The following is a 57671-nucleotide window of genomic DNA, read 5'->3' on the forward strand; positions in this document are numbered from 1 at the left end:
CAGTGCAGCCGCGACAGCGCCGGTGTCCTCATCGCCGTGTGGGACTCCAGTCCGGACGTTCCGCGCCCCCGCCCGGTGATTGAGATGACGATCGACACCCTCGACGTGTCCGAGGAAGGGTGGGACGACAACGGCGGCAGGGGGCTCCCCATCGTCGCGGCTCTCGCCGTCGAGTACGGCCACACGCTCGACCCGTCCAACGGCAAATGGGTCTGGGCTCGTCTCAAGCCGTGACCGCGTCGGCCGGGCAAGGCACCCATACGCAGTCGCGGGGCGGCCGCTCGCTCCCGCCGCTGCGTATGGGTGCTTTGACCTGCTTGTTTATCAGGCGTTCTCGCGCTTGCCGAGCAGTGCTCCCACGAATCGGAAGAGCATCAGGACCGGCAGGATGAATGCGTAGAAGAACAGGGTGTACTCACCGCCGTCGAAGATGAAGCCGAGATAGACGGCGTATCCGAGGAAGCTCACGCCGACCGCGGCGGTGAGCAGCCTCGCGCCTATGCCTTGACCGCCTCCGATGGCCGCCATGATGAGCATGGCGACGCTGGACACCATCAACAAGACGACGTACCACGAGAAAGTGGCGTCGGCACTGAAATCGATATTCACGATACCTCTCCGCGTGTCCGGGATTAAAGCTGGACGATCATAGCGGGAGGAGAATGGTGAATCCACGGGTGTCCTGAATAGGCCAGCGCGAGATTGTCGCGCGGCCGGCTCCGCACTCAGAGTAATCATTATTGGCTCGGCCATTTCGTCGCGGCGGTGTCCGGCGCGGCGGACCAACGGCAACCGGGGGACGGTGTCGTGCGTCCCATCTAGGTCTGGTTCGTGGGGTTATGGGGCGGAACGAGAGGAATGTTGGGTGCCGGTGGCCGGGGACGCGCTGACGCGGGAGCGGATCGGGCATCTGTACGACTACCTGAGCGCGCTCGCGCAGGAGATCTACGCCAAGCCCGTCCGGCATGTCGGGGAGCATGACGTCGCCGTGTCGCCGGACGAGCTGCCGCCCCACCCCGCGGTGCGCGTCGGGACGGCGGCCGGGGACGCGTGGTTGCGGGTCGGAAAGGTGCCGAAGCCGCTGCCGCCTGCGCTTCCCCTTGAGCTGCGCGAGCTGTTTCGCGGGGTCGTGCGGGACGATCCGTACGTCCCGCCGGAAGCTCCGGACGATCTCGTCTCGGACGACGATCACGCGCTCGCCGCGTTCGAGCGGTGGCGGGAAAGTGTGTGGGCGCCTTGGGCGGAAATCGCGCGGGACGCTCTTGCGGCGCGGCGGCTCTACGAGACGTTGTTTCGGCTCCGGCAGCGGATGCGGACGGACGAGGCCACCCATGAATTGGTGTGGGGCCACGGCGTCATCGGCTGGAAGCAGGGCGGGCACCGTGTTTGCCATCCGCTGCTGATCACGCGGGCGCGGATCGCGTTCGACGAGCGGTCCGGCGAGATCTCGATCGTCCCGGACGGGCTGCCCGCGCTGGAGCTGGACTGCCTCCAGGGCCTTGGCGTCGCCGGGCTCGACCAGCTCAATCCGGTCGTGGAGCAGGTGAGGGACAAGGCCGTCGACCCCTGGGCGGCGGACGAGACGCGCCGGCTGTACCGGCGGATCCTCGCGCCGCTCGGGCTGGACGACCGGCTCGACGAGGGCCCGGGGCTGCCGGAGGCCGGGGCGGCGCCGGTCATCGCGGCGACGTGGCGGCTGTTCGTCCGCAGGCGCAGGGTGATGTTCCTGCGGTTCTTCGAGCAGCTCAAGGCCGCGGTCGGGGACGGGGAGCGGCTGCCCGCCCCGATGGTGGCGCTCGCCGCCGGGGAGGACGCGGCGCGGGAGGCCGTCGCGGCCGGAGACGCGGATTGGGCGCCGGTCGCCGAGCGTCTGCTGCTGCCTCTCGCCGCGAACGACGAGCAGGAGCAGATCGCCCGCAAACTCGCCCGGCACAGCGGCGTGACCGTGCAGGGCCCGCCCGGCACCGGCAAGAGCCACACTATCGCCAACCTCGTCTCGCATCTCGTCGCGCACGGCAAGCGGGTGCTGGTCACGGCGCACAAGGATCAGGCGCTCGCCGTCCTGCGGGAGAAGATCCCGGCGGAGCTGCGGGATCTGTCGCTGGCGGTGCTGGGGGCGTCGTCGGCGGATCTCACGGAGTTGCAGCGGTCCGTGCAGGCGATCACGGCGGCGGCCGACGGCGTTGACGAAGAGCGGGAGGAGCGGGCCACGGCCGCGCTCCGGGACAGGCTCGACCAGGTGCGGGGGGACGTGGCGCTGCTGCGCAAGCGGCTCCGCGAGTCGCTGGCGCGCGAGCAGGAGAGCCTGGAGATCGGCGGGTTCCGGCGGACGGCGGCGGAGGTCGCCGAATGGCTGGCCGAGCACGAAGGCGAGCTCGGACACGTCCCGGATCCGCTGACGACCGCGTCCGAATGCCCCCTTGACGTGCGCGAACTCACCGAGCTTCACACGCTCGCCGCCGGGATCGGGCGGCAGGACGCGGTCGCCGCGATGCTCGACCTGCCGCCCGCCCGGCGGCTCCCCGCCAGCGCCGACCTCACGGCGCGGTGGGACGAGCTGCGCAGGCTCGGCGAGATCCTGGCCGGGCTCCAGGAGCACGGCGCCGACCTCGGCCGCGTCGACGGCGTCGGGCCGGAAGAGCCGGCGGCGCTGGCCGACGAGTGCGGGCACGCCGCCCGGACGCTCGCCGCGCTGCGGGAGCCGTGGGTGGCGCGGCTCCGGGAACAGGTCGTCCAGAATCCGCGGTGGCGGGAGCTGTGGGCCGGGCACGCGCGGCGGCTGTCCGAGGACACCGCGGAGTGCGGGCGGCTCCGCGCCACGATCGCCGGGTCGCTGATCGAGCTGTCGGCCGCGCCCTACCGGGAGACGCTCGCGCTGCTGGAGCAGGCGCGGGCGCGGTTCGCCCAGGGCAAGCGGGTGTCGCCGCTGGTGCAGCGCGGGCTCGCCCAGTTCCTCAAGACGACGCTGCTGGACGGCGAGCCGCCGCGGACGGCCGCCGACATCGACAAGATCGCCGCGTTCGCGGAGCTGCGCAGGCGGCGGGAGACGGCCGTCCGGCTGTGGTACGAGGAGCTGGTCGCGGCGCTCGGCGCGCCCGTCCCGCCGGGCGAAGGGGCGGTGGAGGTCTGGATCGACGCGGAGGCGCAGAAGATCCATGCCGCGCTGGCCTGGGAGACCGATCAGTGGCCGCGGCTGCGTTCGCGGCTGGCGCGGGTGATCGCGGACGAGGCGGTTCCGGCGCGTCCCGTCCCGGACGATCTGCACCGGTTCGCCACCGTCCTCGGCGGGTTGCAGGCGCGGGTCCGGCAGCGGCAGGTGCATGCGGATTTCGACTCGCTGGCCGCTTTCCTCGGGGAGGCTCGCGGGCGGGACGGCGCCAGTCCCCTCTGGACCGACCTGGTGAACGCGCTGGAACGCCACGACGCCGACGCCTGGGACGCCGCGCTCGCCGACGCGTCACGGCTGGCCGCGTTGCATCCCCGGGTGGAGCGGCTCAACGACCTGCACGGACGGCTCGCCGCCGTCGCGCCGCGGTGGGCGCGGCGCATCCTGGACACCGGCGGCGACGGCTGCGGCGACCCGTCCCGGCTCGGTTCGCTGTGGCGGTGGCGGCAGGCCGAGACCTGGCTCCGCGCGATCATCGACGCCGACGACCTCGGGCAGGTGCAGCGGCGGCTGGACGAGGTCCGGGAGGAGCAGCGCCGCCTGACCCTGGAGCTGACGCGGCGGTCCGCGTGGCTCGCGATGAAGCGGGGCCTCGGGCACGCGCAGCGGCAGGCCCTGGTGGGCTGGCTGCAGACGCTCCGCAAGATCGGCAAGGGCACGGGCGTCAACGCGAACAAGTGGCGCGCGGAGGCGCGGCGGCTGATGCCGGAGGCGATGGGCGCGGTGCCGGTGTGGATCATGCCGTACTACCGGGTGGCGGAGTCGTTCGACCCCTCCGTCGCTCCCCCGTTCGACGTCGTCATCGTGGACGAGAGCAGCCAGTGCGACGTGTTCGCCATCGGGCTGCTCGGCCTCGGCCACAAGGTCGTGGTGGTGGGCGACGACAAGCAGATCAGCCCGTCCGCCGTGGGCGTCCGCCGCGACCGGGTGGACGAGCTGATCCGCACCCACCTGCCGAGCTTCCCCAACGCGATGCTGCTGGACATGGAGTCGAGCCTCTACGACGCGTCCGCGCGGCTGTTCCCGGGCGTGGTGCGGCTGCGGGAACACTTCCGCTGCCTGCCGCGCATCATCGAGTTCTCCTCGCAGCACTACTACGGCGGCGAGATCCAGCCGCTGCGGGAGGAGTCCGCGTCCCGGCTGCCGGGGCCCGCCGTCCGGGCCGTGCACGTTCCGGACGGCGTCCGCCGCGACCTGCCGATCGGGAACGTCAACGAGGCGGAGGCGGACGCGGTCGTCGACCAGGTCGTGCAGTGCTGCGCCGACCCCGCCTACGACGGCCGGACGATGGGCGTCATCTCCCTGCTCGGGACGAGCCGCCAGGCGCAGCTCATCGACGAGCGGCTGCTGGGCAAGCTCGGCCCGGAGGAGTACGAGCGCCGCCTGCTGCGCTGCGGCGACTCCTACAGCTTCCAGGGCGACGAGCGCGACGTCGTCTTCATCAGCGTCGTGTCGGACGGGGAGGGCGCACCGTTCACGGCCCGGCGGTACGAGCAGCGGATCAACGTCGCCGCCAGCCGCGCCCGCGACCAGATGTGGGTGTTCCACAGCGTTCTGCCGCACCGGCTGCACCCCGAGGACCAGCGGGCCCGGCTCATCCGGTACGCCGCCGACGGGCAGCGCTCCGCCGACCTCGCCCGCGACCTGGAGGCCCGCTGCGACTCGGAGTTCGAGCGGCGCGTCCTGCGCATGCTGCTGGGGCGCGGCTACCTCGTCACGCCGCAGCACCCCGTGGGGAACCTGCGCATCGACCTGGTCGTGCGCGGCGGCGGCCACAAGCTCGCGATCGAGTGCGACGGCGACAAGTTCCACGGCCCGGACCAGTGGGAGGACGATCTGCGCCGCCAGGCCGTCCTGGAGCGGCTCGGCTGGCGGTTCTGGCGCGTCCGCGGCAGCGTCTTCCACCGCGACCCGGACGCCGCGATGTCCCCGCTCTGGCCGCTGCTCGGCTCGCTCGGCATCACGCCCGGCCGTCCGGCCGGAACAGGCCGCTGAACGAGGCGTATGCCATAGAAGAACGCCGCCCCGCCGGTGATGCTGTGTCCTGAGACGCGCCGTGGTCCTGAGACGCGCCGTGGACGCCGACCCCGGAGGGCACAGACGTTGGACCGCACACGAGTGTTCCTGGCCTGGTCCCAGGAGGTTCAAGAGGACGAGGCGCTGCGGAAGGCCCTCGACATCGTCAAGCGGCAGCTCGGCGAGCGCGACTGCGCGGTCTACGACTGGAGCGAGCAGCAGCACATCCGCAACATCGGGCAGGAGATCGAGGAGCAGATCCAGGCCTGCGACCTGATGATCCTGGAGGGCACGTCCGGACGGCCCAACCTGGCGTTCGAGGTCGGCTTCGCCCGCTGCGCCGACATCCCGGTGATCGTGCTGAAGCAGGAGGACTCGGTCGACCTGCCGGAGGACTTCGGCGCCCCGAAGTACCTGCGGTACCCGGCCGACGCGAGCTGGGAGCCCAACTTCAAGCGGTTCGAGGCCGACCTGCGCCGCCTGCTGGACGGCCTGCAGAGCGGCGTCCTCAGCCCGGGCCACCGGGAGCTGCGCCGCGCCCGCGGGGAGTTCCAGCGCGGCGTCCAGCAGATCCTCGACGCCCACTCCGGCGACCACGCGCACCTGTACCTGATGGACGGGCTCGTCCGGGCGCTGTCCGGAGCGGTGCGGGAGGGCGGGCAGTCCGTCATCACCGCGCACTCCGAGTACTACGTGCGCATGTTCAACGCGCTGCAGAAGAACAAGGACATCAGGGTCAAGGCGATCGCGGACCTGACCGAGGACGTCGAGCCGTTCTGGAAGTCGAACAAGCCCGACCTGACCACGCCGGTCGGCGAGCGGATCTTCCTCATCGACTGGCGCCTGTTCTTCGAGGGCGAGGCGGAGCTGTCGCGCTACATCGACACCTGGCGCAAGGAGCTGCAGCGCTACAAGGACTACAAGATCTACGTGGCGACCAAGGACGACATCGACCGGCGCGCCAGGCATCCGTTCAGCAGCGAGTCGATCGGCCTGAACCTGCTGCTCGTCGAGGACGACGCGACCTTCGGCGGGTACCGCCGCAGCCGCAACTCCCCCGGCCACCAGCTGTTCGTGATGGAGCACGACGAGCACCGCTGCGAGAACGCGAAGGTGTTCTACAACGCGGTGCTTGAGGGCGCGGTCGAGTTCGGGCCGACCGACGACTTCGTCAGCCTCAAGCGGGCCTGGCTGACCAAGCACCGGATCGGCCACTGGGACGCGGCCTGGACGCAGCAGACCGAGCGCCGCCCGCCCGTCTACTTCGACCGGTACGACCAGCACGCCCGCTGCTGGATCCCGTCCTACAACGAGATGATCTCCGAGTGCGCGGCGGCGGTCGCGCGGGAGGTGCTGCACATCCGGCAGGGCACCGGCAAGCCGGTGAACCTGCTGGAGATCGGGCACGGCACCGGCAGCCTGACCGCCCGCATCCTGCCGTGGATCAAGCACCTGCGGGCGCCGTCGGAGGCGCTCGGCGACCTGCCGCCGGTCGGGCACTACTACGCCGTCGACCGGGCCGAGCAGATGCACGACCTGGCGCGCGAGTACCTGGGCGACGACGTCAACGCGCGCGTCTACCTGCTCCGGCAGATCGCGTGGCAGGGGCTGCGCGACGACCTGCAGTACGACGTGATCTTCGGTTCGCTGGTGGCGCACTTCATGCTCGACCACGACGCGGGGCGCGCGAGCGCCGACTCGTTCTTCGCCGAGTGCGTGAAGCGGCTGCGTCCGGGCGGCAGCCTGGTCTTCTCCGACGCGTTCGGGGTGGACGAGGACACGGGCGTCGACGCCGCCGGGGCGGTCAGGCTGTGGCGCGACTCGATGGTCGCGAGCGGGCTCTCGGAGGAGTACGCCGACGGCTTCATCACCGGCAACCCGGACATGTGCGACGCGTTCAGCTTCGCGGAGCTGAAGGAGGCGGCGGAGGGGTGCGGGCTCGTCGCGGTGGGCGCGCACTCGATCGGGATGGTGCCGCTGTTCAAGGTGCTCGTGTTCCGCCGTCCCGCTCAGGACGCGGCACCCGCGACCTAGCCTGCCGCGCCCGCTGCGTAGCCGACGGCGAGGGCTCGTGCGACGGCGCGGACGGCGTCGTCCGGCGGCAGGAAGGTCGGGCGGTGCAGCGGGACGGGCTCGAACCCCGGCGCGCCGCGCAGCCCCACGAAGATCATGAGGGCCGGGCACACGGCCCGGTAATGCGCGAAGTCGTCGCCGCCGCACGACTTCCAGGGCGGCGCGAGCCCGAAGCCCGCCCGTTCCGCGAGCGCGCGGGCGGTGCGGGCGAGCCGCTCGTCGTTCACCAGCGCGGGCTCGCTCTTGGGGAAGTCCAGCGTCGCGGTGCAGCCGTGGGCGGCGGCGATGTGCTCGGCCATCCCGGTCACGGCGCGGCGGAGGCGGTCCTGGTCGCCCTCGTCGAGGGCGCGGATCGTGGCCATCGCCTCGGCCCGTCCGGGGATGACGTTCTCCGCCGAGCCCGCCCGGACGCTCCCGACCGTCAGCGTCGCGCCCCGCACCGGGTCGACGCGGCGTCCGACGAGCCCGTGCAGGGCGACCACCAGGTGCGCCAGCGGCAGCACGGGATCGGCGGCCAGGTGCGGGTAGGCGGCGTGCCCGCCCGCCCCTTCGAGGACGATGTGCACCGCCGTGGCGGCGGCGTTGACGGCGCCGGGCTCGATCCCGAGGCCGTCCCAGGGCAGGTCGGGATGGACGTGCGCGGCGACCGCGGCCCGCACGCCCGCGCCGAGGGCCGGGTCGCCGACCAGGGCCAGCGCGCCGGACGGGGACCGCTCCTCGCTCGGCTGGAACACCGCGACCAGCCGGGCCGGGAGGGCGTCCCGGACGCGGTGCGCGGCGCGGACGAGCGCGGTCAGGGCGGCGAGGTGCACGTCGTGGCCGCAGGCGTGCATGTGGCCGTTGGAGGCGGCGTGCGGCGAGCCGGTCAGCTCCTCGATGGCGAGGCCGTCGAGTTCGGCGCGGACCCATACGGCGTCCCGTTCGGCGGGGCCTAGGGAGACGAGGCGGCCGGTGCCGGCGAACGGCGTCCCCGGGAGCGGGAGGCCGTCCTCGACCAGCGCGATCGTGGCGTGTTCCTCGGCGCCCAGCTCGGGGACGGCGTGCAGGCGGTGCCGCAGCTCCACCGCGGCGGGGATCTCGTCGTCCAGGAGGTCCAGCAGTTTCGGCAGCACCCCGGTCCGGTCCAGACCGGCCGGGGAGACGCCGTCAGAGATCATGCGGACCGCCCGTCTCGAAGTCCCACGATCAGGATGACACCGCCGCCGGGCCCCACCAACCCCCGCTTTCCGGCCGTCTCCGGCCCGTCCGGCGGGCAGGCCGCGATGCGGGAGAATCGGGGCATGCGGTTCGGCGTGTTGGGCCCGGTAGAGGCTCGTTCCGGCGGGGCTGCCGTGCCGGTGGGCGGGCCCACGGTGCGGGCTCTGCTGGCGATGCTGCTGCTGGACGCGGGGCGGGTCGTCCCGTCCGGGCGGCTCATCGACGGCCTGTACGGGGAGGAGCCGCCGAGCGGTGCGGCCAACGCGCTGCAGTCGCAGGTGTCGCGGCTCCGGCGCGGGCTGGGGGACGCGGGCCTGATCGAGAACCTTCCGGCCGGGTACCGGATCGCGGTCGCGGCCGACGACGTCGACGTCCACCGGTTCGAGCGGCTGGCGCGCGACGGGCGGCAGGCGATGGCGGACGGGCGGCACCGCTCGGCTGCCGGGGCCTTCGAGGAGGCGCTCGGGCTCTGGCGCGGGCCGGCGCTGGCCGACGTGAGCGCCCCGTTCGCGGAGGCGCAGGCGGCGCGGCTGGAGGAGGAGCGGGCGGCGGTCGTCGAGGATCTCGCGGCGGCCCGGCTCGCGGTCGGCGACGCCGGGACGGTGGTCGCGGAGCTGCGCGACCTGGTGGACGCGCAGCCGCTGCGGGAGCGGGCGCGGGCGCTGCTGATGCGGGCGCTGCACGGGGCCGGGCGGCAGGCCGAGGCCCTCGCGGTGTTCGAGGACGGGCGGCGGGTCCTGGCCGAGGAGCTGGGCGCCGACCCGTCGCGGCAGCTCTCGGACGTGCACCTGGCGATCCTGCGCGGCGAGATGAGCGGGGAGACGGGCGGCGGCGAGGCCGTCCGGGCGAACCTTCCGGCGCAGCTCACCAGCTTCGTCGGACGCGAGGAGGAGCTCCGCCGGGTCGGCAAGATGCTCACGGACGGACGGCTCGTCACGCTGCTCGGCCCCGGCGGGGCAGGCAAGACGCGGCTGGCGGTGGAGGCGGCGGGACGGGAGGGCGGCGACGTCTGCTTCGTCGACCTGGCGCCGGTCGGCCGCGACGAGGTGGTGAAGGCGCTGCTCGGGGCGCTCGGGCTGCGCGAGGGCGGGATGCGGCCGGTCCCCGGCGAGCACCCGGACGCGCTGGAACGGCTGGTCACGGCCCTGGACGGGCGGCGGATGCTGCTCGTCCTCGACAACTGCGAGCATGTCGTCGTCCCGGTGGCGAACCTCGCGCACCGGCTGCTGACCGCCTGCCCCGACCTGCGGATCCTCGCGACCAGCCGGGAGGCGCTCGGCATCACGGGCGAGGCGCTGCGGCCGCTGCCGCCGCTGGAGCTGCCGCCCGAAGGCGCTGAGGCGGGCGACGTGGCGGCCTATCCGGCGGTGCGGCTGTTCCTCGACCGGGCCGGGGCCGTGCGCCCTGACTTCGCGGTGGACGACGGCAACGTCGCGTCCGTCGTGGGCATATGCAGGGCGCTCGACGGGCTTCCGCTGGCGATCGAGCTGGCGGCGGCGCGGCTGCGGTCGCTGCCGGTCGGCGAGGTCGCGACGCGGCTGGACGACCGGTTCCGGCTGCTGTCGCGCGGCGACCGGAGCGCCCCGCCGAGGCACCGGACGCTGCGCGCCGTCGTCGAGTGGAGCTGGGACCTGCTGGACGAGGCGGAGCAGACGCTCGCGCGGCGCCTCACGGTCTTCGCGGGCGGGTTAACGCTGGAGGCGGCGGTGGGCGTCTGCGATCTGGACGACGCGGACGAGCTCGTCGCCGAGCTGGCCGACAAGTCGCTCGTGCAGAGCGACGGCGCCAGGTACCGGATGCTCGACACCGTCCGGGCGTTCTGCGCGGAGCGGCTCGCCGAGGCGGGCGAGACGGAGCGGTTCGAGCGGGCGCACGCGGCGTACTTCCTCGCGCTCGCCCAGCGCGCCGATCCCCAGCTGCGGGGGTTCGAGCAGCTCGAGTGGCTCGCGATCCTCGCCGCCGACCACGGGAACCTGCACGCGGCGCTGCGGCGGTCCGTCCGGCTGGACCGGGCGGTCGCGCTGAGGCTGACGGCGTCGCTGTCGTGGTACTGGTGGCTGCGCGGACGCGTCGAGGGCTCGCCGCTGGCGTCGGAGCTGCTGGCGGCGGTCGGCGACGACGTGCCGGACGGCCTCGACGAGGAGTACGTCCTCTGCGTCACCACGGCGGTGGCGGGCGGCAGCACGGGCGAGCACGCGGTGGCGTGGCTCGACCGGGCCGACGCGCTCCTGCGCCGCATCCAGCGCCCGCTGGCCTATCCGGTGGCGATCGTCCTGTGGGCCCTGACGGCGGGCCCCGACCGCACCGACTACGAGGTCTTCGCCATACAGGTCGGGGACGACCCGTGGTCGCGGGCGCTGCTGCGGATGAGCGACGTGTTCCTCGCCCAGGCCCAGGGCGACGTCGCGGAGATGGAGCGGGCGGGCGCGGAGGCCCTGCGCGGGTTCCGGGCGTGCGGCGACCGCTGGGGCACGGCCAACTCGCTGGACCCGCTCGCCCAGGCGGCCGGGCGGCGCGGCGACCGGCGGCGCGCCCTCGCGCTGCTGAACGAGGCGCTGGAGCTCATGGCGCAGCTCGGCGCGCTGGAGGACACCGCCGACCTGCTCTACCAGCGCGGCTTCGTGCACATCCTCGGCGGCGACCTGGACGCGGCGCGGGCCGAGTTCGAGCGCGGCGTCGGGATGGCCCACCGGGCCGGCACCCCCGACAAGATCGCCGGCGGCTACCAGGGGCTCGGCGAGGTGGCGCGGCTGTGCGGGGACGTCGCCGGGGCGCGGCGGCTGTACGAGACCGCGCTGACCGGCTACACCTCCGAGCGGTTCATCGCCGCCGCCGTCCGGGGCTCGGCGCTGGTCGGGCTGGGCTGGCTGGCGCTGGCCGAGGGCGGCCCCGCGCGGGGGCGGGAGCTGTTCTTCGAGGCGCTCGACATGTCGATCGACCATCCGATCTTCATGTACCAGTCGCTCGCGGGCGTCGGGCTGGCGGGCGCGGCGGTCGCGGAGGGCGACGGCGGCCGGGCGGCGGCGCTGCTCGGCGCGGCGGCGGCGCTCCAGGGCGTCCAGGTCGCCGGTGACCCGGACACGGAGCGGGTCTCGGCCGGGGCCCGCGAGCTGATCGGCGACGCCGCGTACGAGGCGGCGTTCGCCGAGGGCGCGGCGCTGTCGCGGGAGGAGGCGCGCGCTCTGCTCGCCACCCGCTGACGGCTCTGCTCGCCACCCGCTGACGGCTCTGCACGGCGCCGGGGCGGCGCGGTCAGCGGACGGTGCGGGGACGGTCAGCGCCCGCGGCGAACGTTGCGGGCATGAACCCCTCAGCCCGCAAGTGGGGCACGCTCGCGATCTGCCTCCTGGTCGCGCTCGTGCCGAACATCGACCTCACCGCGCTCAACCAGGCCGTCCCGCATCTGAGCGCCGACCTGCACCCCTCGTCCACGCAGATCCTGTGGATCGCGGACGCCTACGGGTTCGCGCTCGCCGGCCTGCTGATCACCATGGGCGGCGTCGGCGACCGCGTCGGCCACAAGAAGCTGCTGCTGATCGGCACCGCGCTGTTCGCCGCCGCGTCCGCCGTGACCGCGTACGCGCCGAGCGCGGAGCTGCTGATCGCGGCCCGCGCCGTGCTGGGCGTCGCGGGCGCGACGCTGATGCCGTCGTGCCTGTCGCTGATCCGCCGCGCCTTCGCCGAGCCGAAGGAGCGGACGATGGCGGTCGGCGCGTTCATGGGCGTCGCCGGGCTCGCGGTCGGGCTCGGGCCCGTCCTCGGCGGCGCGCTGCTCGACCACTTCTGGTGGGGCTCGGTGTTCCTGATCAACGTGCCGATCATGGCGGCGGCGCTGGTCGCGGGCGCGCTGGTGCTGCCGGAGTCGCGCAACCCGGTGCCCGGACGGCTCGACCTGCTCAGCGTGCCGCTGTCGGTCGCGGGCGTCCTCGGCGTCGTGTACGCGGTCAAGGAGGCGGCGGCGCACGGCCTCGACCAGCGGCGGATCTACCTGTCGGCGGCGGTGGGCGTCCTGGCGCTGGCCCTGTTCCTGATCCGGCAGACCCGGCTGGACGAGCCGCTGATCGACGTCCGGCTGTTCCGCCGCGCCGCGTTCACCGGCTCGGTCGTCACCAACATGTTCGCGATGTTCGCCCTGGTCGCGCAGTCGCTGATCTTCTCGCTGTTCTTCCAGCTGGCGCTCGGCTGGTCGCCGCTGAAGGCGGGCCTGGCCGGGCTGCCCGGCGCGGCCGGCGCGGTGCTCGGCGGCGTGCTGCTGGCCCCGCCGCTGATCGGCGTCCTCGGGCGGGCCCGCGTCGTCACGGCCGGGATGCTGCTCTCCGCGGGCGGTTTCACGATGTACCTGACGATCGGGCTGCACACCTCGTACTGGGCGATGGTCCCCGCGATGCTGCTGTCCGGGATCGGGATGGGCATGGGCCTCACGGTCACCGGCGACACCGTGCTCGCGTCCGTCCCGAAGGAGCGGTCCGGGGCGGCGTCGGCGATCTCGGAGACCGCGACCGAGCTGGGCGGCGCGCTCGGCATGGCGGTCCTCGGCAGCGTCCTGAACGCGGTGTACCGGAACGTGCTGGACCTGCCGGCGGGCGTGCCCGCGCCCGCCGCGTCCGCGGCCGGCGACTCGCTCGGCGCGGCCCTGCAGACCGCCGCCCAGCTCCCCGGCGCGCTCGCCGCCCAGGTCGGCGCGGCCGCGCGGGACGCGTTCGTGGACGGCATGCACGCCGCCCTCGTGTGCAGCGCCGCCTGCGCCGCCCTGGTGGCGGTCTTCGCGCTCGTCACGCTCCGCAACGTCCCGAAGGTGATCCCGGACGCCGAGGAGCCCGGCGTGGAAAAAGTGATATCACTTTGATAGGTTGGTGATAACAATGGGAATTAAGGGGGACGGGGATGGCAGACGCGACGGCCAAGGTCGAGATGCCGCGTCCGAAGATCGTGGAGCGGGCGGCGGCGGACCGCGGCGGGTGGGCGATGCTCGGCCTCGCCCTGGCGCTGATCCTGCTCGCCGCCGCGGCGGTGCTGGCGGGCGTGGCCATGGGCGGGGGCGCCGCGCTCGCTGCGGGCATCGTCGCGGGGTCGCTGCTCGGGCTGGCCGGGATGGTCGTCGCGGCCGGGCTGACCCCGGTCGCGCCGAACGAGGCGCGGGTGCTGCAGCTGCTCGGACGCTACTACGGGACGGTCCGCACCGACGGGCTCCGCTGGGTCAACCCGCTGACGGAGCGGAGACGGGTGTCCACGCGGATCCGCAACCACGAGACCGGCCACGCCAAGGTCAACGACCTCGACGGCAACCCGATCGAGATCTCGGCCGTCGTCGTGTGGCAGGTCGCCGACACCGCGCGGGCCGTGTTCGAGGTCGACGACTTCGTGGAGTTCGTGGCGTTCCAGACGGAGGCGGCCGTCCGGCACATCGCGGGCAGCTTCCCCTACGACGCCCACGACCGGACCTCGCTGCGCGACAACGCCGACGAGATCACCGCGCGGTTGTCGGACGAGCTGTCGCTGCGCGTCGCGTCCGCGGGCGTCGACATCATCGAGTCGCGGATCACCCGGCTGGCCTACGCGCCGGAGATCGCGCAGGCCATGCTGCGCCGCCAGCAGGCGGGCGCGGTCGTGGCGGCGCGGCAGCGGATCGTCGAGGGCGCGGTCGGCATGGTGCAGCTCGCTTTGGAGCGGCTGGACGAGGAGAACGTCGTCGCCCTGGACGAGGAGCGCAAGGCGGCGATGGTCAGCAACCTTCTGGTCGTGCTCTGCGCCGACCGCGACGCGCAGCCGGTGGTCAACACCGGCAGCCTCTACCAGTGACCCCCTGCCCAGTGGCTGAGCGGAAGAAGATCCTGCTGCGGCTCGACCCCGCGGTGCACGACGCGCTCACGCGTTGGGCCGGGGACGAGCTGCGCAGCACCAACGCGCAGATCGAGTTCCTGCTGCGGCGGGCGCTCGCCGACGCGGGCCGGATGCCCGGCGCGGCGGGACGGATGCGCGGGCGGGGCCGTCCCCCCAAGGAGGCGCCCGGACAGGACGACGAGCACGACCCGCCGGGCCCGGCGCGCGCAGGCGGGAGCGAGGACTAGCAATGGTCGAGATACCGGAATCGCTGCCGGCGCGGATGTACCTGCTGGCGTACGACACCACCAAGCACAAGATGACCAAGCACGGCGCGCGGCTCGGCTACGTGCTCCGCGCCGCCGCGCTCACCGAGCTCTACCTCGACGGCAGGCTCGGCGAGGACCGGCGCAGGCCCGTCCCCGGGACGCCCGGCGACGACCCGTACGGGGTGCTGGCGCAGATCACGGCGTCGCGGCCCCGGTCGTGGCAGCACTGGGTGCGCAAGGACAGCAAGGCGATCGTGGCGGCGGTCAGGGACGAGCTCGTCCGCGACGGCTGGATCCGGGTGCGGACGCGCAAGGCCCTGGGCCTGTTCCCGTACCAGGAGGTCACGGTCAAGGACCCGCGGGTCGTGAAGGCGCTGTGGGGCGGGGCGTCGTCCGCGCTGCGGGGACGCCCGGTCGCGCACGTGAACAGCTACGACGCGGCGGCGGTCGCGCTGGCGGCGGCGGGCGAGCTGAAGACCGTCCTGCCGGGCCCGGACCGGCGGCGGCACAAGCGGCGGATCGAGGAGCTGACCGCGCGGACGGGGCCCGCCGCGCCCGCGGTCCGCCGGGTGATCCGCCAGCAGCAGGCCGCCGAGAGCGCCGGCTGAGCACCGGCGCGCGCCGCGGCCGCTGAGCACCGGCCCCAGGCCCGGCCTGGGGCCGCAAGTGCGGCGCCCTACAAGCCCGGCCGGGTCGAACTTGTACCGCACCCCAGCGGCGGCCGGGATCGCGCGGACCATAGCCTCGACGCATATGGAGCCCGATCGCCTGATTTATCCCCTGCTGAAGCACGTCCTCATGGGACCCGCGATGCGCGTCGCCTTCCTGCCCCGGGTGAGCGGCCTCGCGCACGTCCCGCGGATCGGGCCGGTGATCCTGGCGGCGAACCATCTGGCGTTCCTGGACTCGTTCGTCCTGCCGCTGATGGTCCCGCGGCGCGTCCACTTCCTCGGCAAGCACGAGTACCTCATCGGGACGGGCGTGAAGGGCCGGACCGTCGCGACCCTCTTCCGCGGCCTCGGCATGATCGCGGTCGACCGGTCCGGTGGGCGGTCGGCGGCCGCCGCGATCGACACGTCGGCGGCGGTGCTGGAGAGCGGCGGCGTGTTCGCGATCCACCCGGAGGGCACCCGGTCGCCGGACGGGCGGCTGTACCGGGGCCGGACGGGCGTCGCGCGGCTGGCCATGCGGACCGGCGCGCCCGTGGTGCCGGTGGCGATCGAGGGCACCGGCCGGCTGCAGCCGCCGGGGCGGGCCGTCCCCAGGCCGGGCCGGATCGGGCTGCGCATCGGCGCGCCGATGGCCTTCGCCGGGCGGGACGACGGCGTCCCGCGCGGGAAGGCGGCGCGGCAGGTCACCGACGAGATCATGGAGGCGATCCAGCGGCTGTCCGGCCAGGAGTACGTGGACGACTACGCGCCCCGCCCGTCCGACCGCTGAGGCGCCCGTCCCGGCGTCCGGGGCCGTCCGATGTTTGAGGGTGCCCGGAAGGGCACGAACATCAGTGACGGAAACGGACGGAGAGGACGTGGAGATCAGCCTCGACCTCCTGCTCCCCCGGGAGGCGGCGAGCGTCCCGGCGACGCGGAGGCTGCTGGACGCGGCGCTGACCGCCCTCGGGGTGGATGCCGAGATCCGAGACGACATCGAGGTGATGCTCACCGAGGCGTGCACGAACGTGATCCGGCACGCCGAGGACGGCGCCGGCTACACGGTGCGGGCCACGATCCACGACCGCCACTGCGTGATCAAGGTGATCGACGCGGGGCACGGGTTCGACCCCGGGGACGTCCCGGACCCCGGTCCGGGCGCGGAGCGGGGCCGCGGGCTACTGATCATGAGGACGCTCGCGGACGACGTCCGCTTCCGCACGCTCCCCCAGAACGGCGCGCTCGTCGCGCTGGAGAAGCGCCTGCATTACGGGGAGGACAGCTTCGGGGTGCTGCTCACCCCGGAGAGTAATGTTCCGTTCATGACCGAAGGCGACCCGGAGATGGAGGAGTTCGCGACCCGGCTGTTCGAGATGGCGCGCGCCGGCCGGACGGCGGAGCTCGCCGAGTACGTCGACGCCGGGGTGCCGGTCAACCTCTCGAACGACAAGGGCGACACGCTGCTGATGCTCGCCGCGTACCACGGCCGCGCCGAGACGGTCCGGGCGCTGGCGGCGCGCGGCGCCGACCCGGAGCGCGCCAACGACCGGGGCCAGCGGCCGCTCGCCGGCGCGGTGTTCAAGAAGGAGCCGGACGTGGTGCGGGCCCTCCTCGACGCGGGCGCCGACCCGCGGGCGGGGTCGCCGTCCGCCGTCGACACGGCGAAGATGTTCAGCGCCGCCGAGTTCCTCGCCTGGTTCGACGAGCCGTCTCCCCCGCCCGGCTGACGGGTCAGAGGGGAAGGCCGTCCTTCTGGGAGAGTCCGCCCTGGCGTGGCGCCGGAGGCGCGTCGCCGCCGGCGGTCGCGTCGCTGAGGACCACACGGTGGTGCCAGTACGGCGGCGCGACGCCCTCCTCGCGGAGCGCCCGGTGCAGGCGCTTCAGGAACTCGTGCTTGATGAGGAACTGGTCGCCGAACTCCGTCGACCGCAGGATGGCGTGGAAGCCGACCGTCGCGTCGTTGAAGTCGTCGAACCGGACCAGGACGCTCGTGTCCTCGACGCCGCCCTGCACGTCCTTCATCACGTCCTCGCCGACCCGGGTGATGAGGCGCTCCACCCGGTCCAGGTCGACCTCGTAGGCCACCTTCGCGTAGACCATGATCGACATGTCCTGCGCGGGACGGTGGTAGTTGGTGAGGATCGTGTCGGAGAACCGCTGGTTCGGGATGACCTCGATGTTGTCCGACAGCGTCCGGATGGAGGTGTTGCGCCAGTTGATGTCGACGACGTACCCCTCCTGTCCGGTGGACAGCTTGATGTAGTCGCCGGGCTCGATCGTCTTGGACGCCAGGACGTGCACGCCCGCGAACAGGTTCGCCAGCGTGTCCTGCAGGGCAAGCGCGACCGCGAGTCCGCCGACGCCCAGCGCGCCGAGCAGCGGCGAGATCGAGACCCCGAGGCTCTGCAGCATCACCAGCAGGCCGACGCCGATCACGACCACCTTGGCGATGTTGGCGAAGATCGTCACGTTGGCGGCGACGCCCTGCTTGGCCAGCGCGTATGAGCCCACCGAGCTCGCGATCAGCCGGGCCAGCGCCACCGACACCACGAAGATCGTCACGGCGAGGAGCACCTTGGCGGTCACGTCCAGCGTGCCGCGCGGCAGCTCCAGCACCTTCGCCGCGAACCACAGGCCGAGGATCACCGACACGGGCACGGCCAGGTCCTTGATCAGCCGGGCGGCCATGTCGTCCCAGGCCCACCGGGTGTCGCCCGCCCGCTTGAACAGCCGCCCGGTCAGCAACCGCAGGATGACCGCGATCGCCAGGGCGCCCGCCAGCACGATCGCGGCGACGATGATCCGCTCCCAGCTCAGGTCGTCCATGACGCGTGCATCTCTCCCTCTGCCAGGACCGCCCGCAGGCCGCCCGTGACGTCCGTTTTGCGATGTTGTGCGTCCCCGATCGTAGTGAAGGCCCGGAGCGTGCGAGGCACATCACGGACTCCGGGGACAGGGATCTACCCCCGGGGCGATTACGATCGACCAGGTGGTAGGCGTGGGAATGATGCGCCGGCTCGGGGTCACGGCGCTGGGACTGCGGAACGGCCCCCACCGCGTCACGGTCGAGCGCGACCTGGAGGTCCCGGCCGCGGACGGCGTCACGCTGCTGGCCGACCATTACGCGCCCGCCGGCGTCGAACGGGCGCCGACGGTGCTCGTCCGGTCCCCGTACGGGCGGCGCGGGCCGTTCGGGCTGATGTGCGGGCAGGGGTTCGCGTCGCACGGGTTCCAGGTCGTGGTGCAGAGCGTCCGCGGCGGCTTCGGGTCCGGCGGGGTGTTCGAGGCGCTGGACGAGCGGGAGGACGGCCTCGCCACCGTCGAGTGGCTGACCTCACAGCCCTGGTTCGGCGGGACGTTCGCCATGCACGGCCCGAGCTACCTCGGCTACGTCCAGTGGGCCGTGGCCGCCGACGCCGGGCCCGCGCTGAAGGCGCTGTCGATGCAGGTCACGGCGTCCACGTTCCGGGACGCGGTGAACGTCGGCGGGACGTTCGCGCTGGAGTCGGCGCTCATCTGGGTGGACATGACCGCGCGGATGAAGAGCTCCCTGTCCGGCATCACCACCGCGGTCCTGTCGCCGCGCCGCGCCCGCCGGGCCACGCTGTCCGGACGCCCCCTCGCCGAGCTCGACCGGCTCGCGACCGGCGGGCAGCAGCGCTTCTTCCAGGACCTCCTCGTCAACGGCCCCGACACCCCGTTCTGGGACAGGCGCGACTTCTCCCCGACCGTGTCGCAGGTCACGGCGCCGGTGAACATGACGGGCGGCTGGTACGACATCTTCCTGCCCTGGCAGATCAAGGACTACGCCGCCCTCCGCGCCGCCGGGCGCCGCCCGTACCTGACGATCGGCCCGTGGTTCCACGCCGACCAGCGGATGATGCGCGGCTCGATCGGCGAGTCGATCGCCTGGTTCCGCGCCCACCTGCTGGACGACCCGTCAGCGCTGCGCGAGCAGCCCGTCCGGCTGTACGTCACGGGCGCGGACGAGTGGCGCGAGTTCCCCGACTGGCCCGTCCCCGGGATGCGGGAGGAGCGCTGGCACCTGCAGCCCGGCGGCGCCCTCTCCCCGGACGAGCCGCCCGAGTCGGAGCCCGACGCCTACCGCTACGACCCGAACCACCCGACGCCGTTCCTCGGCGGCCCGACGCTGCTCGGCGAGACCCGCCCGTCCACCGACCAGAGGCGGCTGGAACGGCGGCGGGACGTCCTCGTCTACACCTCCGACGTCCTGGACGACGACCTGGAGATCATCGGCCCGGTCACCGCCGACCTGCACGTCCGGTCGAACCGCGAGCACACCGACTTCGTCGTCCGGCTCTGCGACGTCACCCCGGACGGCGAGTCGCTGAACCTGTGCGAGGGGATGCGGCGGCTCGTCCCCGGCACCCCAGAGCCCGGCGAGGACGGCGTCCAGCACGTCGCCGTCGAGCTGTGGCCGGCCGGTCACCGGTTCCGCCGCGGCCACCGGATCCGCGTCCAGGTCGCCAGTGGCGCCTACCCCCGCGTCGCCCGCAACCCCGGCACCGGCGCCCCCATCGGCACCGCGACGGAGATGCTCACCGCCGACCAGGAGATCTTCCACTCCCCCGCCCACCCGTCCACCGTCAACCTCCCGGTCGTCGGGCGTCAGGACGCTCGCTGACGCAGGGCCTCCAGGGCCTTGTCGGCGTGGGCGTTCATGCGGATCTCGCTCTTCACCACGGCGAGGACGCGGCGGTCGGCGCCGATGACGAAGGTCTGCCGCTTGGTCGGCATGAGGGCGATGCCGCGCTTGACGCCGAAGCGGGCGCGGACCTCGCCGGACGGGTCGGACAGCAGCGGGTAGCCGAAGGAGTGCTTGTCGGCGAACTCCTTCTGCTTGGCGACCGGGTCGGCGCTGATGCCGACTGGATGGGCGCCGACGGCGGCGAGCTCGGCGACCAGGTCGCGGAAGTGGCATGCCTCGGCGGTGCAGCCGGGGGTCATCGCGGCCGGGTAGAAGAACAGGACGACCGGGCCCTGCTCCAGCAGGCCGGTCAGCGTGCGGGGTGCGCCCGTCTCGTCGGGCAGTTCGAAGTCGTCGACGAAATCACCGGCGTTCATAGGCCCGAACTTAGCCGAGAAGGGCGGTGATGTCCGTGGACGTCCAGGTTCCGTGGGCGCCGGGACGGGCGGCCAGGTACGCGGCGGCGCGTTCGGCGGACCAGCCGTGCGCCTCGCGCAGGCCGTTGCCGAGCATCGTGAGGTAGGCGGCCGTGGGCGCGTTCGGCGGGTGCGGGTCGGGAGAGGTGAAGGTGAGCATCGGGTGCCCGGCGCGCTCCCCGACCTTGAGGACGGTCTCGTACCGCCCCGGGCCGAGGCGCTGGCGGCCGCGGTCGATCGCCTCGGACAGGTCGTGGTCGGCGCCGGTGTCGCGGCGCATCTCCTGGGACAGGACGTCGCAGAACTGGCGCCGGGTCAGGAGATAGGCCCTCGCGGCGGCGCGTCCGGGGAGGGCGGGGTCGTAGAACGCCATCCCGCCGCCCCAGACCAGCGACGTGTACCCGAAGTAGATCCCGCCGGGCACGGTGATCGACGCCTCGGCGCGGGCGGGCCGGGGGTCGCGGCAGCCGGGGTAGTGGCGGGCGCCGCCGCGCGGACGGCCGCCGGACAGGTAGCAGCGGAACCTCTCCCGGAAGAGGTTCGATCCGTACGCGACGTACCAAAGCGGTTCCTCGTCCATCTCTCCCAGTATCCCTCCTGGTCGGCGGCGGTGCGGCGGGCATGACCGGGCGGGAGATCCGATTCGCGAGGTTTGACGGGAGCTGCGGCCGGATAGGAAACTGGCCAAGCAGGTGTCTACGACGCAGATACCTCCGTGCTTCCCCTGTGTTGTCCCGGAGGATCCGCCATGCACCGCCCGTTGAACATCGCTCTCGTGTCCGCCTCCGACCTTGACGGCGAACACCTGGAGTCAGTCCACGTCCGGGATCTCGCTCGTTCGCTCACCCGTCCGCTCTTCGCCGACGGGAAGCCGAACCAGGTCACGGTCTACACCCGGCGTCAGGACAAGGCCGCCCGCGCCCGGGTCAGGCTCGCGCCGGGCGCCGCGCTCGTCCATCTCGACGCCGGGCCCGCCCGCCCGCTCTCCGACGACGAGCTGCTGAAACACGTCCGCGACTTCGCCGACGGGCTGCGCCGCCGCTGGTCGGGGGCCGGGCGTCCCGACATCGTCCACGCGCACGGCTGGGTCGGCGGGCTCGCCGCCTGCGCCGTCGCCCGCGAGCTCGGCATCCCGTTCGCGCAGAGCTACCACGGCGTGGCCGCCGCGGAGCGCCGCGCCGGGAACCGGGTGCACCCGCACCGCGACCGGCTGGAGAAGGCCATCGCGCGGGACGCCGACGTCGTGCTGGCCGGGCACGCGGAGGAGGCCGGCGCGCTCGTGCGGATGGGCGTGCCGCGGCCGAGCGTCTCCGTCGTCCCCTACGGGGTGGACGGCGACCAGTTCGCGCAGGTCGGCCCGTCGATGCCGCGCGGCGACCGGCGCCGCCTGGTGATGATCTGCGGTGATCTGGAGGCCGGGGACGTCGCGACCGCGCTGCGCGCGCTGGTGCACGTCCCGAACGCCGAGCTCGCCGTCGCGGGCGGCCCGGCGCGCGAGGAGCTGGAGAACGACCCCGCCGTGCACCGGCTGGTGCTGCTCGCCAAGGAGCTGCACGTCAACGACCGGGTGATCTTCCTGGGCCGGCTGCCCCGCAAGGCGCTGCCGAAGCTGCTGCGGACGGCGAGCCTCGCGCTGTGCCTGACCCCGCACCAGCCCTGCCCGGCGGTGCCGCTGGAGGCGATGGCCTGCGGCGTCCCCGTCGTCGCGACCCCGGCGGGCGGGAACGCCGACGAGGTCCTCGACCACATCACCGGCCTGCACGTCCCGGCGGGACGGCCCGTCGTGATCGGCCGCGCCATCCGGCACCTGCTCACCGAGGAGACCACCCTCCACGGCTACTCGATCGCCGCCGCCGACCGCGCCCGCTCCCGGTACTCCCTGGAGCGGATCGCCGCCGAGACGCTCCGCGCGTACCAGCGCGTCCTGCCCGCCGACCCCGAACCGGAGCCGGAGGCGGCGGCCGACGAGGACGAGGCCGAGCACGACACCGGCCGCACCCCCGCCCTGGCCGGCTAGCGACGCCCCGTTCCCGCGGGCCCTGGATCCCTCCCCGGATCCGGGGCCCGTTCACGTCCGACCCGCTCCAGCTCCCGGCCTGGTCACGTCCCGCCAGGTGGGATACTGGCCGGTGACCGGAAGGGGCGTATTCGTGCTGATCGGCAGGGCGGCCGAGTTCGCGGAGCTGAGGGCCGCGCTGGCGCGGGCGGCGGCGGGCGGCGCCGGGGCCGTGCTGGTCAGCGGAGACGCGGGCGTGGGGAAGTCGCATCTGGTGTCCGCGCTGACCCGGGCCGCCCGCGAGGACGGCTTCGCCGTGCTCGTCGGGCAGTGCGCCGAGCTGGGCGAGAGCATGCCGTACCTGCCGCTCGCGGACGCGCTCTGGACGGCCGCGCAGTCCGGCGCCCCGGAGTCGGACGCGGTCCGCGCCGCGCTCGACGCCCGCCCGGTGCTCGGACGCCTGCTGCCCGACAGCGGCGCCGACCCCGGATCGGTGGCGGAGCTCGGCCAGCAGCAGCTGTTCGGGGCGGCGCTCGGGCTGCTCGGCGAGCTGGGGCAGGAGCGGCCCGTCCTGCTCGTCCTGGAGGACCTGCACTGGGCCGACCGGTCCACCCGGCATCTGCTGACGTTCTTCTGCCGCGTCCTGCAGCGCGAGCGGGTGTGCCTCGTCGGCACGTACCGGTCGGACGACCTGCACCGGCGGCATCCGCTGCGGCCGGTGGTGGCGGAGCTGCTGCGGCTGCCGAACGTGACCGGCGTCCCCGTCGCCCCGTTCGGGCCCGGCGAGACCGCGGAGTACCTCGCCGAGCTGTCGCGGGGGGCCGCGCCGGTGACGGCGGAGGCCGTGGAGCGGGTGCACCGCCGGTCGGAAGGGAACCCGTTCTATGCCGCCGAGCTGTACTCCGCCGGGCTCGACGTGCCCGGCGAGCCGGCGGAGCTGCCGTCCGGGCTCGCCGACCTGCTGCTGTCGCGGATGGAGCGGCTCACGGACGCCGGGCAGCGCGTCGTGCGGGTCGCGGCGGTCGCCGGGCGCCGCATCGACGACGAGCTGGCCCGCCGCGTGTCCGGCCTGGACGAGGCGGACGTCGGCGAGGCGCTCCGCGAGGTCGTGTCGCACCAGCTGCTCGTCCCGTCCGGGACCGGGTACACGTTCCGGCACGCGCTGCTCCGCGAGGCCGTCTACGCCGACCTGCTGCCGGGCGAGCGGACCCGGCTGCACGCCGACTTCGCGCGGCTGCTCGCCGATCTCCCCGACGGGACGCGCGGGTCCGCGGCGGAGCTGGCCCACCACAGCCTCGCCGCGCACGACCTGCCCGCCGCGTTCGCCGCGTCCGTCCGGGCGGGCCGGGAGGCGGGGCGGCTCGGCGCGCCCGCCGAGGCGTTCGAGCATTACGAGCGGGCGCTGGAGCTGTGGGACGCCGTCCCGGATCCCGAATCCGCGTCGGGGGTCACCCGGATGCGGCTGTCCCTGACGGCCGCGCGGGAGTCGGCGCGGGCCGGGGAGCCGCGCCGCGCCGTGCACCGGCTCCGCCGCCTGCTGGACGCCGCCGACCCGGCGGACCTGCGGCTCGGCGCCGAGATCCGCGAGCAGCTGGCGACCTATCTGGGCAACATCGACGAGGACGAGGAGTCGCAGGCGACCGCGCGGGAGGCGGTGGCGATGCTGGCGGACGACCCGCAGGCGCCCGAGCGCGCCTGGGCGCTCGCCACCTACGCCCGCTCGCTGCTCTACCGGGACCCGGACGGCGAGATGCCGGAGTTCGCGGAGAAGTCCGTCGCGGAGGCCCGCGCCGCCGGGATCTCCGGCGCCGAGGCGGCGCTGCTGGTCACGCTCGGGCTGTGGCGGGAGTCGCGGGAGGCCGACTCGGGGGTGGCGGAGGTGTTCGCGCGGGCCCGCGACCTGGCGGACGCGGCCGGCGACAGCCCGCAGGCGGCGGTGCGCGCCAGGTACCACCACGCCCGGACGATGTTCGACCGCGGCGACCTCGCGGGCGCGGCGCGGGCCGCCGACGCGGGCGTGCGGTTCGTCCTGGACAAGGGCCTGCGGTGGAGCACGTACGGCATCATCATGCGGTCCCTGCGGTATCTGATCCACTACACGGCCGGGGACTGGGCGGAGGCGAACCGGCTCGCCGACGAGTTCGCGGTGCAGGTCGTCCGGCCGGCGGAGGCGCAGATCTCCGCGTACGCGCTGTTCGTCGAGGTCGCGCAGGGCACGCCGCGCGCGGACGAGCGGCTGCGCTGGATCGAGCCGCAGTGGGGCGAGGACCTCTTCCTCAACTACCTGGCGCGGGGCCTCGCGGCCGAGCACGCCCTGTGGAACGGCGATCCGCACGCGGCGATCGAGCACGTCGGGCACGTCCTCTGCACCGCCTACGGTGAGACGGACGGCGCGATCCGGCTCGCGGCGACGGGACTGTGGGCGCACGCCGAGATCGCGTCCCGCGCCCGCGCCGCCGGCGACGAGGCCGCGGTGCGGGCGGCGGCGGAGGCCGCCGACGAGTTGCTGCGCCGCGCCAAGACGGTCTTCACGGTCAACACCGACGGGCTGCCCCGCGCCTGGCTCGGGCTCGAAGGGCACGCCTGGCTGGCCCGCGCGGAGGCCGAGCGGCGCCGCGTGGACGGCGTCCACGACGCGGGCCTGTGGCGGAAGGCGGCCGACCTGTTCACCTACGGCGACGCGGGCGGCGGGTTCGTCTACGAGGTGGCGCGGTCGCGGTGGCGGCTGGCCGAGGCGCTCGCCGAGAACGGCGACCGGGACGCGGCCGCGGCGGAGTGGCGGTCGGCCGCCGCGACCGCCGCGCGGCTCGGCGCGGAGCCGCTGCTGGCCGCGCTGCGCGACCTCGGAACCCGCGCCCGCCTCGGGCCCGCGGGCGGGGCGCCCACTCCCGGCTCGGCCGGGCGGGGGTCGGCCGGACCGCTCGGGTCGCTGACCGGGCGGGAGCGCGAGGTGCTGAAGCTGGTCGCGGACGGGCTCGGCAACCGGGAGATCGCCGCGAGGCTGTTCATCTCCCCGAAGACGGCGAGCGTCCACGTCTCCAACATCCTCGCCAAGCTGAACGTCGCCAGCCGCACCCAGGCCGCCGCCGTCGCGCACCGCGAAGGGCTCGGCTGACCGCCCTCCTCCCCCGTCCGGGCCGTCCCGGCCGTCCCCTCTCCAGGTGGCGCGCCGGTACGGTGACGCGCGCACACGGCGGGCGGTAGTTCTTCACGGGTCATTCGTTATTTCAGGTACTGGCCTATACCTGTCCAGACTGGGACGCTTTTCCATTGTGAGCGCCAAACGGGCCGGCGCGCGCAGAAGGGAATGCCGCAGTGGACAAGGGGTATGAGCTTTACTGCCTCGCGGACAAGCTGTTCTACGACGCGCCACCCGTCACCCGCCGCACGGACTTCGAAATCACCCGGCGTGATCTTCCGGCGGGCTGGGAGCAGATTTTCGGCGACGAATGGGTCGTCTACGATCCGCCGCAGAGCCGCGCTCCGCTCCAGGGCTGGAAAGTGCACGTTTCAGGGTGTGCGGAAAGCGCCGCCGAGATCCTTTCCGGCGCCTGGGAGTACTGCGTCGACAACGACATCGAGTTCAAGCATCTGCGCGGCCCCGGCACGCTCCGGATGCGGAACGCCAAGTACGCGCCGCGCGGGGCGAGCGGCAAGCTCGTCACGATCTACCCCGAGGACGAGCGCGAGCTGGAACGCGTCCTGGCCGGGCTCGGCGCCCGGCTGGACGGCCTTCCCGGCCCCTACATCCTCAGTGACCTGCGCATAGGCGACGGGCCGCTGCACGTCAGGTACGGCGGCTTCGCCGAGCGGCGCTGCCTGGACGAGAAGGGCAAGCTCGTCCCCGCGCTGGAGAACGGCGACGGGGAGCTGGTGCCCGACCGCCGCGAGCCGGTGTTCTCCGTCCCCGGATGGGTGACCGTCCCCACCTGCCTGGAACCGCATCTCAAAGCGCGCGGCGCGACGACGACGACCGATCTGCCGTACCAGATCACCAAGGCCCTGCATTTCTCCAACGGCGGGGGCGTTTATGAGGCTACCGACACCCGTTCCGGGCGGAAGGTCGTCCTGAAAGAGGGACGTCCCCATGCCGGCCTCGCCGCCGACGGAGCGGACGCGGTAACCCGCATCGAACGGGAACGCGACGTTCTCAGGAAACTCGGCGGAATCGACGGCGTGCCCGCCGCGCTCGACTGGTTCACGCTCGGCGAGCACCATTTCCTCGTGCAGGAGTTCATCGAGGGGCGGACGCTCAACACGTTCTTCGCGGAACGGCATCCGATGCTCGATCCCGACCCGGATCCGGAAAAGACCGCCGCCTACACCGAATGGGCGCTGCGCGTCCACGAGGGCGTCGAGCGGGTGGTCGCCGCGATCCACGAGCGCGGCGTCGTGTTCAACGACCTGCACATGTTCAACGTGATGGTCCGCCCGGACGACTCCGCCGCGCTGATCGACTTCGAGACGGCGGCGCCCGCGTCCGACGGCGGCCGGCAGACCCTCGCCAACCCGGCGTTCCTCGCCCCGCCCGACCGGCGCGGCGCCGATGTGGACCTCTACAGCCTGGCGTGCCTGCGGCTGGCGCTGTTCGTCCCGCTGACCACGCTGTTCGTCATCGACCGGGGCAAGGCGCCGCAGCTCGCCGACCTGATCGCCGCCAACTTCCCGGTGCCGCGGGCGTTCCTCGACGAGGCGGTGGAGCGGATCACGCGGGGCGCCGAGCCGGTGGCCGCGCCCGAGTTCGTCCCGGACGCGCGGGGCTGGGAACGCGCCAGGCGGTCGCTGTCGCGGGCGATCCGCGCGAGCGCGACCCTCGACCGCGCCGACCGGCTGTTCCCGGGCGACCCGGAGCAGTTCGACGGCGCGTCGCTCGGGCTCGCGCACGGCGCCGCGGGCGTCCTGTACGCGCTCGGTGCGACGGGCGCGGGCCGCCTCCCCGCGCACGAGGAATGGCTGGCCGCGCGTGCCGCCGACCCGAAGCGCGGCACCGGCATCGGCCTGTACGACGGGCTGCTCGGGGCCGCGTACGTGCTCGCCCGCCTCGGCCGCGGCGAGGACGCGCTCACCGCCGCGGGCCACTGCCTGAACGAGCGGTGGGAGCGGCTCGGCGACGACCTGTACGGCGGGCTGCCCGGCATGGCGCTCGCGCTGGACGACCTCGCCGACACGACCGGCGAGACGTCCTTGCACGACGACGCGCGCCGCGCCGCCAAGATCGTCGCCGGGCGCACGGTTGACGGCGCGGCGGACGGCCCGAGCGCCCGCCCCGGCCTGATGCACGGCGGCGCGGGCGCGGCGCTGATGTTCGTCCGGTGCTACGAGCGGACCGGCGACGCGGCCCTGCTCGACCACGCCGCTGCCGCGCTGCGCCGCGACCTAGCCGCCTGCGTCACCGACCACAACGGCGCGCTGCACGTCGACCAGGGCAACCGGGTGTTCCCCTACCTCGGCCGCGGCAGCGTCGGGATCGGCCTCGTCCTGGACGAGTACCTCGCGCTCCGCCCGGACGAGGAGTTCGAGCGCGCGCGGCGCGGGATCCGCGTCGCCGCGATGTCCCGGTACTACGCGCAGCCGAGCCTGTTCGGCGGGCGCGCCGGGATGCTGCTCTACCTGGCCCGCCACGGCCGCGACGACCCGCGGGTGGCGGGGCACGTCCGCGACCTGGCCTGGCACGCGCTGCCTTACGGGGACGGGCTCGCGTTCCCGGGCGAGCACATGTACCGCCTGTCCATGGACCTGGCGACCGGAACGGCCGGCGTCCTGCTGGCCCTGGGCGCGGCACTCCACGACCCGGCCCCCGGCCTCCCGTTCTTCCGAACGGAACACGAGCTCCCCGTGGGAACCCTCACGGCGGCCACCTCTATCCAGCCCGAAAGGAGGTGAAGAAACATGGCGCTTCTCGACCTTCAGGGGATGGTGAGCGAGAACGGCGGCGGCGGCGGTAACAGCAGCCTGAGCATTCTCTGCCACAGCTCCCACAGTGTCACCATCTGCCTGTAACGGCAGCAGGCGGCCATGGTCCCCTCATCGGGGCCATGGCCGCCCCCCGTTCTGGAGATCTCATGACCACCCTTCCCGCCGCGAGCCCCACGGCCGGGGCGAACCGGCTGCTGCTGCGCGCCGCCGGGCGCGCCCGCGGCTGGACCGCGCTCGTGGCCGCCGCCGCGCTGGCGGACGCGGCCGCGGCCGTGCTGCTCCCGTACGCGCTGGCCCGCGCGATCGACGCGGTGCCGCCCGGCGGGGCCCCGGCCGCCGCCGCGGTGTGGCCGTGCGTCGCGCTCGTCATCGCGTCCGCCCTGACGGAGGTGCTGTCGGAGCTCGCGACCGGCTGCGCGGCCGCGCGGTCGACGGCGTGGCTGCGGCACACGCTGGTCGGGCACGTCCTCGCGGTCGGGCCGGCGCTGCGCGTCCCGCCGGGCGACGTCGCCGGACGCGTCGTCGGCGGCGCGGCCGAGGCCGGGGTGGCGCCCGCCGCCGCGCCGGAGGCCGCCGTGGGCCTGGTGCCCGCCGCCGGGGCGCTGGTCGCGCTGTTCCTGATCGACTGGCGGGTCGCGGCGGCGATCGCGGTGGCGCTGCCGGTCATCGCGCTGCTGCTGCGCGCGTTCGTCCGCGACATCAGCGCGACCGCGCACCGCTACCTCACCGTCCAGGGGACGATCGCGGGCCGGCTCGCCGAGGCCCTCGCCGGGTGCCGGACGATCGCCGCCGCCGGGACCGCGGACCGCGAGACCGGCCGCGTCCTGGAGCCGCTGCCCGGGCTGCGCGCCGAGGGCGAGACGATGTGGCGGGTCCAGGGCGGCATCGCGGCGCGGGGGCTGCTGGCGCTGCTGCTCCTGCAGATCGCGGCCGTCGGGGTGGCGGGCGCGGAGCTGGCGGCGGGACGGCTCACGCCGGGCGAGCTGGTCGCGACCGTCCAGTACGCGGGGCTCGCGGCCGGGTTCGGGCCCGTCCTGACGCAGCTGCTCCGCCTCGCCCGCGCCCGCGCCGGGGCCGCCCGCGCCGCCGAGATCCTCGCGCTCCCCGCCCCCGGCCACGGCGCCGAGACCCTCGCCTCCGGGCCCGGCCGGCTGGACTTCCGCGGCGTCACCGCCGCCGGCGGCGCGCTGGACGGCCTGGACCTGACCGTCCCCGGCGGCCTCGCCGTCGCCGTCGCCGGACGGTCCGGCGCGTCGGAGCTCGCCGCGCTCGCCGGGCGCCTCGCCGACCCCGACCAGGGGCAGGTCCTGCTGGACGGGACGCCCCTCCCCGACCTCACCCGGGAGGCGCTGCGCCGCGAGATCGGCTACGCGTTCGCCCGGCCAGCGCTGTTCGGCGGCACCGTCCAGGACGCGCTCGCGTTCGGGCCGTCGCGGCCGCCGGACGCGTGGGTGCGCGAGTCGGCGCGGGCGGCCCGCGCCGACGACTTCATCCGCCGCCTCCCGCGCGGGTACGCGACCCCGCTCGCCGACGCGCCGATGTCGGGCGGCGAGCTGCAGCGGATGGGCCTCGCGCGGGCGTTCGCGCACGCCGGGCGCGTCCTCGTGCTGGACGACGCGACGTCCAGCCTCGACACCGTCACCGAGCTGCAGATCACCGACGCGCTGCTGGACCGGCTCGCGGGCCGCACCCGCCTGATCATCACGCACCGGGCGTCGACGGCGGCCCGCGCCGACCTCGTCGCGTGGCTGGAGGACGGCCGCGTCCGCTCCCTGGCCCCGCACGCGAAACTCTGGCGCGACCCCGACTACCGCGCGCTCTTCGGGGGTGCCGGGTGAGGAGCAGGCGGGAGGCCGCGCGGGTACTGCGGCAGACGGTCGGCGACGCGGTCCGGGCCCAGCCGCGCGCGGTCGCGCGGGCCGCCGCGTGGTCGGCGGTCGAGGCGGTGCCGACGGCGGTGTTCGGCCGCGCCGTCGGCGAGGCCGTCGACGCGTTCCGGACCGGACGCACGAAAGAGGCGGTCATCTGGCTGGGCGTCCTCGCGCTTGCGGCGGCTGCCGGGGCATTCGGCAGCCGCCGCCTCTATCCGGCGCTCGCCGCGATCGTGGAGCCGTTCCGCGACGACCTCGTCCGCCGCGTCGCGGACGGGGCGCTGCGCCGGTCGATGGGCGGGCGGCCCGACACGGGGGCGGTCGCCCGGCTCACGCACCAGGTGGAGATCGTCCGGGACACGTTCGGCGGGCTGCTCGTCGTCGTGCGCGGTTTCCTGTTCGCGACCGGCGCGGCGCTGATCGGCATGGCGACCCTGATGCCCGAGGTGGCACTGCTGGTGGTGCCGCCGCTGGTGCTGGGGCTGCTGCTGTTCGGCGCGGTGTTCGGCGCGGCGGCCGTCCGGCAGCGGGCCCTGGTCGTCGGCGAGGAGGACATCGCCGAGCGCACCACGGCGCTGGCCGGGGGCCTGCGGGACGCCGTCGCCTGCGGCGGCGAGGACGTCCTGCGCGCCGAGATGGGCGCGTCGGTGGAGGCGCAGGCCGCGGCGGGGCGGGCGGTGGCGCGGTTCGCGGCGCTGCGCGCCGTGTCGCTCGCGGTGAGCGGATGGCTGCCGCTGCTGCTCATCCTGGCGGCGGCGCCGTGGCTGATGCGGCGCGGCGCCACGCCGGGGGTCCTGATCGGCGCGCTGACCTACGTCCTGCACGGGCTGCAGCCCGCACTGCGGACGCTCGTGCACGGCATGGGCGGCAGCGGGCTGCGGCTGGCGGTGACGCTCGCGCGCATCCTGGAGACGAGCGCGCCCGCGCCGCCCGCCCGGCCGGAGGCGGCGGCCCCCGTCGCGGACGCGCCGGCGGTCGAGCTGCGCGGTGTGTCGTTCGCGTACGGGGAGGGCGCGCGGCCGGTGATCGAGGACCTCGACCTCGTCGTCCCGCGCGGCGACCACCTCGCCGTGGTCGGCCCCAGCGGGATCGGGAAGTCGACGCTCGCCGCCCTGATCGCGGGCCTGGTCTCCCCCACCGCCGGCGAGGTGCTGGTGGACGGCCTCCCGCCCGGCGACCCGGACCGGCGGGTGCTCATCCCGCAGGAGGCGTACGTGTTCAGCGGCTCCCTGCGCGACAACCTCGCCTACTACGCGCCGGACGCCGCGCCGGAGCAGGTGGAGCGCGCCGTGGACGAGGTCGGGCTGGCGCGGCTCGTCGAGGACCTCGGCGGGTACGGCGCGCCGGTCGACCCGGCGGACCTGTCGGAGGCCGACCGGCAGCTCATCGCGCTGTGCCGGGCGTATCTCGCGCCGCAGCCGGTCGTCGTCCTGGACGAGGCGGCCTACCGGCTCGGCGCGTCCGCCGAGGCGCGGGCGGAGGAGGCGTTCGCGCGGCGCCCCGGCACGCTGATCGTCATCGCGCACCGGATCAGCTCCGCGGCGCGGGCGCGGCGCGTCCTGGTCCTGGACGGGACCCGCGCGCAGATCGGACGGCACGCCGACCTGCCCGCGGTCTCACCCCTCTACCGCGACCTCATCGGCCGCTGGAATTCGGAGCCGCCCCGCGATTCGGAGCCGCCCCGCGATTCAGAGCCACCCTGCAATTCAGAGCCACCCCGCTTCCTCGGCGATCCGGACGGCGTGGATCCGGTTCCGCGCGCCGATCTTGCGGTTGATGCGGGACAGGTGGTTGCGAACGGTGCCGATCGTCAGGACGAGGTCCTCGGCGATCTGCGCCGCGGACGCGCCCCGTGACGCGAGGGCGAGCACCTCGACCTCCCGCTCGGTGAGCGGGCTCCGCACCGAGCCGAGCTCGGTGAAGGCCATGTCGGGGTCGATGACGCGGGCCCCTTTCGCGGCCTGCCGGATCGCGTCCACCAGATCGCCGGGCGAGGTGTCCTTCAGCACCAGTCCGGCCGCCCGGGCGGCCACCGCGCGGCGCAGGTCGCCGGACCGGCGCCGGCCCGACATGAGGACGGTGCGGCATTCGGGCACGGCCTCGCGGATCGCGCACGCCGCGGCGAAACCGTCCAGGCCGGGGAGCCCGACGTCGATGAGCGCGACGTCGGGCCGACGTCTGCGTGCGGTCGCGAGCACCTGGTCACCGGTGCCGATCGCGGCGACGACATCGAGGTCTTTCACATCGTCGAACAACGCGACTAACCCGCCGCGGAGGAGGGGAGCCCCCTCGGCGAGCAGAACCCGAATCATTTTCGTCTCCTAGCCTTGACCGACGGCGACACGCGGCAAAACCGCCGCGACTCATGCGAACGTTTTTCCCGAATCGCATTCCGGCCGGGGTCTGGGGGCGGAGATCGGGTGGGAAGACCGGGCTGAGCCGGACAAAAACGATCTTCCATAGGGGCCACCTTGACGGAGATATAGTCAGGAGGATGACCTACCGCCCGGAGTCAACACTATTCATGGCGTCATTGTAAAGAGCGACACAAAGCGGCCATTCCGGACGCACTCATACCACAAAGAGTACGTCCTACACATGATCAAGAAAGAAAGTCGAACTCGGTTCCCACGCCCGCAGCGCGGGCCGCGCGGTAAGCGGCCCAGCTCACCGCGAGATCCTGCCAGGGAAGCCCGACCGGGGCGTAGACGGTGATCTCGCTGCCCTTCACCCGTCCGGGCACCTGGCCGCACAGCAGGTCGCGGAGCGTCCCGGCGGCGTGCTTCACATCGAGTCCGGCACTGGCCAGCACGCCCATCTCCACGGCGAGCGGCACGTCGTCGACGACCACGCGGGCCCCCTCCAGCAGGTCGGCGGACAGCTCCGCCTTGCCGGGCTCGTCCGCCCCGAGGGAGGTGATGTGCGTCCCGCTCGCCACGTCCGCGGCGTGCAGGATCGGGCGGCGCGCCCACGTCGCCATGACGACGATCCCGGCGTCCGCGACGGCGGCGCGCGGGTCCGCCGCGACGGAGACCGCGCCCTCCCCGGCCAGGCCGAGCCGCTCGCCGTGCCGCTCGGCGAACCCGGCGGCCCGGCCCGCGTCCAGGTCGCAGACGGTGAGGCGGCCCACCGCGCGCAGCTCGGGCAGCCCCCGCATGACCAGCTCCGCCTGCGCCCCGGCGCCGATCACCGCGACCGCGTCCGCGTCGGGACGGGCCAGCGCGTGCGTGCCGAGCGCGGCGGCGAGGCCGGTCCGCCACGCGGTCACGGTGGCCGAGTCGAGCTGCGCCAGCAGCTCGCCGGTGCCGAGGTCGTGCAGGCAGACGACGCCGCGCAGCGCCGGACGGCTCCCCGGGAACTTGGCGTTGACCTTCACCGTGTAGGCGGGGATCTCCTCGACCAGGCCGGGCAGCAGCGCCGTCGCGGTGCCCTGCCCCGGCAGCCTGCCCACCACCCGGCGCGCCACGGCCTCGCCCTCCCGCGCCCTGAAGCCGCGGCGCAGCGCGTCCAGGCAGCCGGCGGGGTCGAGGAGCGCTTCAAGGTCGGAACGGGTCAAAAGGAGCGTCACCGGACCATTCTCCCGTCCCGGCCATCGCGGCGTCACTACCGGACGGCCCGGCCGCCGGGGCCAATGCGCCAGGCGGCGGAATTGGTCTATTGCACGGGCCGCTTTTCAGCGCTCGCAGAGCCCCAATCGGACGGACGGCCGCGTCCCGGCGCGGCGCGTCCACGGGCGCGGCCGCCCGCCGCGCATCGGCCACCGTGACGCTCGGGTAGACGGCCGACCACCCATTGTGACAATCATGACCTCACCGATTTGTCACTTTCTTGCCTTACGCCTTGTTCAGCATTCTTTCAGCATGACCGTGACCTCCGACGCGCCATCAGGGCGCGCCCGCTCCCTTGGAGGCACCGTGAAGTCCTTACCCGCGCGTGCGCGCGGCACCGCCATCGCGGCGGCGGGGCTGCTGGCGGCGTCGCTCGCCACCGCCCCCGCCACTCTGACCGCTCCCGCCGCGCACGCGTCCGCCACCGTCCCGTCCGCCGCCGTCCCGGGCGCCGCCGCGTCGAGCGCGGCCCCGGCCCTGGGAGGCGACGCCATCCACACCGCCGGAACCCGCTGCGTGCTGGGTTTCAACCTCAAGGGGAAGGACGCGTACTTCTTCCTGACGGCGGGCCACTGCGCCAGATCCGGCAGCACATGGACGGACGCCTCCGGACGGACGCTCGGCAGCACCGGCGGCAGCAGCTTCCCCGGCAACGACTACGGCATCGTCCGCTACGCCTCTCCTCCGGAGGACACCCAGGGCGGCGTCAGAGTCAACGGCGAGTTCTACGACATCATCGGCGTCGCAACTCCCCAGGTGGGCCAGCACGTGACCGTCACGTCCCCCATCGGCACCCGGACCGGCCAGGTCAGGGCGCTGAACCAGACGGTGAACCACGCGGAGGGCGCCGTCGGCGGCCTGATCCGCATCTCGGTGTGCGGCGGGCCCGGCGACAGCGGCGCACCGGTCTTCGCCGACCACCTCGCCATCGGGATCCTCGTGGGCGCCGAAGGCCGCTGCCCCGGCGGGACGTCGTTCGTCCAGCCGATCGGCGAGCCGCTCGACGCCTACGGATTGGAGGTCTACTGACAGCTGCCGAATCGGTTCCTTTGGTCCGGTGCAGGCCCTGTTTTGCCGCGCTGACCACGGAGCCACCGTCAGGGTGACAAGCGCTCTGTCCTGAATTGGTCACTATCTGCGTCTTACGTCTGCCTTGACATTTCCACCAGGATGTCCCAGGACCTCCGGTGCACCAGCAGGGTGTGCCCAACCCCCCGTGGAGGCATAGTTGAAGATCACCAAGAGGCGTGTGCTCACCGTCGCCGTGCCCACGGCGACGGCCGCTCTCGTGGCGGGCGCGCTCGCCGTCGCTCCCACCGTGTCCACGACGTCGGCCGCAGCTCCCGTGGCCGCCGCCGCTCCCGCAGGTCCCGGCGAGACGTCGACGACGCTCGCCAAGCAGCTCGGCGCCCGGTCCGCGGGCTCCTACCTGAAGGGCGGCAAGCTCGTCGTCACGGTCACGGACGCCAAGGCCGCGCAGACCGTGCGCGACGCGGGCGCCGTCCCGAAGACCGTCGCGCGCAACGGCTCGTACCTGAAGAAGGTCATGTCCGCGCTCAAGCAGGACGCGACGATCCCGGGCACCGCCTGGGCCGTCGACCCGGCCGCCAACCAGGTCCTGCTCACGATGGACAGCACCGTCACCGGCGCGAAGCTGCAGAAGGTCAAGGCCGCCGCGGCCAAGCACGGCGCGGCCGTCAGGACCGAGCAGGTCGCCGGGAAGTTCCAGAAGTTCACGCTCGGCGGCGAGGCCATCCGCACCGGCGGATCCCGCTGCTCGCTGGGCTTCAACGTCAAGAAGGGAAGCGAGTACTTCTTCATCACCGCCGGGCACTGCACGAACATCGGCACGACGTGGACGGACAGCGCCGGGCAGACGCTCGGCACCGTGTCGGGCAGCAGCTTCCCCGGCAACGACTACGGCATCGTGAAGTACACGTCCACCCCGGCGGACACCCAGGGCGCCGTCAGCCTCTACAGCCAGGGCACCCGTGACATCACCAGCGCCGGCAACGCGACGGTCGGGCAGCAGGTGACGCGCAGCGGCAGCACCACCCAGGTGCACAGCGGCTCCGTCAACGCGCTCAACCAGACCGTCAACTACCAGGAGGGCAGCGTCAGCGGCCTGATCCGCACCAACGTGTGCGCCGAGCCGGGCGACAGCGGCGGCTCGCTGATCGCCGGCGCGGTCGCGATCGGTCTCACCTCCGGCGGCAGCGGCAACTGCTCGTCCGGCGGGACGACGTTCTTCCAGCCGGTCAGCGAGCCGATGCAGGTGTACGGCGTCGAGATCTACTGATCCGCTGATCGAAACGGCACCCGAGTAGGCGGGCCGCCTCCGCACGGACTCCCGTGGAGGCGGCCCGCCGCTTTCCGGCGTTCAGGGGGTCGCGGGGACTTCGAGCGCGCGGACGATCTCCGCGATGACGTCCCGCTGCCGTTCCAGCAGGTAGAAGTGGTCGCCGGGCAGGACGGTGAGCGCGAACCGCCCGTCGGTGACGTCCGACCAGCCGGCGGCCTGCTCCTCGGTCACGTGCGGGTCGGCGTCCCCGACGATCGCGGTGACCGGGACGGCCAGCCGGACGCCGTCCCGGTGCGCGTAGTTCTCGATCAGCGCGAAGTCGTTCCGGACGTACGGCAGCACCAGCTCCCGCAGCTCAGGCTCGCGCAGCGCCTCGGCGTCGGTGCCGCCGAGCTTCAGCATCTCCTCGACCACGCCGTCGTCGTCCCGGTCGGAGACGCGGTCGCCGCCGCGGTCGTGCGGCGGGCGAGCGCCGGACGCGAACAGGTGCACCGGCGCGCTGCCCCGCTCCTGCAGCAGCCGCGCCACCTCGTACGCCAGGACGGCGCCCATGCTGTGCCCGAACAGCGCGACCGGGCGGTCGGCCAGCGGCGCCATCGCCCCGGCGACGAGGCGGGCGAGCTGGTGCGCGTCGGGGACGAGCGCGTCCGCCATCCGGTCGGCGCGTCCCGGGTACTGGACGGCGTGCACCTCGACGGCCGGGTTGATCTCCTTGGCCCACGGCCGGTAGAACACCGCGGACCCGCCCGCGTGCGGCAGGCAGAACAGCCGCAGCGACGCCCAGGGCCGGCTCTCGGCGCAGCGGAACCAGGTCACGTGATCACTCCTCCTCGTGGCGGCGGGACGCGCCTGTCCCCCGCCGCCACCCTAAAGCCCCGCGCATCGGACCCCTGAACGCGGTGCGCCCCCGGCGGCCCGCGCGGGCGGCGGGGGCCGCGAAGGGCCTGGCGTCAGCGCAGGCCGTAGGCGCGGGTCACGGTCTGCTGCACCGAGTTACCGGAGCCGTCGGAGGCGTTGAAGCGCAGGGCCACAAAGCCGTTGTGGGTGAGGGGGTGGGCGACGTTGGCCGTCCAGCGGTCGGTGCCGTTGGCGGTCAGCGGCACGGTGACCCAGGTGGAGCCGTCGTTGAACGACGCCTGCAGCGAGAGCGAGGTGACCGCGCTCCCGCCGGCGGCGCGTTGGACGGCGACGTCCAGCGGGAACGTGGTGCCGGACGGCGCGCGCCCGCTGGTGTCGTAGGCGCCGGTGATCCGCGGCTGGAGCAGGCGGAACTGGTTGTCGAACGGGTCGCCGGGCCGCTCGGCGGACGTGAACGTCCAGCGCGCGTTGATGCTCTTGGCGTACTTCGACCAGGCGGTGGTGCGCTGCGTGACCATGCGCAGCTGGTAGGTCGCGGAAGCGGCCGGGACGGTCCAGTCGCCCGCCAGCGGGTTGGTGCTCACGCCGACCTGCACGCCGTTGCGGTACAGGGTGATCGTGCCGGTCGTCCCCGTGGAGTTGTTGCCGCTGTAGTTGTCGTGGCCCGGCTGACCCGTGTCGGTCACCAGCGGACGGAAGATGAGCGTCCCCTGACCGTGCCCGACGCTCGTGGTGGGCCCGAACGCGGCCTTGTTCCACACCTCGGAGGACGTGCTTCCCGCGGTGTAGGTGCGGACCCCGAGCCGGTTCTCCGGCACCTGGACGCTGCCCACGTTGTAGACGTAGCTCCCTCCGATCCACTGCACGCCGCCCGCGGTGTAGTAGACCCGCTGGACGCTGCCCGCGTTGGGGACGTTCGAGAGCCCGATCGGGGTCCCGCCGATGCCGTCGAAGTCGATGATCGTGGAGTGGGCGCCGGTCCCGTCGGACGGCACCCCCTGAGACCCGTACGTGGTGTTCACCAGCGCCAGGCTGCTCTCGGCAGCGGTGAACGTCAGGTTCGCGGGGACGCTGCCGGTCGTCGGGAACGCCAGCTTGTAGGCGCGCGGCGACGGCAGCGTGTTCAGCGGCTCGGTCTTGCTCTCCGCGTAGATGAAGTGGTACGGCCGCGTGGTGCTCGCCGACGGCCAGGCGCGCAGGGTCGCCTCGGGGTTGCCGCTCACGGTCGCCGAGAGCTCCTGCCCGGCGATCGTCTGGATGATCTGGGCGTGGCTGTGGACCTCGGTCGCGGTCGCCGACGGGCTGACCGAGTGGATCTCCGTGGCCGTCGCGGCGTCCAGCGTGAGATCGACGTCACCGGCCACGGTGAGCGTGGGGTTGCCGTAGAGGGCCAGGTCGCTCGGCGAGAAGGGATTGCCCGTGAGGACGATCCCGGTCAGGCTGTAGTCCCCGGCCGGGACGACGCCGGTCAGCGTGGTGCCGGACTCGGTGAGCAGGTACTCCGTACCGGTCGCCAGATCGACCAGGCTCGCCAGGGGCGCCTTCGCGATGCCGTCCAGGTCGACGGCGCGGAGCGTGATCGTGTGGTCCGCTGCCGCGCTCCTCCGCGCGGGAGCATTGATCTTGCTGTGGCCGAGCTTGTAGCTCGGCCCGGAAACTAAGTCGCGGGGCTGCGACTCCTTGGGGCCGTCGGCCGCGGCCGACTGTACGGGCACGAGTAATGCCGCGAGCGCGGCAACACTGATCAGGCCTGTTCTCCAGCGCCTCACTGGAATTCCCTTCTGTGCATGGACAGAGGTCGTGAGTGGGCGCAGAACCGGATAGAGAAATCCTCGGAAGGACCACCTGCGGGGAGTTCCGTCCCGGATTACAAGATCACTCTATCCCCGATCAGGACCGTGCCAATGTGGCATAGCTCACACCCGCAGGACGACCTTGCCGGGCACGCCCGCGTTCTTGGCCCGGAACGCCTCGCGAGCCTCGGCCAGGGGATGGACGGCCCCGACATGCGGGCGAAGCTCGCCCGACTCGGCCCGTCCGGCCAGTTCCGCGAGCTGGTCACGGTTCGGCTCGACGATGAAGAAGACAGCCCGTCCACCCTCGGGCCGAACCGGCGGCGGCGCGGTGACCGAGACGAGAGCACCCCCCGCTCTGACCTTCGTCGCAGACTCAACGAGCAGGTCACCGCCGATGGTGTCGAAGACCAGATCCACCAGACCGACGGCCTCACCGAAACTCTGCTTCTCCAGGTCGACGAAGCCGTGCGCGCCCATCTTCATCGCGAGATCAGCGGCCCGCCCCCGCCCCGTGGCGATCACATGCGCCCCCGCCTGACGAGCGAGTTGCACGGCCAGCACGCCGGTACCGCCACCGGCGCCGTGAACCACGACCGTCTGCCCGGCCTCCAGCCCACCGTGCACGAAAAGGCCCTGCCAGGCCGTCAGCCCCGACAACGGCAGCGCGGCCGCATCGGTGAAGGAAAGGGAGCGCGGCAGCAACGCAAGATTCCGCGCCTCGACGGCCACGTATTCGGCGGCCGCGCCGTCGCGATGCCAGTCGGTCAGCCCGAAGACGCGGTCGCCCACGGCGAACCCGGTCGTCCCGTACCTGACCTCGGTGACCTCTCCGGCGACGTCGTGCGCGGGAACGGACGGCGTCCGGTCCCGCCCGGCCCGGTCCACCCAGGTGCCGGGCCAGTCGAGCTCGTCCGGAACGATCCCCGCCGCGCGCACCCGAACCACCACGTCCCCGGTGGCCGCCTGCGGCAACGGCACGTCCTCCAAGACAAGCCCGTCACTACTGCCCCGGTCATGAATCCGCACTGCTCTCATCGGCTATCCGCCTCATCTCTCTGGGCCCTTGTCCCCAGTGAGACGACGCACCACCCACCCGTGTGACGGACGACTTAGGCCGTGTCCGGTGGATCTTGGGTGAGGTCGCGGAGCCAGATCTTGATGGAGGCGACGTCGATGGTGCCGTCGTAGACGAAGGCCCTCTTGTCGTAGCGGGTTGCGACCGCCCGGAACTGTTTGAGCTTGCTGATGCAGCGCTCGACGACGTTGCGGTCCTTGTAGGCCTCAGAGTCGAACGCGACCGGGCGGCCGCCTGCCGCGCCACGGCGCTTACGCCATTTCTGCTGGTCGGTCTTCTCCGGGATGACCGCCTTGATGCCTCTGCGGCGGAGATGGGCGCGGATGGCACGGCTGGAGTAGGCCTTGTCGGCCAGCACACGGCCGGGCCGGACTCGATCGCGGCCGATGCCGCAGCGTTTGATGCGGACCTGGCCGAGCACTGGCAGCACCATCGTGCCGTCGAATCGCTGGCCCGGTGAGGTCAGCCGGGCGATCGGCCGGCACCGCCGGTCGGCGGCCAGATGGATCTTGGTGGTGAGCCCACCACGGGACCGGCCCAGTGCCTCCCGGCCGTCGGACTCGTCCCTTCTCAGGTCCCCCTTTTGCGGAGCCGACGCGGTCGGCGATGCCGGGCTCCGGCCGCGTGCTGGTGCGCACGCACTGCGGTGGAGTCGATCCCGACCGTCCAATCGTCGCCCTCGGCCAGGTCGGCCCCGATCCGTAACTCATCCAGGATCCGGCGCCAGGTTCCATCCGCTGACCAGCGGCGATGTCGCTCGTAGCAGGTCTTCCACGGCCCGAACCGTTCCGGCAGGTCCCGCCACGGCACTCCCGTCCGAACCCGGTACAAGATGCCCGACACCACCCGCCGATGATCGGCCCACCGACCACCACGCCCTCCAGAACAGGGCAGGAGCGGCGCAAGCCGCTCCCACTCCGCATCAGTCAGCTCGAACCGCCGAGTCACCGACCAACAACTAGCGAACCGATAGATCAAGATCTATCGGACACGCCCTAGATGAGATTGGACGAGTCGCAGTGCTCCGCGTGTGTCCGCATTTGGGGGGCGATAGATAGAACGTCCGGGAGTGGGCACGGTTTGGGGATGGATGAGCGAGATGCACGGCGTGGGGACGTTCAGGAGCTGACGGACTTCGAGCTGACCGTGTACGAGACCGTGGCGGAGATCGACAAGGACGGCGGGGCCGCGGACTTCGACACGATCGGGCGGCTGGTGGGCGGGCCCGAGGAGGATCTGTGGGCCGCGCTCGGGCATCTGGTGTCGGTCAACCACGTGCACTCCACGCCGAAGGGGTACGTGCTGGGGCCGCACGACTGGGCGCCCTGACCGCGTCCCGCTGGCCGGGAACCGCCGGTGAGGCGGGCGGGGGGCGTGCGGCAGGATGGCCCGGTACCAGCGTGGGAGGCCGGGATGAAGCTCGTCGTCACCGAGGAGCAGCGGGAGCTGCGGGACGCGCTGCGGCGGTTCTTCGCCGACCTGTCGCCGTCCGGCGAGGTGCGGCGGCTGATGAGGACGGCCGCGGGCTACGACCCCGGCATGTGGACGCGGATGGCTGAGCAGCTCGGGCTGCAGGGCCTCGCGATTCCGGAGGAGCACGGCGGCGCGGGGTTCGGGATGCGGGAGCTGGCCGTCGTGTTCGAGGAGATGGGACGGGCCGCGGTGTGTTCGCCGTTCCTCGCCGCGATCACGGCCGCGGCGGCGCTGCGGGCCGGGGACGGCGGCCATGACCTGCTGCCCGGCATCGCGGACGGGTCGACGATCGCGACGCTCGCGGTGGCGGAGGAGGACGGCCGCTGGGACCTCGGAGCGGTGCGGACCGTGTTCGAGGACGGTGTGCTGCGAGGGACCAAGAGCTTCGTCTTGGACGGGCACGTCGCCCACGTGATCCTCGTCGCGGCCGGGGACGGCGACGGCGTCGGGCTGTACGCGGTGGCGGGCGACGCGGACGGGGTCGTCCGGGAACTGCTGCCGACGCTCGATCAGACGCGGAAGCTCGCGCGGGTCGGGTTCGACGGCGTTCCCGCCCGCCGGGTGGGCGGGGCCGAGGCCGTGGAGAGGGCGCTCGACGTGGCGGCCGTGGCGCTGGCCGCCGAGCAGCTCGGCGGGGCGCAGAAGACGCTGGACATGACGGTCGAGTACGCGAAGGTGCGGCGCCAGTTCGGGCGTCCGATCGGGTCGTTCCAGGCGGTCAAGCACCGGTGCGCGGACATGTTCGTGCTGGTGGAGTCGGCGCGGTCGGCGGTGCTGAACGCGGCGGCCGTCGCGGACGAGAGCCCGGACGAGCTGCCCGCCGCCGCCGCGCTCGCCAAGGCGTACTGCTCGGACGCGTTCTTCCACACGGCGGGCGAGGCGATCCAGCTGCACGGCGGCATCGGGTTCACGTGGGAGCACGACGCGCACCTGTACTTCAAGCGGGCGCAGGGGTCGCGGCAGCTCTTCGGCGCTCCCGGCCTGCACCGGGAGCGCCTCGCCGAGCTGGCCGGGCTCACGGGTGCAGCCGCAGCCCCTTGAGGACCTTGTCCACGCCGTTCCTCGGGCCGTGGACGGCGAACCCGACGAGCGGCATCTCGTCGGCCGTGACCGCGCGGACGGTCTCGCGGTTGGCCGCGTCGTGGCCCGTCTTGAACATGTCCTCGATGTAGACGGCGATCCGCATCCCGCGGGCCAGGGCGCGGCCGTGGGCCGTGAGGATCGCCGCGGCGCCGGCCTCGTAGACGAGGACGGGCTGGCGGAACATCGGCAGGTACTCGTTGCCGGACGCGTCCTCGTACGGCAGGCCGATGACGCCGGGGACGCCTCCGGCGACGGCGCTGGAAAGGAACGCGGTCACGTTGAGCCGCTGCCACGCGGCCAGGTCGTCCCGGACCACGATCCCGATCTTGGTGTCGAAACGCATGCCGTCCAGGTTCCGCGACCGGGGGCCGGGTCGTCTTGAACGCTCGTGCGCCAGACTGGAAACGTGGACTGGAGCAGGTACTGGCGGTCGTCCGACCGTCCGCTGGAGGCGATGCACGCGCATTTCGAGCGGCACGTCTACCACCGGCACAGCCACGAGACGTACTCGTTCGGCGTCACCGAGGACGGCTATCAGGCGTTCCGGTGCCGGGGCGACGCCCACACCAGCGCGGCCGGGATGGTCATCGCGTTCAACCCGGACGACCCGCACGACGGCCACGCCGCCGACGAGCTGGGCTTCACGTACCGGATCGTGCACATCGGGCCTGAGCTGGTGTCCGGCGTGCTGGCCGACATCGCGGACCGTCCGGCGGGGCTGCCGCTGTTCGGCTCCCCCGTCGTGGCCGATCCCGTCCTGGCGCGGAACCTGCGCGGCCTGCACGCGGCGCTGCTCGGCGGGGCGTCCGCGCTGCGGCGGGACGAGCTGCTCACCGCGACGGTCGGCGCGATGGTGCACCGGGCCGCCACGCGAAGAATGCGCGTGGCCGAGACGTCGGGCGCGGTGGAGCGGGCGCGTCGGCGGCTTCAGGACGCCTACCTGGACGACATCGGCGCCGACGAGCTGGCCGAGACGGCGGGATGCAGCCGGTTCGCGCTCTACCGGGGGTTCCGGCGCGTGTACGGGATGGCGCCGAGCGACTACCAGCGGCAGCTCCGGCTCCGCGCCGCGCGCCGCCTCCTGGCCCGGGGCGACGCGATCGGGGACGTGGCGGCGGCGACGGGTTTCGCGGACCAGAGCCATCTGACGCGCTGGTTCGTCCGCTGCTACGGCATGACGCCCGGCGGCTACCGCGGGGCGTGCACGAATTGAGAGAGAATGCCGCCCATGAGACGGGCGAGCGGAGCGATGTTCGGTCTGGCGTACGGGGATTCTCTGGGCGCGCCGACGGAATTCCTCACCATGAGCCAGATACGCAGGCGTTTCGGTGACCACGGGCCTACGCAGCTCAACGGCGACCCCGCGCTCGTCACCGACGACACGCAGATGGCGCTCGCGGTCGGCCTCGCCATGCTGGACGCCCTGGAAAACCCTCCGTTCACAGCGGATCTGATAACGCCGATGTGGCGTCGGCGTTTCATCGACTGGCTCAACAGTCCCGACAACAATCGGGCGCCCGGAAACACATGTCTGCGGGCGTGCAGGGGCCTGGCCGCCGGGAAGCCGTGGGTGGAGGCCACCGTGGCGGGCTCGAAGGGCTGCGGCGCGAACATGCGGGTCGCGCCGGTCGGGCTGGCGCCCGGCCTGTCGGACGAGACGCGCGCGGGCGCGTCCCAGCTCCAGGCGGCCCTCACCCACGGCCATCCGACCGGGCTGGCCGCCAGCGAGCTGACCGCGTTCGCCGTCCGGTGGCTGGCGGACGGGATGGACCCGTCCGACCTGCCCGGCGCGCTCCGCGCCCGGTGCCGCGACCAGCGCGCCGTTTACCACGAGCGGTGGCTCGGCGCCCTGTGGCAGCACCCCGGCATAGACGCCCCCGAGACGTTCATCGCCCGCGGCTGGGACGACTGCCTCGCACGCCTCGACGCGCTGGACGCGGCCCTCGCCCTCGGCGACCGCACGTCCGACCCCTGCGAGATCACCGGGGCGGGCTGGACGGCCGAGGAGGCCCTGGCGACCGGCCTGCTGTGCTTCCTGCTCTTCCCGGACGAGCCCGTCGAGGCGATCTGGCGCGGGGCGGCGAGCTCCGGCGACTCCGACTCGATCGCCTGCCTGGCGGGCGCCTTCGCGGGCGCGCACCTCGGGATGGACGCCTGGCCCGGCGAGTGGGCGGGCCGCATCGAGTACGCCGATCAGCTGACCGAGATCGGCGCGGCCTGGGACTGATCCTCGACTCCTTGACCTGCACGTAGCATTGAAGCTAATATTCTTAGCCATAGAGCTACATGAATGCGCAAGGAGTGCGTGATGAGCGAGCAGACCCGGTACCTCGACCTTCCCGGCGGACGGCTCGCCTATGACGACGAGGGCGACGGGCCGCTCGTCGTCTGCCTCCCGTCCATGCTCGACCTGCGGTCCCAGTTCAGGTTCCTCAAGCCGCTGCTGCTCGACGCCGGCCACCGCGTCGTGACCGTCGACCAGCGCGGCATGGGCGACACCAGCGCGGACTGGCCCGAGTACGGGAGCACGCCGCTGGCCCACGACCTGCTCGCGCTGCTGCGGCACCTGGACGCAGGGCCCGCCCTGATCTACGGCTGCTCGAACGGCGCCGCGGCCGGGGTGTGGGTCGCCGCGGAGGCGCCCGAGCTGATCAGGGGCCTGGTGCTGGCGGGCCCGTTCGTCCGGGACGGCAAGGCCGGGTTCTCGCAGAAGCTGACCGTGGCGCTCATGCGGGTCCCGGGGCTGGCGGTGCCGCTCTACATGTCGTACTACCCGAAGTGGGTGCCGACGCCGCCCGCGGACTTCGCCGAGCACAAGGCCAAGCTGAAGGCGAGCTTCAAGCGGCCGGGCCGCGCCAAGGTCATCGCCGACTACCTGGACATGTCGCACGCCGAGGCCGAGGCCCGGCTCGACCGGGTCTCCGCGCCGACACTGGTCATCATGGGGACGGCCGACATCGACTGGCCCGACCCGGTCGCGGAGGCCGAGTGGGTCAAGGACAGGCTGAACGGCGAACTCGTCCTGGTGGACGGCGCCGGGCACCAGCCGCACGTGGACTTCCCGGAGACGGTCGCCGACGCCGTCCTGACCTTCGAGCGCTCGCTGTAGGCCCGCGCGGGCGGGTCAGGACGCCGTCCAGCCCGTCCAGGCCTGGATGGTGACGACGATGACCGGCCCCTCGGGCGGACGCTCGCGGTACTGCGCGTACCGGTCGGCCAGGAGCCGGACGGGCTCGGCCATGCGCGCGGGATCCTCGACGATGTAGGCGTGGCCGTCCACCCGGACCCACCACAGGTTGTCCCAGTCGTCCTCGTAGTGGTCGGCCAGGAGAGCGACACGCGGGTTGGCGCGGATGTTGGCGAGCCGCCGCAGGTCCCTGGTGCTCTTCGGCTTGTGGTCGACGGCCGTGTAGACCGCGCCCCGGTGGACGGCGAACGCCACGGGGACGAGATGCGGCCGCGCGTCCTCCCCGACGGTCGCCAGCCGCACGACCGGGACCGTCGTCAGCAGCCGGCGCGCCTCGTCCGGCGAAAGCTTCGGCACCCCCTCAGCCTGCCACGGCCGCCTACGCGGGCGGGAGCTTTGGAGGAGCGAGGCCGCGCTCGACCACCTTCGCCAGTTCCTCCTCGGTCAGGACGCGCGGCTCGCCGATCGCCCTGGCCCGGACGTACACGCCGCAGAGCCATTCGAGGAGGCGCGCGTTCTCGAACGCCTCGTCCAGGTCGCGGCCGATCGCGACGCCGCCGTGGTTGGCCATCAGCGCGGCGCGCTTGCCTCCGGTCATGGCGGCGCGGACGTTGTCCGCCAGCTCGGGCGTCCCGTAGGTGGCGTACTCGGCGACCTTCACGACGCCGCCGAGCAGGAGGGTGTTGTAGTGGATCGGCGGCAGCTCCGTCATGGTCGTCGCGACGGCGACCGCGTAGGTGGAGTGGGTGTGCACGATCGCCGCCGCCTTGGTGGCCTCGTAGAGCGCGAGGTGCATCGGCGTCTCGGACGACGGCGCCCGCTCGCCCTCGGCCACCCCGCCCGACAGGGTGACGACCGGGCAGTCGGCGGGCTCGATCCGATCGAGCATCATCCCGCCCGGCGTGACCGCGACCAGATCGCCCGACCGGACGCTGACGTTGCCGGACGAGCCGATGACCAGACCGGTATCGGCCAGCCGCCGGCCGATCGCAGCCAGTTCGTCCCTTTCGTCCGACAACAACATGCGAACACCTTTCACGTTCCGGGGCCTCCACGGTTACGCTACGGCCCTGACGATCTTTAAGGGGTCTGGTCATGGCGGTTGTGACACTGGGCGCGCACATCCTGGACGTGCTCGCCCGGCCCGTGCCCGGCCTCGCCGCCGGGCAGGGCGCCGTCGTCGTCGACGAGATCAGGGCGACCGCCGCCGGCGCCGCGGCGGGCACCGCGGTGGCCCTCGCCAGGCTCGGCAACGACGTCGTCTCGGTCGGCGCGATCGGCGACGACGACCTCGGCGACCTGCTGGTCACGATCATGACCCGGAACGGGGTGGACGTGCGCGGGCTCGTCCGGCGGACCGCCGCGCAGACCGCCGCGTCGATCCTGCCGGTCCCGGCCGGAGGGCGCCGCGGGGACGGCGACGGCCCCGTCCTGCACGCCCCCGGCGCCAACCTGACGCTCACCGCCGGCGCGGTCGGCCCCGGCCTGCTCGGCGCGGCCAGCTTCGTGCACCTCGGCGGCCCGGACGTCACGTCGGGCCTCAACGACCCCGCGTTCTTCGCGATGCTCGCCGCCGCCCGCGAGACCGGCACCGTCGTGACGATGGACCCGCTGTCGGCCATGCCCGACCTCCTCGCCGGCGCAGCCGCGTTCCTCCCCCACGTCGACCATTTCCTGCCGGACGAGGAGCAGGCCGCGGCGATGACCGGCGAGGACGACCCCGAGAAGGCCGCCAGGACGCTGCTCGCCCAGGGCCCGGCGACGGTGGTCGTCACGCTCGGCGGCGACGGCAGCCTCGTCGCGACCGGCCCCGCCGACGCCCCCGCCGTCCACCGGCTGCCCGCCCTGCCCGTCGAGGTCGTCGACACGACCGGCTGCGGCGACGCCTACTGCGCCGGGTTCATCACCGGCCTCGCGCACGGGCGGGACGTCCTGGAATCGGCGCGCTGGGGCACCGCCGCCGCCGCGACCGTCGCGCAGGGGCTCGGCTCCGACGCCTGCCTCACCGGCCTGGACGACGTCCTCCGCATGCTGAACTGAGCTGGATTGTCAGATCTTCTGCTTCTCGTCCTGCCAGTACGGGTCGCGCAGGAGGCGCTTGTAGAGCTTGCCGGTCGGGGTCCTCGGCATCCGGTCCACGAAGTCGACCGAGCGCGGCGCCTTGTACCCGGCGAGCGAGGCGCGGACGTGCCCGATCAGCTCCGCCGCCAGCGCCTCGGACGGCTCCGCCCCGCCGTCGAGTTCGACCGCCGCCTTCACCTGCTCGCCGAACTCCTCGTCCGGGACGCCGAACACGGCCACGTCCCGGACGGCCGGATGGGTGATCAGCACGCCCTCGATCTCCGCCGGGTAGATGTTCACGCCGCCGCTGATGATCATGTCGATGGCGCGGTCGGACAGGAACAGGTAGCCGTCCTCGTCCAGATGGCCGACGTCGCCGGTGGTGAACAGGCCGTCGCCGCGGTGCATCGAGCGGGTCTTGTCCGCGTCGCCCCAGTACTCGACGTCGTCGCCGCTGGTGTAGCGGAAGTAGATCTGGCCGCGCTCCCCCGGCGCCGCGGGCTCGCCGTCGTCGCGCAGGACGTGCACCTCGGTCGTCGGCAGCGGGCGGCCGACGCTGCCGGGCCGCTCCAGCCATTCCGGCGCGGTGATGACGCTGTTCACCGCCGCCTCGGTCGAGCCGTAGTACTCGTGGACGATCGGCCCGAGCCAGTCGATCATCCGCCGCTTGACCTCGGGCGAGCAGGGCGCGGCGCCGTGCCAGACGACCCGCAGGCTGGACCCGTCGAACGCCGCGCGGGTCTCCCCGTCCAGGCGCAGCAGCCGGACGAACTGCGTCGGCACCAGATGGACGTTCGTCACGCGGTGCTCGTCGACGAGCCGCAGCGTCTCGGCCGGGTCGAAGCTCTGCCGCATCACCAGCGACCGCCCGACCAGCATGAACACGAACGACCACAGCCACTGCGCGGAGTGGTAGGCGGGGCCGACGAGCAGCGACCGCCCGTCCGCCGGGATCTTCAGGATGTCGGCGAACACGTCGCCGATCAGCGCGGCCGTCTCGATCGGCGCGCCCGCGTCCAGCAGCTTGCGGCTGACGCCCTTCGGCCGTCCGGTGGTGCCCGACGTGTAGAACATCGGGAAGCCCATCACCGGGTCGTCGATCTCCTCCTGCGCGCCCGTCGCGAGGAACTCCTCGTACGAGGTGAAGCCCGCTATGCCGTCACCGAAAGCGACGCGGGCCGCGAGGTCGAGCCCGTCGGACGCCGCCAGCGCGACGTCGCCGAACGCGTCCTCGGAGAACAGCGCCCGCGCGCCCGCGTCCTCCAGGACGTAGCGCAGCTCGTCGGCCGTCCAGTGCCAGTTGACCAGGACGTACCGCAGCCCGACGTGCCCGGCGGCGGCCATCAGCTCGAAGTACTCGCGCCGGTTGCCGGAGTGGAGCGCGATGACGTCGCGCGTGCCCAGGCCCAGCCCGCGCAGCGCGTTCGCGAGCCGGTCGGTCCTGGCGTCGAGGTCCCGCCAGGTCGTGCTTCCGCGTTCGTCGGTGATCGCCGGTTCTCCGGGCCTGGCTTCGGCGTGCGGACGGAGCAGTACGGCCATTCGGCCACCTCCTGGACGCGGGGAGTCCCTAGAACGTGACTCTAGAACGCGAGCACCCCGCTGACCAGGTCACACGGGAGACCGTCCCGACCGGTCGCCGGTCAGGACCGCGTCCGCCGCGCCCGCGAGCTGCTCCAGGCGGAACACCTCCGTCCGGTGGAACGGCGGCGCGCCCGTCCGGGCCACGACCAGCGCGAGCGTGCCCTTGGCGAGCGGGCACACCGCGAACTGCGTGCCGTCCGGCGCCGTGAAGGCACGCGGACGCAGCGGCAGCAGCTCGGGCAGATCCGCACCCGACTTGCCGCCGACACTCGCATGCGTCAGCACCGCGCCGCCCTCGGCCGTCAGCTCGGCGAGGCCCGCCCAGCCGGCGCTCAGGATGGCCGGGACGGCGTCCGCCAGGATCTCCGCCCCGCGCTCCGGGACGGCCGCGACCTGCCCGATCACGGCGGCGTCCGGGAACGCGCCCTGCGGCTCGGCCGTCGGCCAGACCCCGACGACCTCCACCCCCGGCACCGCGCCGAGCCCGTCGCCCAGCCGGCCGGTGTCCACGCCCGCGGGCCACGCGACCGTGAAGTCGTCCATCGCCCGGCCGTTGTCGCGCTCCAGCACCGCCATCTGCACGACGTCCGCGCCCGCGGCCCCCAGCGTGCGCGCGACCTGCCCCAGCGAGCCGGGACGGTCCGGCAGCCGGACGCGTATCCGCAGCAACATCGCCACCTCCAGTCTCCCCCTCCGCGGCCCCCAGCCTCCGCGAAACCCGTTTCCATGGTGTTACCCAGAAGTGACGACGCGGGAAAACGGCGCCGTGGCCGGTGCTGGAATGGCGGGCACGGGTCAAACTAGAGTCCAGTGAAGGTCACCAGCGGGCCTATCGCCTCATGTCGCCCACCATTAAGGTAACTGCACGTGTCGAGGGACGGGGAACCCCAAGTCAGCGCGGAATCCGGAACCGGGCCGGAAGCGGGGCCGGGGCCGGTCCCCGGCGCTCCGGGCGACCCGGACGGCGAGGCGTTCCGCGCCGGCGTCGCCGACGCCCTCACCGGGCTCGCCGCCCGCCTCGACCGCGAGCACGAGCGCGCCGCGCACCGCGAGGCCGTCATCGACCGGCTGCACGCGGAGAACCAGCGGCTCCGGCGCGGCGAGCTGCAGGCCATGCTGGAGCCGGTCCGCGCCGCGCTGTACCGGCTGCACGACCAGGCGCGCCGCGAGTCCGGCCGGCTCGCCGCGCCCGGCCTGACCGAGCCGCCCGACCCGCGCGAGACGGCGCTGCTGCTGGCGGCCGTGGCCGACGACGTCGCGGACGCGCTGGCGCGGCTCGGCGTGGAGCGGTTCACGGTGGAGCCGGGCGCGCCCTACGACGCGGCGCGGCACCGTCCGGTCGCGGTCACGCCCGTCGACGACCCGATGCGGGACGGCACCGTCACGGCCGCGGAGTCCGACGGGTTCGAGCAGAGCGGGAAGGTGCTGCGCAAGGCGGCGGTGCGCGTCGGGAAGCTCGCCACCAAGCACGACAAACCCGAAACGAAGTCGGAGACCGGGGCGAACGGGGCCGGACGCGCCGTCAAATCCGGCTCAAGTCACCGCAATGGCGCCGGGAACGGCGAGACGCTGACACCGGACACGCCGCAGACACCGGACACACAGACGACACCGGACACGCAGAAGGCACCGGACACGCAGAAGGCACCGGACACGCAGAAGGCACCGGACACGCAGAAGACCGATGGGTGAGAGGGACATGGCCGTCTACGGGATCGACCTGGGAACCACGTACTCCTGCATAGCCTCCATCGACGACGTGGGGCGCCCGGCGGTCCTGCGGAACCTGGAGGGCACCGACACCACCCCGTCCGTCGTGTACTTCGAGAGCGGCGAGAACGTCGTCGTCGGCGCCACCGCGAAGGACACCGCCGTCCTGGAGCCCGACAACGTCGTCAGCCTCATCAAGCGGGACATGGGCCGCGACGTGACCCGCCCCATCCACGGGATCGACTTCACGCCGGAGGAGCTGTCGGCGTTCATCCTGCTGAAGCTGGCGACGGACGCGCGCACCACGACCGGCGAGGAGACCCGCGACGTCGTCATCACCGTCCCGGCGTACTTCGGCGCGGCCGAGCGCGACGCGACCCGCAAGGCGGGCCGGATCGCCGGGCTGAACGTCATCGACATCGTGTCCGAGCCGATCGCCGCCGCGATCACCTACGGCGTCCTCAACCCCGAGCAGGACCGCACCATCCTGGTGTACGACCTCGGCGGCGGAACGTTCGACACCACCGTCATCGCGCTGCGCGGCGGGCACATCGAGGTGGTGTGCACCGACGGCGACCACGAGCTCGGCGGCGCCGACTGGGACGCGCGGCTCGTCGAGCACCTCGCGGAGCGGTTCCGCGCCGAGCACCCCGACGCCGGGGACCCCCTCGACGACAAGCAGACCGAGCAGCAGCTCCGCCGCGACGCCGAGGACGCCAAGAAGGCGCTCACCACCCGCACCGCGCACACCGTCCGCGTCATGCACGGCGGGCGGGTCGCGTCGGTCGAGGTGACGCGGGAGAAGCTGGAGGAGCTGACCAAGGACCTCCTCGACCGCACCGTCGAGATCACCGGCCGGACGCTGTCCACCGCCGCCGAGAAGGGCGTGGACGACTACGACGACCTCGTCCTCGTCGGCGGGTCCACGAAGATGCCGGTCGTCGCGGCGCGGCTCGCGACCGAGCTGGGCCTGCCGCCCCGCCTCCAGGACCCCGACCTCGCCGTCGCCAAGGGCGCCGCGCTGTACGCGTTCGAGGAGACGTACCGGCGGTTCGTCCGGGAGGGCGCCGCCGAGCAGGCGGAGGAGATGGCGAGCCGCGCGGGCCTGTCCGCCGAGCAGCAGAAGCAGATCGCCGGACGGCAGATCAAGACGGTCGCCTCGCACGCGTTCGGGATCGTGGTGGTCGACCGGGAGACCGGCGCGGAGAGCGTCGCGCACCTCGTGCACGCCAACGACGAGCTGCCCGCCGCGAAGACCGAGGACTTCTTCACCGTGTACGACGACCAGGCGTCCGCCGACATCCGGGTGATGGAGCAGGCGGGGGTCGTGGAATCCGGCGACCTGATCGACAACACCGAGATCGCGACCGGGGAGATCCGCGTCCCGCCGGGCAAGAAGGCGGGCTGGCCGATCGGCGTGACGTTCGCGCTCGACTCGTCCGGGCTGCTGAACGTCACGGCGGTGGAGAAGGAGACCGGGGACCGGCTGGAGCTGAAGGTGGACGTCGGCGGCATGTCCGAGGAGGAGGTCGAGCGCTCCCGGAAGGCCCTCTCCCGGGTCCAGGTGAGCTGAGCCGGGAGGCGCCCGTGGCGTTCGACGACGACTACCGGCGGGATGTGCTGGAGCCCGCCCGGGCAGCGGGCGACCAGCCTCCCGAGGACCTGCGCGTCCGGTACGTCCTGCCCGACCCCCTCACGGGGCCTGTGGTCGCGGCGCGGGTCAAGGAGGTCCGGCAGTGCTGGCGGCGGGCGCGCGGGCAGCTGAAGTACCGCAAGCTGATCGACCGGCTGGAGGCCGACCACCGCGAGCTGGCGCCGCTGTTCGCCGCCGCCGAGCGCGGCGACCTGCGCCCGCTGGACGCGCGGCTGCGCGGCGGGCGGGAGCGCACCGAGCGGCGCCGCGCCGAGGCCCGCGCCCGGCTCGCCGACGCGGCCGGGACGCTGAAGATGGCCACCCCCGCCGAGGTCGAGGGCATCGCCCGCACCGGCGGCGTGACCCGCGCCGAGCTGGAGCGGGCCGCCGCCGCCGACGGGATCGAGATCCGCGAGCCCGACGCGCTGCCGTCCGCCGCGCCCTACCCGGCCTACCGGAAGGTGCAGGAGTCCCTGGACGTCCTCGGCGCCCGGCACCTCGCCGACTTCGTGTTCGGCGCGCGGCTCACCGGCCCGATCCGGCCGCTGGACGGGTTCGCCGCGCCCGGCAGGAACCTCCGGCTCGACCAGGACGCCGTCGCGGCGGTCGCCGCCGAATGGGCGCGCCGCAGCCGCGACACCAGCACCACGCACGCCGACACGATCCTCGCCGCGCTCCGGTCGGACGCCCCGCTCCCCGAGCTGGTGCTGTACGACGTCGTGGACCGGCTCCGCGAGCGGCTGCGGCAGCGGGCGTCCGAGCGGGCCCTGCTGCGCTACGCCACGGACGATCTCGGCGTCGACCGGGGCGACGCCCGCCGCATGGTGTTCGCCGTCGTCCGCGAGACGGGCCCGGGCGGCGGCCTCGCCGGACGCCTCCGCGCGCTGCTCGACGCGGGCGAGGTGTTCGCGGCGGCGGAGCTGGCGGACGCCGCGAACGTCCCGCCCGCCTCCGGCGGCGAGCCGTCCGAGGAGGAGGTCCTCGCCGCCGAGGCCCGGCACCGGCTCGACACGGCGCTGCGCCTCCGCGAGACCGCCGCCGCCGAACCCGACCCGGACCGCGCCCACCGCCTCCTCGACGACGCCCTCCGCCTCGTCCGCGACCTCCCCGGCGCGGCCGCCCAGCGGCACCGGCTGCCGCCGCGTCCCGTCCCGTCAGTGCGCGCGGACGTGGACGCGGGCGCCGTCCGGCTCTCGTGGGAGCCGTCGCCGTCGACGGCCGGCGAGATCGAATACCAGGTCGTCCGGCAGGTGGGCCGGGCCCCGCGGGACGTGCGGGACGGCGCCGGGATCACCGGGGTCCTGGACGAGCGCCCGCCCGTCAACGAGCAGGTGTTCTACGCGGTGTTCGCGCTGCGCGGGGACGCCGTCGCCGCGCCGGCGGTGGCGGGGCCGGTGGTCGTGCGGCCCGAGCCGGGCGAGGTCGCGCTGCTCGCCGGGGACGGGCAGGTCACCGGGCGGTGGCGGTGCCCGGCGGAGGCGGCGCGGGTCGTCGTCGTCCGGGACGGGGCGGCCGTCCCGGCGGGGCGCGACGGGTTCCGCGAACGCGTGCCCAACGGCCGGACGCACCACTACCGGATCGCCGCCGTCTACCTCGACCCGTCCGGACGGGAGGTCGTGACGGACGGGGTGCGCGCGTCGGTCACGCCGAGCGCGGCGCCCGAGCCGGTGTTCGAGCTGGCCGCCGAGACCGACCCGTCCGATCCGGGGCTGCTCACGGTCCGGTTCGACCCGCCGGGGAGCGGGACGGTCGAGCTGGTGCTGGCGGAGGGGCCGCCGCCGTGGCCGCGCAGCGCGCTCGTCCCGCTGGAGGAGGTGCGGCGGGAGACGCGGCGGCTGGCGTGCACGCCGGTGCCGGGCGGGCTGTCGGTGCGGCCGGGCGCGAGCGGGTGGCTGCTCGCGGTGTCGGTGGCGGAGGGCGGCGCCGCGATCGGCGCGTACCACCGGCACGTGAATCTGCCGCCGCCGCGCCGCCTGGTCGCGGAGCGGCGCGGCGACCACGTGCACGTCGGGTTCGACTGGCCGCCGGACGTCGCCGAGGTCGACGTCGTCTACCGGATCGGGCGGGACGCGCTGCAGATCTCCGATCCGCCGTCGGCGGAGACCGTGACCCGCGCCGCCTACGACACGCAGGGCGGGATCCGGCTGCCCGTCCCCGAGGACGAGCCCGTCGAACTGTCGGTCGCGGCGGCCGGGACCGTCGGCGGCTCGCGGGTGACGGGAACGCCGGTGACCGCTGCGGTCGCGGCGCGCGCGATCGTCCGGTACGACGTGCTGCGGTCGGGCCCGCCGTGGCGGCGGTCGCTGACGATAAGGCTGACGTCGTCGCGGCCGCTGCGGGTGGCGCGGCTGTCACTGGTGCTGCGCACCGGCCGGGTCATGCCGCACCGGGCCGCCGACGGCGAGACGCTCGGCGCGTGGGAGCAGGTGCCGGTGCCCGGTGAGCTGTCGCTGGCCGTGCCGGACGCGTCCGGGCCGTACTGGCTGCGCTGCTTCGCCGACGACGACGTCGTCGAGCTGAGCGATCCCCCCGTCCGCCGGCTTCAGGTCACGAGATGACCAGGCCGCTCGCCCGCGTGGGCATCCCGGGAGTGCCGTCCAGGCAGCGCGCTCCCAAGAACGGCGTCACGTGCCCGTACTGTTTCGAGTCGGTCGCGCCGCAGCGGATCCTGTTCCGGTGCCGGGGGCAGGCGGGGCGGCGGCAGGGCTGCGCGCCCGTCCTGGACGAGGCGCTCGCCAAGTACACGGGGTCGACGGCGGGCGCGTCGCTGCCGCCCGTCTTCTCGGCGTCCGGGCGCAAGGGGCGCGCCGAATGCCCCGAGTGCGGGCTCGCGACCGGCAACCGGGCCTGCCCTGAATGCCACAACCCGCTGCCGTCCGCGTACTGCGACTCCCCCGGCCGGATCGTCGCGCTGGTCGGCGCGAAGAACGCGGGCAAGAGCACCTACATCGCCGTGCTGCTGCACGAGCTGATGAACCGGGTCGGGACGGAGCTGGACGCGTCGCTCGTGGCCTGCGACGACCGCACGATCGAGCGGTACAAGCGCGACTTCGCGCGCCCGCTGCTGGAGGAGCGGCGGCTGCTGCCGACGACGGCCAGCGCGGCGACCGGCCCCCGCGAACCGCTCGTGTACCTGCTCACCCGGACGCGCCGGGGGCGTTTCGCGCGGCCGCGCAACGACTCGCTCGCGCTCGTGCTGTTCGATACCGCGGGCGAGGACCTGCGCAGCCGCGAGGTCACCGACCTGCACCTGCGGTACCTGGAGGCGGCGGACGCGATCGTCTTCCTGGTCGACCCGCTGGAGCTGCCCGGCGCGCGGACGGGCGTGCGCGACGCCGTGGCCGCGCCGCGCGGCGCCGGGGACGACCCCGACAGCGAGCCGCTGAACGTCATCGCCCGCGTCACCGACGCCCTGCGGCAGCGGCACGGCACCCGTCCGGGCGAGCCGCTGCCCGTCCCGGTCGCGGTCGCGCTCACCAAGATCGACGTGCTGCGGCCGGGGCTGCTGCGGCAGTCGGCGCTGCACCGGTCCCGGTCGGGGTCGGGCGTCCTCGACCTGGACGACAGGGACGCGGTGAACGAGCAGGTCCGGGCCCTGCTGCACGACTGGCAGGCGGGGCAGCTCGACACCTACCTCGGGCAGCAGTACGCCGACCACGCGCTGTTCGGGTTGTCGGCGCTCGGCGGCGTCCCCGACGCCGGCCGGGTCGGGGCGGGCGGGGTCCGGCCGTACCGGGCCGAGGATCCGCTGCTGTGGCTGCTGTACCGGTTCGGGATGCTCGACGGCGTCCGCCCCGGAGGTGGTTAGGCGTGGCCTGGCAGTTGCATTACACCTCCGCGCGGCGCGGGCCCACCGGCCGGGCCGGGTTCCAGTTCGTCGCGGAGACTCCGGGCCTGCCGCACGGGGTGCGGGCGGGAGTGACGCCGTACCTGTCGTACCGTCCGCCGCCCGACGCGCCGCTGTCGCCGGACGACACCGAGCTGGGCGAGTTCCCCGTGTCGCTGCTGTACGACCAGGTGGACGGGCGCCCGCTGCTGCTGCGCTGCCGCTACCTGGGCCGCGACTACTCGGGCCGCTACGGCAACTTCTTCGCGCACGCCGTCGTGGCCGAGCCGGACGAGCTGGAGGGCCTGCGTCCCGCCGAACTGTGGCACGCCCCGCACTGGACGCACGATCCCGCGCCGGAGACCGTCCTCGACCGGCTGGACGAGCTGACCCCCGGCGCGGCGCTCGACCCCGAGGCGCTCGCCGCGTGGCTCGCGGTGTCCGGGCCCGGCGACCCGTACGCGCTGCTCGGCCATCTGGTCGACGCCGTCGCGGACGTCCTGGGCCGGGGCCACGGCCGGGTCGTCCTGGTCTCCGGCGACGTGGAGCTGATCGCGCGCTGGATCGCGGTCGTGTCGTACTCGCTGCCGGTCGCGGCGGCGGCGCGGCTCTCGTTCGTCACCTACACCGCCGACCCGGACGGCGCGGCCCAGCGCCTGGTCGGCACGACCCCCGCGATCTGGGCGGCCGCGCAGCACCACGCCTCGCACGCGTCCGCGTTCGACCTCCGCGACAACGGTCCGGACGGGCTGGCGAGCCGTTTCGCGCGGACGGTCGCCGGCTGCTGGCGCGACTCCGACTTCGGCGGCCTGGACGCGCTCGGCGAGCTGGCCCCGCTGAACGACCCCGCGCAGGAGGGCGCCGCCGCGCTGCTGGCCCTGTGCCGGGGGGACGCGACCGTCACGGCGGACGAGGAGGCCGCGGCGGCGGAGCTGATGTCGCGGCGCGGCTCCAGGATTCCCGAGTGGGTGTGGCGCGACCTGGTGCCCGGCGTGCCGTCCATGGGGCTGGATCTGGCGCTCGCCGTCCATGAGCGGGCGCGTGCGGCGGGCGCCGTCGAGGTCGCGCGGCAGTGCTCGCTCCGCGTCACCGAGCGGGTCCTGGACGCGCTGGCGGAGGCGTCCGATCTGACGGCCGTGGTGGCGGCGGCCGGGGTGGCCGAGCGCGCGGGGGTGCCCCTCGAACCCGCCGAGATCAAGGCGTCTGCGGCCAGCTGCGCGCGGGGCGGAGCCGTTGACCTGGGCAAGGCGCTCTCCGGCTGCCCCGCCGCGCTCCGCGGCGCCCTGCTGGACGGCGTCATCTCCGGCCTGGCCGAAGCCGACGAACCGGCACGGGCGGCGGCCCTCACGTCCGGGAACTGCGATCTCCTCCACAAGCACG

45 protein-coding genes and 1 pseudogene (2 of these 46 running past the window's edge) are annotated in these 57671 nt (G+C 73.7%); 30 read left to right on the forward strand and 16 right to left on the reverse strand.

The annotated features are described in order from the left end of the window. A protein-coding gene (locus ACH35V_RS31370) for an ATP-binding protein (RefSeq protein ID WP_395977901.1) crosses the window boundary here: on the forward strand, nt 1-234 show its 3' portion. The gene continues 192 nt to the left of window position 1, outside the view; 234 of the gene's 426 nt are visible here — the last part of the coding sequence; the start codon falls outside the window, past its left edge; the stop codon is at nt 232-234. Nucleotides 235-324: 90 nt separating this feature from the next. Here ACH35V_RS31370 and ACH35V_RS31375 read toward each other — a convergent pair whose 3' ends face one another. Next, a complete protein-coding gene (locus ACH35V_RS31375) occupies nt 325-609 on the reverse strand; it encodes a hypothetical protein (protein WP_395977903.1) in 285 nt (94 codons plus the stop codon). Nucleotides 610-865: 256 nt separating this feature from the next. On the opposite strand from ACH35V_RS31375, the gene ACH35V_RS31380 reads away from it, so the two are divergent. Next, a complete protein-coding gene (locus ACH35V_RS31380) occupies nt 866-5161 on the forward strand; it encodes an AAA domain-containing protein (RefSeq protein ID WP_395977905.1) in 4296 nt (1431 codons plus the stop codon). Between the two features lie 108 nt (nt 5162-5269). Beyond that, nucleotides 5270-7216, forward strand: coding sequence for a methyltransferase (locus ACH35V_RS31385; protein ID WP_395977907.1), 1947 nt, complete (start codon nt 5270-5272; stop codon nt 7214-7216). On the opposite strand, the gene ACH35V_RS31390 is transcribed toward ACH35V_RS31385, so the two are convergent. Next, on the reverse strand, nt 7213-8412 hold the full coding sequence (locus ACH35V_RS31390; protein WP_395977909.1) for a M20 family metallopeptidase: 1200 nt from the start codon (nt 8410-8412) through the stop codon (nt 7213-7215). The two genes, ACH35V_RS31385 and ACH35V_RS31390, sit on opposite strands and share 4 nt — an antisense overlap. A gap of 33 nt (nt 8413-8445) precedes the next feature. Between ACH35V_RS31390 and ACH35V_RS31395 the strand changes: the two genes are divergently transcribed. The 7 genes from ACH35V_RS31395 to ACH35V_RS31425 all read left to right on the forward strand — a co-directional run bounded on the left by ACH35V_RS31395 (nt 8446) and on the right by ACH35V_RS31425 (nt 16918). Continuing rightward, on the forward strand, nt 8446-11652 hold the full coding sequence (locus ACH35V_RS31395; RefSeq protein ID WP_395977911.1) for a BTAD domain-containing putative transcriptional regulator: 3207 nt from the start codon (nt 8446-8448) through the stop codon (nt 11650-11652). A 101-nt stretch (nt 11653-11753) separates the two neighbouring features. After that, complete coding sequence (locus ACH35V_RS31400; protein ID WP_395977913.1) at nt 11754-13298, forward strand: MFS transporter; 1545 nt, start codon at nt 11754-11756, stop codon at nt 13296-13298. Between the two features lie 38 nt (nt 13299-13336). Further along, complete coding sequence (locus tag ACH35V_RS31405) at nt 13337-14251, forward strand: SPFH domain-containing protein (protein ID WP_395977915.1); 915 nt, start codon at nt 13337-13339, stop codon at nt 14249-14251. Between the two features lie 11 nt (nt 14252-14262). Then, on the forward strand, nt 14263-14520 hold the full coding sequence (locus ACH35V_RS31410) for a hypothetical protein (RefSeq protein ID WP_395977917.1): 258 nt from the start codon (nt 14263-14265) through the stop codon (nt 14518-14520). Nucleotides 14521-14522: 2 nt separating this feature from the next. Continuing rightward, the gene (locus ACH35V_RS31415) at nt 14523-15149 is read left to right on the forward strand and encodes a GPP34 family phosphoprotein (protein ID WP_395977919.1); all 627 of its coding nucleotides are present in this window, start codon (nt 14523-14525) and stop codon (nt 15147-15149) included. Between the two features lie 145 nt (nt 15150-15294). Further along, nucleotides 15295-15981: a lysophospholipid acyltransferase family protein gene (locus tag ACH35V_RS31420; RefSeq protein WP_395977921.1), complete on the forward strand. Its 687-nt coding sequence runs from the start codon at nt 15295-15297 to the stop codon at nt 15979-15981. Between the two features lie 88 nt (nt 15982-16069). Further along, nucleotides 16070-16918, forward strand: a complete 849-nt coding sequence (locus tag ACH35V_RS31425) for an ATP-binding protein (RefSeq protein ID WP_395977923.1) — start codon at nt 16070-16072, stop codon at nt 16916-16918. Nucleotides 16919-16922: 4 nt separating this feature from the next. Here ACH35V_RS31425 and ACH35V_RS31430 read toward each other — a convergent pair whose 3' ends face one another. Next, on the reverse strand, nt 16923-18017 hold the full coding sequence (locus ACH35V_RS31430; protein WP_395977925.1) for a mechanosensitive ion channel family protein: 1095 nt from the start codon (nt 18015-18017) through the stop codon (nt 16923-16925). Nucleotides 18018-18195: 178 nt separating this feature from the next. Here ACH35V_RS31430 and ACH35V_RS31435 point away from each other — a divergent pair, with 178 nt between their 5' ends. Continuing rightward, nucleotides 18196-19836 carry a CocE/NonD family hydrolase gene (locus ACH35V_RS31435; RefSeq protein WP_395978280.1) on the forward strand — a complete coding sequence of 547 codons (1641 nt, stop codon included), beginning with the start codon at nt 18196-18198 and terminating at the stop codon, nt 19834-19836. Here ACH35V_RS31435 and ACH35V_RS31440 read toward each other — a convergent pair. Both ACH35V_RS31440 and ACH35V_RS31445 read right to left on the reverse strand, forming a co-directional pair. Next, the gene (locus ACH35V_RS31440; protein ID WP_395977927.1) at nt 19821-20276 is read right to left on the reverse strand and encodes a peroxiredoxin; all 456 of its coding nucleotides are present in this window, start codon (nt 20274-20276) and stop codon (nt 19821-19823) included. The genes ACH35V_RS31435 and ACH35V_RS31440 overlap by 16 nt on opposite strands. A gap of 10 nt (nt 20277-20286) precedes the next feature. Then, nucleotides 20287-20895 carry a histone deacetylase gene (locus ACH35V_RS31445; RefSeq protein ID WP_395977929.1) on the reverse strand — a complete coding sequence of 203 codons (609 nt, stop codon included), beginning with the start codon at nt 20893-20895 and terminating at the stop codon, nt 20287-20289. Between the two features lie 168 nt (nt 20896-21063). On the opposite strand from ACH35V_RS31445, the gene ACH35V_RS31450 reads away from it, so the two are divergent. The 6 genes and pseudogenes from ACH35V_RS31450 to ACH35V_RS31475 form a co-directional block, all read left to right on the forward strand. Beyond that, the gene (locus ACH35V_RS31450; RefSeq protein ID WP_395977931.1) at nt 21064-22332 is read left to right on the forward strand and encodes a glycosyltransferase; all 1269 of its coding nucleotides are present in this window, start codon (nt 21064-21066) and stop codon (nt 22330-22332) included. 97 nt (nt 22333-22429) lie between these two features. Beyond that, nucleotides 22430-25426, forward strand: a complete 2997-nt coding sequence (locus ACH35V_RS31455) for a BREX system ATP-binding domain-containing protein (RefSeq protein ID WP_395977933.1) — start codon at nt 22430-22432, stop codon at nt 25424-25426. Between the two features lie 200 nt (nt 25427-25626). Next, complete coding sequence (gene lanKC, locus ACH35V_RS31460; protein ID WP_395977935.1) at nt 25627-28194, forward strand: class III lanthionine synthetase LanKC; 2568 nt, start codon at nt 25627-25629, stop codon at nt 28192-28194. Between the two features lie 6 nt (nt 28195-28200). After that, entirely contained in the window at nt 28201-28311 is a 111-nt protein-coding gene (locus tag ACH35V_RS31465; protein WP_131964803.1) for a SapB/AmfS family lanthipeptide, read from the forward strand. Between the two features lie 62 nt (nt 28312-28373). After that, on the forward strand, nt 28374-30065 hold the full coding sequence (locus ACH35V_RS31470; protein ID WP_395977937.1) for an ABC transporter ATP-binding protein: 1692 nt from the start codon (nt 28374-28376) through the stop codon (nt 30063-30065). An 893-nt stretch (nt 30066-30958) separates the two neighbouring features. Next, nucleotides 30959-31528: pseudogene (locus ACH35V_RS31475) on the forward strand (ATP-binding cassette domain-containing protein); the annotation flags it as partial. A 276-nt stretch (nt 31529-31804) separates the two neighbouring features. Here ACH35V_RS31475 and ACH35V_RS31480 read toward each other — a convergent pair. Together ACH35V_RS31480 and ACH35V_RS31485 are read right to left on the reverse strand one after the other, a co-directional pair. Beyond that, nucleotides 31805-32410 carry a response regulator gene (locus tag ACH35V_RS31480; RefSeq protein ID WP_395977939.1) on the reverse strand — a complete coding sequence of 202 codons (606 nt, stop codon included), beginning with the start codon at nt 32408-32410 and terminating at the stop codon, nt 31805-31807. A 290-nt stretch (nt 32411-32700) separates the two neighbouring features. Continuing rightward, nucleotides 32701-33666, reverse strand: coding sequence for an ornithine cyclodeaminase family protein (locus ACH35V_RS31485; protein WP_395977941.1), 966 nt, complete (start codon nt 33664-33666; stop codon nt 32701-32703). A gap of 346 nt (nt 33667-34012) precedes the next feature. Between ACH35V_RS31485 and ACH35V_RS31490 the strand changes: the two genes are divergently transcribed. Further along, the gene (locus tag ACH35V_RS31490; RefSeq protein ID WP_395977943.1) at nt 34013-34735 is read left to right on the forward strand and encodes a S1 family peptidase; all 723 of its coding nucleotides are present in this window, start codon (nt 34013-34015) and stop codon (nt 34733-34735) included. A 199-nt stretch (nt 34736-34934) separates the two neighbouring features. Then, nucleotides 34935-36005, forward strand: a complete 1071-nt coding sequence (locus ACH35V_RS31495) for a S1 family peptidase (protein WP_395977945.1) — start codon at nt 34935-34937, stop codon at nt 36003-36005. An 81-nt stretch (nt 36006-36086) separates the two neighbouring features. Here ACH35V_RS31495 and ACH35V_RS31500 read toward each other — a convergent pair whose 3' ends face one another. From ACH35V_RS31500 to ACH35V_RS31515, 4 genes are all read right to left on the reverse strand, one after another. Beyond that, on the reverse strand, nt 36087-36824 hold the full coding sequence (locus tag ACH35V_RS31500) for a thioesterase II family protein (protein WP_395977947.1): 738 nt from the start codon (nt 36822-36824) through the stop codon (nt 36087-36089). 134 nt (nt 36825-36958) lie between these two features. Further along, nucleotides 36959-38581, reverse strand: coding sequence for a hypothetical protein (locus tag ACH35V_RS31505; protein WP_395977949.1), 1623 nt, complete (start codon nt 38579-38581; stop codon nt 36959-36961). A gap of 201 nt (nt 38582-38782) precedes the next feature. Further along, nucleotides 38783-39640, reverse strand: a complete 858-nt coding sequence (locus ACH35V_RS31510) for an NADP-dependent oxidoreductase (RefSeq protein WP_395977951.1) — start codon at nt 39638-39640, stop codon at nt 38783-38785. Between the two features lie 131 nt (nt 39641-39771). After that, nucleotides 39772-40685 (reverse strand): IS5 family transposase gene (locus tag ACH35V_RS31515; RefSeq protein ID WP_395977953.1). Its coding sequence is split into 2 segments (ribosomal slippage): nt 39772-40338 and nt 40341-40685, totalling 912 coding nucleotides; the frame shifts between segments, so codons are not numbered across the junction. Nucleotides 40686-40823: 138 nt separating this feature from the next. Between ACH35V_RS31515 and ACH35V_RS31520 the strand changes: the two genes are divergently transcribed. Next, complete coding sequence (locus ACH35V_RS31520; protein ID WP_395977955.1) at nt 40824-41066, forward strand: hypothetical protein; 243 nt, start codon at nt 40824-40826, stop codon at nt 41064-41066. 84 nt (nt 41067-41150) lie between these two features. Then, entirely contained in the window at nt 41151-42251 is a 1101-nt protein-coding gene (locus tag ACH35V_RS31525; RefSeq protein WP_395977957.1) for an acyl-CoA dehydrogenase family protein, read from the forward strand. On the opposite strand, the gene ACH35V_RS31530 is transcribed toward ACH35V_RS31525, so the two are convergent. Continuing rightward, nucleotides 42226-42636 (reverse strand): DUF2000 family protein, encoded by a 411-nt coding sequence (locus tag ACH35V_RS31530; RefSeq protein WP_395977959.1) that lies wholly within the window; start codon nt 42634-42636, stop codon nt 42226-42228. The genes ACH35V_RS31525 and ACH35V_RS31530 overlap by 26 nt on opposite strands. Before the next feature lie 63 nt (nt 42637-42699). Between ACH35V_RS31530 and ACH35V_RS31535 the strand changes: the two genes are divergently transcribed. The 3 genes from ACH35V_RS31535 to ACH35V_RS31545 all read left to right on the forward strand — a co-directional run bounded on the left by ACH35V_RS31535 (nt 42700) and on the right by ACH35V_RS31545 (nt 45402). After that, nucleotides 42700-43506, forward strand: a complete 807-nt coding sequence (locus ACH35V_RS31535; RefSeq protein WP_395977961.1) for an AraC family transcriptional regulator — start codon at nt 42700-42702, stop codon at nt 43504-43506. 15 nt (nt 43507-43521) lie between these two features. Beyond that, complete coding sequence (locus tag ACH35V_RS31540; protein ID WP_395977963.1) at nt 43522-44520, forward strand: ADP-ribosylglycohydrolase family protein; 999 nt, start codon at nt 43522-43524, stop codon at nt 44518-44520. An 81-nt stretch (nt 44521-44601) separates the two neighbouring features. Beyond that, complete coding sequence (locus ACH35V_RS31545; protein ID WP_395977965.1) at nt 44602-45402, forward strand: alpha/beta fold hydrolase; 801 nt, start codon at nt 44602-44604, stop codon at nt 45400-45402. Between the two features lie 15 nt (nt 45403-45417). Here the strand turns inward: ACH35V_RS31545 and ACH35V_RS31550 are convergent, their stop codons facing one another. Then, entirely contained in the window at nt 45418-45837 is a 420-nt protein-coding gene (locus tag ACH35V_RS31550; protein WP_395977967.1) for a TIGR03668 family PPOX class F420-dependent oxidoreductase, read from the reverse strand. A 22-nt stretch (nt 45838-45859) separates the two neighbouring features. Next, nucleotides 45860-46504: a class II aldolase/adducin family protein gene (locus ACH35V_RS31555; RefSeq protein ID WP_395977969.1), complete on the reverse strand. Its 645-nt coding sequence runs from the start codon at nt 46502-46504 to the stop codon at nt 45860-45862. A gap of 71 nt (nt 46505-46575) precedes the next feature. Between ACH35V_RS31555 and ACH35V_RS31560 the strand changes: the two genes are divergently transcribed. Beyond that, the gene (locus ACH35V_RS31560) at nt 46576-47520 is read left to right on the forward strand and encodes a carbohydrate kinase family protein (RefSeq protein WP_395977971.1); all 945 of its coding nucleotides are present in this window, start codon (nt 46576-46578) and stop codon (nt 47518-47520) included. Between the two features lie 9 nt (nt 47521-47529). On the opposite strand, the gene ACH35V_RS31565 is transcribed toward ACH35V_RS31560, so the two are convergent. After that, nucleotides 47530-49080 carry an AMP-binding protein gene (locus ACH35V_RS31565; RefSeq protein ID WP_395977973.1) on the reverse strand — a complete coding sequence of 517 codons (1551 nt, stop codon included), beginning with the start codon at nt 49078-49080 and terminating at the stop codon, nt 47530-47532. A 69-nt stretch (nt 49081-49149) separates the two neighbouring features. Next, nucleotides 49150-49794 (reverse strand): ACT domain-containing protein, encoded by a 645-nt coding sequence (locus ACH35V_RS31570; RefSeq protein ID WP_395978282.1) that lies wholly within the window; start codon nt 49792-49794, stop codon nt 49150-49152. 195 nt (nt 49795-49989) lie between these two features. Here ACH35V_RS31570 and grpE point away from each other — a divergent pair, with 195 nt between their 5' ends. The 5 genes in view from grpE to ACH35V_RS31595 are tightly spaced (at most 14 nt apart) and all read left to right on the forward strand, a layout consistent with a single transcriptional unit that may run on beyond the window. Further along, nucleotides 49990-50814: a nucleotide exchange factor GrpE gene (grpE, locus tag ACH35V_RS31575; protein WP_395977975.1), complete on the forward strand. Its 825-nt coding sequence runs from the start codon at nt 49990-49992 to the stop codon at nt 50812-50814. After that, nucleotides 50807-52405 (forward strand): Hsp70 family protein, encoded by a 1599-nt coding sequence (locus tag ACH35V_RS31580; RefSeq protein ID WP_395977977.1) that lies wholly within the window; start codon nt 50807-50809, stop codon nt 52403-52405. Before grpE ends, ACH35V_RS31580 begins: the two co-directional genes overlap by 8 nt. Nucleotides 52406-52419: 14 nt before the next feature. Further along, complete coding sequence (locus ACH35V_RS31585; RefSeq protein WP_395977979.1) at nt 52420-55023, forward strand: hypothetical protein; 2604 nt, start codon at nt 52420-52422, stop codon at nt 55021-55023. Beyond that, nucleotides 55020-56273: a hypothetical protein gene (locus ACH35V_RS31590; RefSeq protein ID WP_395977981.1), complete on the forward strand. Its 1254-nt coding sequence runs from the start codon at nt 55020-55022 to the stop codon at nt 56271-56273. Before ACH35V_RS31585 ends, ACH35V_RS31590 begins: the two co-directional genes overlap by 4 nt. A gap of 2 nt (nt 56274-56275) precedes the next feature. Then, a protein-coding gene (locus tag ACH35V_RS31595) for a hypothetical protein (RefSeq protein ID WP_395977983.1) crosses the window boundary here: on the forward strand, nt 56276-57671 show its 5' portion. Its footprint extends 857 nt past the window's final position; the window shows 1396 of its 2253 coding nt (coding positions 1-1396); it begins with the start codon at nt 56276-56278; its stop codon lies beyond the right edge, outside the window.

It is taken from the genome of Actinomadura sp. 1N219 (assembly GCF_044326405.1).
Classification (GTDB): domain Bacteria; phylum Actinomycetota; class Actinomycetes; order Streptosporangiales; family Streptosporangiaceae; genus Spirillospora.

Excerpts from the sequence above, each read along its gene's own strand:
- ACH35V_RS31390 (WP_395977909.1), bottom strand. The coding sequence starts at position 8,412 with ATGATCTCTGACGGCGTCTCCCCGGCCGGTCTGGACCGGACCGGGGTG.
- ACH35V_RS31395 (WP_395977911.1), top strand. The coding sequence starts at position 8,446 with ATGACACCGCCGCCGGGCCCCACCAACCCCCGCTTTCCGGCCGTCTCC.
- ACH35V_RS31400 (WP_395977913.1), top strand. The coding sequence starts at position 11,754 with ATGAACCCCTCAGCCCGCAAGTGGGGCACGCTCGCGATCTGCCTCCTG.
- ACH35V_RS31405 (WP_395977915.1), top strand. The coding sequence starts at position 13,337 with ATGGCAGACGCGACGGCCAAGGTCGAGATGCCGCGTCCGAAGATCGTG.
- ACH35V_RS31415 (WP_395977919.1), top strand. The coding sequence starts at position 14,523 with ATGGTCGAGATACCGGAATCGCTGCCGGCGCGGATGTACCTGCTGGCG.
- ACH35V_RS31420 (WP_395977921.1), top strand. The coding sequence starts at position 15,295 with ATGGAGCCCGATCGCCTGATTTATCCCCTGCTGAAGCACGTCCTCATG.
- ACH35V_RS31430 (WP_395977925.1), bottom strand. The coding sequence starts at position 18,017 with ATGGACGACCTGAGCTGGGAGCGGATCATCGTCGCCGCGATCGTGCTG.
- ACH35V_RS31435 (WP_395978280.1), top strand. The coding sequence starts at position 18,196 with ATGATGCGCCGGCTCGGGGTCACGGCGCTGGGACTGCGGAACGGCCCC.
- ACH35V_RS31440 (WP_395977927.1), bottom strand. The coding sequence starts at position 20,276 with ATGAACGCCGGTGATTTCGTCGACGACTTCGAACTGCCCGACGAGACG.
- ACH35V_RS31445 (WP_395977929.1), bottom strand. The coding sequence starts at position 20,895 with ATGGACGAGGAACCGCTTTGGTACGTCGCGTACGGATCGAACCTCTTC.
- ACH35V_RS31450 (WP_395977931.1), top strand. The coding sequence starts at position 21,064 with ATGCACCGCCCGTTGAACATCGCTCTCGTGTCCGCCTCCGACCTTGAC.
- ACH35V_RS31465 (WP_131964803.1), top strand. The coding sequence starts at position 28,201 with ATGGCGCTTCTCGACCTTCAGGGGATGGTGAGCGAGAACGGCGGCGGC.
- ACH35V_RS31470 (WP_395977937.1), top strand. The coding sequence starts at position 28,374 with ATGACCACCCTTCCCGCCGCGAGCCCCACGGCCGGGGCGAACCGGCTG.
- ACH35V_RS31480 (WP_395977939.1), bottom strand. The coding sequence starts at position 32,410 with ATGATTCGGGTTCTGCTCGCCGAGGGGGCTCCCCTCCTCCGCGGCGGG.
- ACH35V_RS31520 (WP_395977955.1), top strand. The coding sequence starts at position 40,824 with ATGGATGAGCGAGATGCACGGCGTGGGGACGTTCAGGAGCTGACGGAC.
- ACH35V_RS31525 (WP_395977957.1), top strand. The coding sequence starts at position 41,151 with ATGAAGCTCGTCGTCACCGAGGAGCAGCGGGAGCTGCGGGACGCGCTG.
- ACH35V_RS31530 (WP_395977959.1), bottom strand. The coding sequence starts at position 42,636 with ATGCGTTTCGACACCAAGATCGGGATCGTGGTCCGGGACGACCTGGCC.
- ACH35V_RS31540 (WP_395977963.1), top strand. The coding sequence starts at position 43,522 with ATGAGACGGGCGAGCGGAGCGATGTTCGGTCTGGCGTACGGGGATTCT.
- ACH35V_RS31545 (WP_395977965.1), top strand. The coding sequence starts at position 44,602 with ATGAGCGAGCAGACCCGGTACCTCGACCTTCCCGGCGGACGGCTCGCC.
- ACH35V_RS31555 (WP_395977969.1), bottom strand. The coding sequence starts at position 46,504 with ATGTTGTTGTCGGACGAAAGGGACGAACTGGCTGCGATCGGCCGGCGG.
- ACH35V_RS31560 (WP_395977971.1), top strand. The coding sequence starts at position 46,576 with ATGGCGGTTGTGACACTGGGCGCGCACATCCTGGACGTGCTCGCCCGG.
- ACH35V_RS31565 (WP_395977973.1), bottom strand. The coding sequence starts at position 49,080 with ATGGCCGTACTGCTCCGTCCGCACGCCGAAGCCAGGCCCGGAGAACCG.
- ACH35V_RS31570 (WP_395978282.1), bottom strand. The coding sequence starts at position 49,794 with ATGTTGCTGCGGATACGCGTCCGGCTGCCGGACCGTCCCGGCTCGCTG.
- ACH35V_RS31580 (WP_395977977.1), top strand. The coding sequence starts at position 50,807 with ATGGGTGAGAGGGACATGGCCGTCTACGGGATCGACCTGGGAACCACG.
- ACH35V_RS31590 (WP_395977981.1), top strand. The coding sequence starts at position 55,020 with ATGACCAGGCCGCTCGCCCGCGTGGGCATCCCGGGAGTGCCGTCCAGG.